The sequence below is a fragment of the Leptothoe spongobia TAU-MAC 1115 genome (assembly GCF_018739885.1).
GTDB classification, from domain to species: Bacteria; Cyanobacteriota; Cyanobacteriia; order Phormidesmidales; family Phormidesmidaceae; genus Leptothoe; species Leptothoe spongobia.
This window is the reverse complement of the sequence record NZ_JADOES010000033.1, coordinates 1-57,143: the sequence shown is the minus strand read 5'-3', so window position 1 is coordinate 57,143 and position 57,143 is coordinate 1. Positions and strand designations below refer to the sequence as shown.

The window sequence follows — 57,143 nt, the reverse complement described above, 5'->3', positions numbered from 1 at the left end:
CGCCTTTGTCTTTACGACATTCCACCCCGGCGGTCTGTTCGATCAAGTCGTCTAGGGTATATCTATCTTTCGCTTTGCTACGGGACATGACCCGACCGGCACCGTGGCTACAGGAGCAATAGCTGTCGTGGTTACCCTTACCCTTAACGATGTAGGATTTGGTCCCCATGGAGCCAGGGATAATGCCATAGTCTGTGGTGCGAGCCCGCACGGCTCCTTTACGAGTAACGTAGACATCGTTGCCAAAGTGTTCTTCTTTTTCGGCGTAGTTGTGGTGGCAGTTGACGGCCAACAGTGGTTTAAACGGTTTGCCACCACCCAGATGCTTTTCGATGATGTGCTTAAAGCGGGCCATCATTTCTTCGCGATTTTGCAGGGCATAGGCCTGGGCCCACTGTAGGTCGTTCCAATAGCTGCGAAACTCTTCAGTACCGGCGACAAAGTAGGCCAAATCCGCGTCTGGCAGTTTTTCATTGGCCAGCTTTCGTAGGCCTTTGGCGGTGCTGATGTGGTGTTTGGCCAGCATATTGCCAATGTTGCGCGAACCGGAATGAAGCATTAGCCAGACGCTGTCTTCGGTGTCGATGCACACTTCGATAAAGTGGTTGCCGCCACCGAGGGATCCCATTTGGCTGAGGGCTTTGTTCTCCAAGTGTTGGACTCCTTTATGCAGATCTTTGAAACCGCGCCAGCCCTGCCAGTTGTAGACTGATTTGCCAACTTTCTTGTTGCTATCAAACCCGGTGGGGATGGTAGCTTCAATTTCTTTACGGATTTTTTTGAGTTTACCGTCTAGCTTTTTACCTTTGTAAGGTGTTTGGATGGCGCACATGCCACAGCCGATGTCGACACCGACTGCCGCTGGGACAAGGGCATCTTCGGTAGCGACGACGGAACCGACCAGGGCCCCTTTGCCCAGGTGGACGTCAGGCATCAGGGCGACGTGCTTATAGACAAAGGGCAAGGAGGCGACATTTTTGGCCATTTGGATCTCTCGGGAGGCGAGATCGTGGTTTGCCCAGGACAGGACTGGCTTGTCGGTTTTGAAGGGAACGTTTTGGTATGGCATATTTATTGAGCTATGAATAAGTCAGATACTGAAGTAGACAATGCCCACAGTCTTTAGGGAGAATGGTTTTAGGGGGATGATTCGTACCAACGATCATGATCCTATCCATGTTCATGTTCTCCAGGACAACAATGAAATCCATGGATAGCATTATCAACAATACTGAAATTCAAGCTGCTGAAGCTGCTGGCCAAGAGTCACTAGAGCATGAGCATCGGGCAGTTAGTGCAATTTACGATAGTGATAAGCGGAAGCTGCATATTATTTCTAGTTTGGATGCTGAGTTAATTCTATCTGTGGATAAGTTGCAGGGACTTGCGGGTTCGTCTGATGATGATCTATCAGATATTGAGTTATCTCCGTTTGGGAGCAATTTACATTGGCCTAGATTGGATGCAGATCTGGGTGTTCATAGTTTGTTTTGTGGAGTGTACGGCTCTAAGGACTGGATGAAAAGGCTCATAGCTAATTGCTGTCAGGCCAATTAATAATCTCATCGAGTGACATTGCTTCTAAAGCTTGAAACTTCGTATCGGGATATTTGCGTTGGAGTCTTCGTAGGGCTTTAGCTTGTTGGGCGGCAAAGGTTTCTTGTTGTTGGAATCGATAGCGGATAGAGCCGCTGATGATGTCATCTAGGTTGTCTTGGAAGGCTTCGATTTCATCGCGCCAGTGTTCAGTAGCCTGATCGTTTGGAAACGCCTGTAGTTTGAGGATATGGATAATGATTTGACGGGTTAGGGATGCGGTTTTGTTAAACTGCTCGCGTCCCATATCGCTGATTTCCTCAATTAAATTGGCTAAGTCTAGGTTGCCGAAATCCTGCGATCGCAACGCCTCAGCCTGATACTCACACCAGGCCATAAAATCATTGTCATACAAAGCTCCTCGCGACGTTGATGCAACGGTCACCGGAGTAGAAGCATGCTCTGTTGCAGGTGCTTGATTAGTCGGACTCGGCATGGCGATCTCTTAGCAATTGTCTACAGTGGCGTTGACCCCTATTACTTGTATACCTCGTTCATCCAGCTTTGGACAAAATCACGTCGTTCCACATCGGTCCAGGTTAGCCAGGTTGCTTGGGTGACTTGCCTGGTGACCGCATCCACCAGGGGCCAAAAGGCTTCGTCCAGCTCCTGCTTGAATCGTTCAGGTTGGTTATACATGAACTTACATTTTTTCGGGTTGAGCCGGGCTAGGAACTTGGTGCGTAGATAGTAAGGACTCTTGAGCTTGAGGGCAAAGGTCCCGTCGCTGGCCAGGCGGATCATAAAGCCTTCGTGCTCGACGTGGTGGGACTTAGCAATGGCATCGGCAAAGGTACAGGGGAACCAGGTGGGGCGGGGTGTTTGCAGTGTGGTTGCGATCGCATCCAATCCCTCCTCACTCTCAAACCCACTGCCCAAGATGCCAGCCCCAATTAAATGCAGGCCATAATCCTCCGGTCTATACTGAATAATATGGGGATCTTCAGGATGGATCGCTTCCCATAGCAAGGTGGTCTGGCGCTGCTCTTTTAGCCAGACCAATACCCGACCATAAAGCCCATCTTTAAAGAGTAAGGATTTGGCATAGTCCACATAGTCCCCTTTAAAAGATCCAGAACAGGTCACAACGACCTCGGTGGGCTCATAGGGATGTAAAAACGTACTGACCAAAAAGCCATTGAGCTTTTCCACCGCGATCACATTTGTCTCGGGCGGTAATGTAGTATCTCTCTCAAGATAGTTGAACGTCCGGGGAAAGGGATGACTGACGGGGGTGCCATCAAGACCGACCACCACACCACGGGCCAGCTTTAGCTCAGGGTGATCATCCCAGGCAGAAGGGGTATAAAAGGCTTTGGAACTGTATTTGTATAAGGTAAGGGAGCCGTTGATCACCCGCTTTGCTAGTTTTTTAGACACGAGGGCGTCCATCTGCTGAGCAAAGCTGGGGAGACGCTGGCTATAGTCAAACTCGCAGGGAATTTCCACCCGCTCATGTTCTGGCAGACGCATGGCGGCCAGGGGACCTCCAAATCCGGCCCCCATTTCTAGGGAATAGGTGCGTTCTCCTGGGGAGGTGAGGGGAATGTGCCCCCGCACTACGGTAAGGTCACTAGTCTGGCGAAAGATACCATCGGTGTCGTGGGTTTCATGAATCCGGCAGCGACCATATACTCTTTCATGGGAGGGTTGTAGCAGCGGATCAAACCATTCGATATCACCGTGACACAGGACATAATCACGGTAGCGATAGAACGATGGCAGAGAGTGGATAAAATCTCGTACTTTATCCTGGTAATCTTGATCACGCTGAAGGGCTTTGTGCAGGGTTCCCCGCGTAGACTTGCTTTTGATGTTGTCGCCATGCAGGCCCCGTGCCAGGTTGTTATCGTGGTTGCCTCGCACACAATAGTGTCCCTTGGCAACGGCTTCCATGACTAAATCAAGGACTTCTAAAGACTGGGGACCCCGATCGACTAGATCTCCGAGAAAGCAAAGCTGGCGTCCGTCGGGATGGGTCAAATTTTTGTCATAACCCAACGTTTGGAACATTTTTTCCAGGGTATCGGCCAGGCCATGGATATCGCCAATGACATCCAGCTTGGTGTCGTTTGGAATGGTGGGAAGGTTGATGGATAGGGTGATGTCGCCTGTGGTGAGGGTGAAGGGCCATTGGGAGGTGGTCTGGATGCGATCGCAAAATTTAGCCACCACCTGCTCCGGCACCCGACATCGTCGCTGCTTATTCTGCCGCTGCACTTGCTCCACTGGTGGGTTAAAAATCACCACCTGGATGGGGATACCCAGATCCTCAGCCATAGTGGCAAAGGGTTTACGTTCCTTATCGCTGATCAAAGTCGCGTCTACAATCGTGGTCAGTCCAGCTTTGAGCCGAGCCCGCACTAAATTTTCCATCGTAGAAAAAATTAGTCGGTCATCCGTGGCTAAGGGGCGATCGGCCACCTGGCCATCCACTAACGTTTTCGCTGTCCCAAAAAAAGTTTGCCGCAACGCATCACTAGACAGCACCAATTCTGATGGTAGATGCTGACATGCCGTAGTTTTACCCGCTCCAGGCGCTCCTGATAATAGGACTAAGCTGCCAATTTGAATCGAAATTTGAGTTGTCGAGGGACCCATAATACGCGGTTGCTGAGGTAAGGAATGACGCTGTCTAGATTGGTCGCTTCTGAGCAAGACTTCACAGTTCAATCCATGCTGGGGATCAGCAACGCCAATATTATTTTATTCAAGCAACTCTAGCCGGATTTCGGGAGCTGGTGGTCTAAAAAAATCCCATAAGAAAGTCCAGAGGCAATGCATGCCTCTGGACGGGGTGTTTTCCTAATCTTTGTAAATGAACCCTGATAACTAGCGGCGACGACGATTACCTCGGTTTTCGCGCATTTCCTGCACCTGAGCCAGTTGCTCGTCAGTCAAGACCTCATCGGCGGCGGCGCGGGATGATTCACGAATTTCCTGGATCTGAGTCCGTTGCTCTTCGCTCAAATCCAGGTTCCGCATAGCTTGTCCCCGCTCACGGCCAGTTTTGCCTTCTAGGGCAGCTAGCTGATCGTCACTGAGAATAGCTTCCACCTGAGTCCGGGCATCTTCCTTAATGGCATCTAGCTCAGCCTGTTGGTCTGGGGTGAGGTTGAGCTTTTCTGCAAAGTCTTCCCGGCGGTTTTTTTGACGATTTTTTCCGCGCTCACCATGTTCAGCCCGCATTTCCTGTAGTTGAGCCTGTTGTTCCTCTGTAAATACTTCACTGGCCGCAGCGCGGGATGTTTCACGAACCTCTCTCAGTTGGGTGCGCTGTGCTTCGCTCAGGTCTAGACTACGCATGGCTTGGTGGCGTTCACGTCCAGTTTTACCCTCTAAAGCAGCCAGTTGATCATCGGTAAGAATAGCTTCAACCTGGGTGCGAGCATTATCTTTAATGGCCTCTAGTTCAGTTTGTTGCTCTGAGGTGAGATTTAGCTCTTCTGTTACGTGAGGCGGCAGGGCATTCGCTCTATTAGTTTTAAGGATGGCTGGAGTCGCAACTAGGGCAGTCAACATTAGAGCACCGCTGAGGCATTGTTTCATGGTTGGAAATTTCATTGGGCTGTGTGTCTTAACGATGGCCTTATCCTAGCCAGGGTGTGGGGATGCTGACTGCTAGCGTAAGTCACCTCTGGGAAGCACAAAAGTCATGGTTGGCAGCATGACTTTTGTCACTAATCGGAGAAATGCCTTGGTCCGACTAGAATTTTGGGTAAGGTGATGGAGGATATTGGCCTGAGAGTGGGACAACCTGGTAGGGGCATCCCCTTGTGGGTGCCCTGGGATAACAAATTGCCTATCCTTTGGTATATCCATATCAATTCCAAACGTCCAGAACCTGTAACCATGACCCGCGCCATCCAGTTCCATAATCATCCGTTTCGATTTCTGCTCTACCTGGAGTGGGGACTGCTGGCGGTGGCGATTATGGGCATTTTAACTACGCCACCACTGCGGGAGATGGCGCGCCGTGGTCCGCCTAATGTCCCAGTGAATACATTTACCCAATGGCCGTTGTTTACCGTAGGTTGTATTTTGTTGTTTGGGCTATTGGGCCTTTATTTGCCAACTCAAGGGTTTTGGCAACGGTTAGGTCACATTGCCCTACAGGTGGTTTTGATTTTGGTGGCGTCAGGGCTGATGTTGCGGGGAGCACGTCTATTTCCCTTTATTTATTTGGTGTTGGTAATTCGCAGTTGCTTGATGGTGGGGCTGATGGGTCGGGTTGCGGTGACTGGACTAGCATTTTTGTTGTTTATGACCACCCTCGGGCTTAAGTTTAGAGGGCTGGGGGGGCGTATTCCTAGACCCATTCGGCATTTAATCGGTAGCCTACAGATGAATCTAATTGTTTTCTTTGGCTTGTCGTTGGTGTTTACCCTATTATTAGTGAATGCTCTGCTCAATGAGAGAACGATCCAAAATCGCTTGCAGAAGGCTAATGAAGATCTGCAGCGTTCTGCGGCTCAGGTAAAACAGTTGGCCACGGCCCAGGAGCGAAGTCGAATTGCCCGTGAGATTCATGATTCTCTGGGACATTCTTTAACAGCTCTGAACATTCAGCTAGAGGGAGCAATAAAACTCTCACGGCGAAATCCTAAAAAATCTCAAGCATTGTTACTAGAGGCAAAGCGATTGGGCTCAGTCGCGCTCCAAGATGTGCGTCAGTCAGTCGCCACATTACGAGATAAATCGCCTGCTAAAGATTCTCTCCATATCAGGTTAAATGCTTTGATTGATACCCTACGGACCAGTACGGGGATTGCTCCCAACATTAATCTTCAACTTTTAACCCCACTTCCCGAGGCTACCAACTTGGCTCTCTATCGTATTGCGCAAGAGGGGATCACCAATATTGTGAAGCATGCCAATGCGACGGCTGTCGACCTGAGTCTGATCGCTGATGAATCAGGGACACGGTTACTGTTACGGGATAATGGTCGCGGGTTTGATATGAGCCAAACATCTACAGGGTTTGGGCTCCAGGGCATGCGAGAACGAGCCCAGTCTATCGGAGGGACGCTGACGGTCAATAGTCGATCAGGGGAAGGTTGTGAGATCCGATTGGTGGTGCCAGGGTGAAAAGACGTTGTTCCGTTTTCGTTGTAGGGGCGTCGTTGTAGGGGCGTTGTATGCAACGCTCCTACAACGACGAAAATAGGCGATAAGGTGTGGATCATAGAGAAATGAATCAATCTTCTCAGCAACAAAACAATTCCTCAATCATTCCTGTGATACTGGTGGACGACCAGCAGATTATTCGGCAAGGGTTAAAGACGCTGTTGGACCTAGAAGAAGACATTACGATTGTTGGCGATGCGGATAACGGTAAAACAGCCTTGGCACTTTTAGAGCGGCTCCAGCTAACTGACCAGTTACCGGCGGTGGTGCTGATGGATATGCGGATGCCGGTGATGGATGGGGTGGCGGCGACGGGTGCGATCGCAACCCGTTACCCTACCATCCAGGTCCTGGTCCTGACCACCTTCGACGACGACGACCTGATCGCCCAAGCCATGGCTGTCGGTGCCAAAGGCTACCTGCTCAAAGACACCCCGTCTGAGGAGTTAGCCCAGGCCATCCGCTCCGTGGCCAAGGGCTACAGCCAGTTTGGTCCCGGCATTTTAGAAAAAATGCTAGCGAAACAGCAGCAGCCTGATGTGGAGGTACCAGCAGGGTTTGATGAACTGACACCACGGGAAAAAGACGTGCTGCGCTTGATTGGTACTGGGGCTAATAATCGGGAGATTGCGGAAGCTTTGTTTTTGTCTGAGGGGACGGTGAAGAACCATGTGACTAGGCTTTTGGGGAGATTGGGCGTGCGCGATCGCACCCAAGCCGCCCTCCTAGCCGCCAAACTCTCCGGAAAATTAGGGTAGAGGGACCGTCCCATGGTAGAGACGTTCCATGGAACGTCTCTACCATGGGACGGTCCCTTCCTACAACCTCCACTCCACCCCAATCCCCAACCGACTATCCGTTGCCCCCGGTGCAAACTGCCACTCCACATCCGTCGCCAACCGCAATCGCTCCGTCAACCCATAGCCAAATTCCAGCTGAGTAATCATCACCGCATCCTCCTCCGTAGGACTCACCCAGCTCTGGGTATAGGCAAAATCAGCACCCCCACCCCGTGACGGAATCACCTTCACCTGAAACCCCACCTGGACACCACTTTCGCTATAGTCCACCGCCTCCACATGGCGATAGCCCACAATGGGAGCCACATTCACATAGCCCCCCAAGGGCAATAGGTAATAACGCAGATGAGCCCCATAGGCCTCCCGGTTGTTATCATTGCCATCAAAATTAGCAACATAGTCCGCATTTACCGTCAGCGGCAGGTTGCCGACAAACACATCCTCTACGCCGATGGCTAAACCACGCTGATCACGACTGGAGGGAAACAGGGCATAGCTGAGCTGTAGGCGAGACGGAAAACTGGGATCATTGCGGATAGCGTCCAGTACATCTGGCGTTTCTTGCAGCCATTCTTGCAGTACAGGGCTGCTATTTACTGTGCCTGGTTCTAGTTCTAGTTCGGTTTCTACTTGTTCATGGGATATTGGTTCTGCCAAAGCCACTTCGATAGGGACGAAGCATCCAATAACGGCTAGAGTTAGCAGTCGGCTGAACTTGCTATCAACATCAGCCATAGTTTATCCAGCCCATCATGCTCTGTTCTTGCCTGGTCATCATCCTTTTCGATTGCAGTACCCAATACCTATAACCTGTACCATCCCAACGTTAAATTTTCAGGATTAAGGACAGCTCTATAAGAATCTCATCGGATCGATCGGGCTACCATTACGACGCACTTCAAAGTGTAAATGTGGTCCGGTCGATAACCCTGTTGACCCCACTGCTGCTATAGATTGCCCTTTTGACACAGATTGGCCCTCACGCACAGTTAGCCGACTGGCATGGGCATATAGCGTCGTCAGTCCACCCCCATGGTCAATAATCACCGCGTTGCCGTAGCCGCCGTACCAGCCCGAGAAAATCACCTGGCCGGAGTCAGCGGCAACGATACCCGTGCCATAAGCCGCGCCAAAGTCCACCCCAGCATGAAATCGTCGGTAGCCCAGCACAGGATGAAACCTGGACCCAAAGCGACTAGTAATACTCCCCGCTGTGGGAAAGCTCATTTGACCTGTACCCAGTACACCACCGCTAGCCGCTGCTATGCGCTGCCGAATTAAATTTCCCAAACTTTCAGAATCGCGTACTAACTGAGCTTGGGCTGCTTCTAGAGCGCTGCGGTTATCTTTTAGCCGAGCAATCAGCTGATTTTGCTGACCCGCTTGGGCTTCAAATTGATCGCGACGGGCCAGCAGCTGTTGCCGCAATAGGGCAATAGAATTTTTCTGAGCCTCCACCCCCTGCTGTTGCTGCACAATCAGATCAGCCTTGGACTGCACATCGGCCATCACATTACTATCGGCCTCATAGACCTTACTCAGCAGATAGCGCCGTTCCAAAAACTCATTCAAATTTTCACTTTTTAGCAGTACGGCCCAGCCTTCTGCATCCTTCTGCCGTTGCATAAACTGCAGGCGGCGGACAGCCGCGATCCGGACAACTTCATATTCTTCCTGTGCCCTACCCAGTTCATTCTCTAACCGTTTGAGTCGTTCCTGGGCCTGGGCAATCTGAAACTCCGTATCCTCAATTTTGAGGTCTGTGATGGTAATACTGTCCTGCAGACCGTCCAGCTGCTTAGCTGCTTCTTGCTCTAGCTTTTGCAGCCGGTTTTGCTCTTCTTGTAAGTCTTGCTGCTGCTGTTCTAGATTTTTCTTTTGTTGCTCCAGTTGTTCCAGCGGTGCATTATTTTGGGTTTGCCCTACAGCGATAGGGACCAAAAAACAGACGCAAATTATGATGCTGGCAAAGAGAGATAAAAACCGCTTTGTTTGTCTTACCGTCATTCGTCTTGTCAGGAACTCGCTGAGAATACTGCCAGAACACACGACTGACATAATAGTCTGACTTTGCGATTTCAAAAACGAAGTTCATCTATACGAATTAGGTATATTCCGAAATTCTGGTTACCTGCTCCCAAGAACACAGGGCAACCACAAGGGATTGCCCCTACTTTGAAATTCTGGTTACCTGTTCCTAATATCGCGGGGCAACCACAAGGGATTGCCCCTATCAGGTTGTCCATTTTCAATATCAATCAGGTCACTAAGTAGGCAAGGGTAGAAAAGCTCACGTATGTCTCAAAATGTAAATCCTGCTGAATCTTATGTTCAAAGAGGGTTCAGCTCAAGTTTACAAAGTGAAACATAGCTGATTATTTCAAGCCCGACCTACTTAGCTCTCCATCGGCGCGATACAGTCCGGCACTTCATTCCGTGGACTATTTACCAACGTACTGACCGGATACGCTTCCATTTCATCCGCATCGTAAGGTTTCATTAACCCCTTTGCCTGAAATGGTGAAGCCGTTAACCAGCGGTCATACTCAGCCTCAGGAATAATCACTGGCATCCGATTGTGGATCGGCTCCATTAGCTCATTGGGCTCTGTCGTCAGAATCGTGCAGGTTTCCAGATAGCTGCCATCGCCCCCTTCCCATTGCTCCCACAGTCCACCAAAGGCAAAGAGCGGTCTATCCCTGAGATGAATGTAAAAGGGCTGTTTCTTTTTATTGCTGGCGGTGCGTAGCCATTCGTAGAATCCGTCAGCGGGTATCAGGCAGCGACGACGTTTGAAGGCAGCTCGAAATGAGGGTTTCTCGGCAGCGGTTTCTGAGCGGGCGTTGATCAGCTTATAGCCGATTTTGTAGTCCTTGGCCCAGGAAGGGACGAGGCCCCATTGAAAAATACGATACTCACGACCAGCGATGATGGCGGAGACGGGTTGGGCTGGGGCGATATTGTAGCGCGGTGGGGGCTCGGGCTCTGTGGTGAGCTGGAAGGCTTTGGCTAGGTCTGTGCCGGAATGGGTTTGGGTGTAGCGGCCGCACATGGGGGGTAATGTGAACTGAGACAATTGTACTGAAGAATTCTAGGGAGGATACTGCGATGGAAATGCTGTACCGCATTGCGCCAGGGGCTGATGTGCAGATGGCAGAGACTCAAGGCTATTTTGAATCGGCGGACTTAGCGGCGGAGGGGTTTATCCATTGTTCGTTTTTGCACCAGGTGATGGGGGTGAGTCGGCGTCACTATGCGGGGCAGCAGGGGTTGGTGTTGTTTAGCATTGATCCGGCGGCGGTGGATTGTGAGATTCGGGTGGAAAATACGTCGGGGGGGACGGAGTTGTATCCACATATTTATGGGCGGGTGCCTTGGTCAGCGGTGAAGCAGGTCTATACAGATACCTACGATCAGGCAGGTATGTTTGCTTTACCAGCAGAGTTGCGAGTGTATTGAGATGTTTACATTAAGCGCCAACGGGTTAACCCCAGCCATAAATTCTCCCAAGAGGAGAAAGCTTCTGCATAGATCCCCGGTTTCTAGGCAAGTCAAGGTATTTAGCAGTAAGCCAATCCTAGAAACTGGGGATCTGTCGGGAAGGTATTTACACGGCTACGCCACTTAAGAGGCCTGACTTACCTTCCAACGCCAGGAAGGAGATGGATTCGGAGGTGTGGTTGAGCTCACTATCGAGGGACTTTTCTTCATAGACACCCACACCAAAGCTCTGGCGGGTGATATCGTCAATTCGGATATTGGCGGTGTCTCCACCATAGAATGAACCCAGCTTAGCGATGAGTGAAGGTGCCGCATCAAAATCTGACGTGAAATTGACTTTAGAACGATTGTGATCGTAGCTCCGATTGGTAGTTCCCCCATGTAATAATGTGTCACCGTCATTAGCCGTGCCCTGCTCAACGGCCAGCCAGCCTAAGGTTTCAGTGACATGTCCTCCCTTATTCAGGGCTTCTTCTTCTTGCATTGCCAGTTGGAAGCTTTGGGCAGATTGTTGCTTGACGCGTGTGGTCACCCAATCGCCACCGTTTACGGTTTGTACCTGGGACAATACGGTGGGAGTTGTGTCGAAGTCCTGCAGCTTCTTTACATCAAAACCTTGGGAGGTGAGGCGGCTGGAGTTGTAAGTTCCAGCTGAGATGCGAGTGCCATCGGCCAGTGTCCAATCGCCAGCCTCCATGACGAGATAGGAGAGAGATTCATTGGTATGGGTGCCGTCGCTGTAGTTGGGTTCCTGAAGCCTGATTTGGAAGGACTTTTCACCCACATTACGGAGGCGTATAGTGACTGGGTCTGACCCATTTAATGTGGGGTCAGAAACAACGACAACTGGGTTTTTGTAGGTGTCATCTAGGGAAACAGTTTTCCAGTTATGATTGAGCGTCAGATTGCCGTATTCACCAATAGTGTTTGCTGATTTTTTCGGGGAAGTCGAAAAGGTGCCCTCAAATGCACCAATATCGATGCGATTATCTCGCTTCACACCGCGTTGATCGATTGCAGGGGCTCCGGCTCGAATACCTGCATCTATAGCGGGGCTATCGGAGCGCAGAGGATGAACTAGGGTACCGTTGCTTTGTTTCAGTGGTGCTAGTTTGGGGTTCGCAACCAGGCTGTTTTTTAGTACCCGCAGGGAGTTGCGATCGCTAGAAAACTCAAGATTGCCGCCGCCATCAAGGGCCTGAAAACCCACTTGATTCTGGCGTTTATCTTGGTCAGCCGTGTTAAAGGCAACGATGGAGTTCTTCAAGGTTACCGCATGATTCTTTCCATACCAGAGGGCTCCATTGGCCCGACCTGCCGAGTTATAAGCAATGGTTGAATTTGTGATGTTGACAGGTGTGGAGCGATTATTTAGGAACATTGCGCCGCCAGCATCGTTCAACACTCGATTTCCAGAGAAGGTGCTATTGACGATATTGGCGGGTAATGTGGACTCTAACCATAGACCTCCTCCTTGTTGGGTGGCGGTGTTGTCGGCAAATGTCACATTCTGAAAGTCAAGGCCCATTTTGGCCCAGACGGCCCCCCCTTTGCCCGTCGCTTTGTTATCAATAATGACAGTGTCTTTTATAATGGCTCGATCCTTTACAGACGGTTGCTTACGGATATAGCCCCAGAGGTAGAGGGCACCGCCATCACCTTTGGTTTGATTGCCTTCAAAGTGACTCCCTTGAATAGCGATGGTGCCCTCATTAACAGGACCGAAATAGTTGTTGGAACTCACACCATCGGTGAAGATGGCTCCCCCCTCATTGGTTGAGACATTGTTGCGAAAAATTGAGTCTTCGACTTTAAAGGAAACGCTTGAGAAACTGTAAATCGCCCCTCCATTGAACCCTCGATTGTTTTCAAAGGTACTTCCCTTAATGTTTAGTTGGCCGCGCGATTCGTTGTGGGAAATTGCCCCAGCACTAAAGCCTTTATACTTGTCTGTCAGCAAGCCATCATTATTTTTAAAGCGGCTGTTGATGATGTTTGCCTTGGCGAGATGTCCGACACGAAGGCCACCTCCTAATTCTGAGGTATTGTTTTTGAGTTCAACGTTGAATAGGTTGAGGGTACTTTCGTGGCGTGTATCGATGCCGCCACCGGCACCTTTGGTTTTGCCATTGGCGATAATCAGGTTTTTGAAGGTGACGTTCTGTTCTCGCTCCACTTTGAAAACACGGCTAGCGTTATTGCCGCTGATGGCTAGGCCAGGTGCCTTTTTCCCGTCAATTGTGATGGATTTATTGACTGAGAGTTGTCCGCTGGTCAGCTTAATGGTTTTCTGAGAAAGGTTCTGAGCGAACTGGATGGTATCACCTTTTTTGGCGTTTGCGATCGCATTTCTCAGCGATCCTGCTCCCTGGTCCGCTGTAGAGGTAACAGTAATAATAGCCATAGCGAGTTTTTGAAGGTTGCTGGTAATACTTGCGCAGGGAACGTCCGACAGGTCCAATCGCTGTCGGAGTCATGGTCGTAAAGTCGGTTGAAACAGCCTGGAACGCGGTATTGATTGGCACCCGGAAATACGGATCGCTGGTTGCGATCGCCTGGTTCAACCCACTTCTGAGCAGGCTATAAACTAGAAATATCGTTTATCAAGAGGAAAGACTTTACCGTTAACCCCCTCTTGGGGTTAAGAAAAGAATGTTCAGGGAACTAGAAAATGTGTAGGGAACTTATTTTTGGAAGATGCATATTCAAGAAGGAGTTATGCAAGCCCGACCTTCTATACTGCTTTGTAGCTTCCCTGAGTGTTCTATTATTAAAACTTTTTTGATGAGTGGTTGTCAAATCGATAGCCCCTGTCCTGTGTTGGTGGAGCTACGATAGAGGAGACGCGATAGGTTTGTGAATAACGATAAGGCAAATGACATCGACAGTTACCTTAACGACTCAAAATCAAACTAGTTTTGTAGAGTGGCGACGGGCTACTTGGCAGGATTACGTTGGCTATCGCGATAACTTAGCCTCGGAGCAATACCGTTTATTTTTCCATCAAGGCTATCTACTAATTACCGAAATGGGTTGGGAAGGGATTAACCACGCAACGATTTGCGATTTGTTTACGGCGATTTTGTATGTTTGGTTTAGCCTACATCCCGATCAGGTGGCCAGTTCTATTGGTCGATGCTTATTGGAAAAAAGTCAAAATACAGCGGGTGCGCCGGACTTGGTTTTGTATTTGGGGGATGATTATCCTCGATGGCAGGCTGGGCAGCCTCGGCGAGTTGATTTGTCTCAATGGCGGATACCTGACTTAGTGGGTGAGATTTCGGATACGATTCTGGCGAGTGATTTGGATGAGAAAAAGCAGTTGTATGCGGCGCTTGGTATTCCTGAGTATTGGGTGATTGATGTGCGGGGTAGTCGTGTTTTTGTGTTTGTGCTTCAGGATGGCAAGTATCAGCTGACGGATACGTCTGAGGCTTTGAAGGAGTTACCTGTTGATCTGTTGGAGCAGACGATTGCCAAGCTGGAGACGGATAGTAATATTAGTGCGGCCCAATGGTTTAGTCAGCAGGTTATGGAGCTGAAGGTTTAAGGATTGCAGAAGTTAGACTGCAAAATTCCTAGCCCGGAATGCGATAACTTTTGTTTTACGGTGTGGAGCGAATGCGGAGCAGCGTAATACCTCACCGACCAACATGCGAGCACCTTGAGCAGTTAGTCTGTAAGCCTCTTGTGCGAGGGGTGTGGGGACGTTGAGGAAGCAAATGCCTCAAGGACTTCACATGTTGATCGGCATCATTGCCTTTGCGAAAACGTCCCACAACGATGCGTTGCATTTTGGGCAGTAGGCGTACGATGCACCAGAGGTGTAGCTTGGCTTGGTAGCCGTTGAGGTGGGCGGGCCGTAAGCAGGCAGGTTGAACGGTGACCGCACTGGGCGGCGGTTGGACTGATATCATTGGGTTATCTCCGAATTTGTTTCGGTCGAAAGGACAGTCGCCCTTCAGTTTCTGAGGCCGGGGGGCGATTGTTTTTGGGAAGTGATGCCAAAATGAGTATTCATTTTGAGCACCTTCAAATATTAGAAATGAGTATTCGTTTTTGTCAAGTCTGAGGCGATGGGTTTAGTTAAGCTGCGAATTCGAGAACTGGCTCAGCAGCGAGGCTGGAATTTAAAGGACGTGGCAGCAAAGGCTGATGTGCCGTACTCGACAATTACGACTTATGCTCGTTCGGAAGGTATGGCAACAGCGGATATCACAGCTGTAATGAAGCTAGCTAAGGCATTTGAAATAACGATTGAAGAATTAATTGAGGTTGTGGAGGAATAGGCACACAAGCCGATACCTCGGTACTCGATCATTCTGAAGCTTTTGCCAAAATGCTCTTTACCCAGGCAGTTTCTGCTTCACCAAAGGTAGGTTTCAATGGCTGCTCGTAATCGATGGATAGATCAAACCGAGCACGGGTATAAATGTCGTTCAGCAGTGCTTGTAAATCGACGACTGGCTCAGTATCCCCCTTGAGCAATGGAATGGGAATGGTCGGTAGCGGCTCGGTTAGGCCAAAGGCATATAGGTCGGCAGCGGGGCGGTTATGACCGCGACTGACCAAAATGCGATAGGGTGCTTCGATCGATGCCAGGATAGGCATTGGTTCACCACCTCGTAGCAGATCAATTTCGATCAGGGTTGTTTGGGATTGCAAAATCTTTTGGCGTTTGGCTTGATAGGTTTCTCGACCCACACCAGACCGTTTGTTCTTTGGGGATAGTACTTCAATGACACAGACGATATCGCCTGACTGGGTGAGGCGTACTTCCAAGAATCGCTCGGTAACCTCTGCTGGCATGGGTACCTGGACGGGGATGGGCTTGGTGGCGGTGGCTGTCGTGATTGTGGTGGTTGAAGTTTGTCTGCCAGCAACGGCGACATCGGCAATGCCGACCAGTAGGCCATCTTCTACGCTGGTGTAGATCCGTTCTTCAATGGAGACTCGATATTTGGGGGCTACCTGGGGGGTGATGGCATCGGCAATAGCGACAATCAGGCGGTTATGGACCTGATGCCAGAGAGCCGGATGCTCTAGATAAGGATTCATGCCAGGGAAGGGGTTTTTCATGGGTGATGATCTCCACTGGTTTCCAGTTTAGATCGTTCACATTGAAAGAGCCCTGGTCTCTTGCAATATCAGGATTTTTGCAATATGGGGTTTGTGAAAATGGATTCTCACTGATGATTTGCTCGCTTTAGGATGTCCTTAATGGGGTTTCTTTGTCACGATGCGATAGATTCTGCCTAGATCCCCGGTTTCTAGCCAAGGCCGGGATCTTAGCAATACGGGATCCCTAGAAACCGGGGATCTGTCGGGAGGCTTGCTAGAAATCGAGGATCTTCCGAAGGGGGCTAGTCCAGCATCAATTGCTTTATTTCCGGAGTTTCCACGATGTGTTCTGTGTTGGTGAAATGTTGATAGGCATCGGCCGAACCGACCTGAGCTAGTAAATTTTTCATCTTTGGTAAGGTGCCTTGCCTTAGCCCCACATAGTCCACATAGCTTGAAAACTCCCAATCTTCAGGGCGTTTTACTAAACCTGCTTCCACTGGGTTTAAATGGATGTATCGCGATAGGTGTAGCAAGTAGGCATCACTATTCACCAGAATTGCTTGAAATCTACCTTGAAAAATGGATCCGCAGCGGCGATAGCGTTTATTCATTGCCTTGGTGTAGGACAGGGTGAATGCCTGCATCTTTTGTGAAAAGTCTTGCTGGCATAGGTGTACTAGGAAGTGGTAATGGTTGGGCATCAGGCAATAGGCGTTGACATTTAGGGTGCTATTCACTAGGTAATGGCGAAATCGTCGTAGGAAGAAGAGATAGTTGTCGCGTTCGAAGAAAATCTTTTGGCGATTGTTGCCTCGGTTGTAGAGGTGGTAGTACTGTCCTGGTAGGAACGCTGTCTTGCGCCGTGGCATTGTCAGGCCTGATGGGTTTATGGGTCTAGAGTTCCCTCTAGGCGAAAACTTCTGCCTAGATCCCCGGTTTCTAGCCAAAGTCAGGAACTGAGCAATAGGAGAACCCTAGAAACCGGGGATCTGTCGGGAGGCTTGGTCCTAGATCCCCGGTTTCTAGCCAAGGCCAGGATCTTCGCAATAAGGGATCCCTAGAAACCGGGGATCTGTCGGGAGGCTACTCTGCTGGACAAAGCTCAGCTACAGGAAGATTTGTTGCCTGGGCAGACTCACGGCATCTTTGTTGATAATCCTCTTCAGAGGTAGTATTTTTAATATCTCCAAGTACGTCTTGAATCCATGCTTTCACGCGATCGCTTCTAAATTTGAGACCAAGGGATTCATAAATATTAAAAGCCTCATATAGAGGAGGTAATGCTGCAATATAATCCCCTTGTTTAGTCAGAGTATCCCCAATGTTCCATAGAGTTAAGCCTTCACCCGCGAGATCGCCCACTTGGCGACGAATCGCTAAAGATTGGGTGAAATAGTCCAACGCGTCCCCATACTGCCCTTGATTTCGATAGACGCCGCCAATGTTGTTGAGGGTTAAGCCTTCACCCGCGAGATCGCCCACCTGGCGACGAATCGCTAAGGCTTGGGTGTAATAGTTCAACGCATCCCCATACTGTCCTTGATAGTCATAGACGGTACCAATGTTGTTGAGGGTTATGCCTTCACCCGCGAGATCGCCCACCTGGCGACGAATCGCTAAGGCTTGGGTGAAATGGTCCAACGCGTCCCCATACAGCCCTTGATTGTTATAGACTAAGCCAATGCTGTTGAGGGTGGAGCCTTCACCCGTGAGATCGCCCACTTGGCGACGAATTGTTAAGGATTGGGTGAAATAGTCCAACGCATCCCCATACTGCCCTTGATTGCGATAGACGGCACCAATACTTCTGAGGGTTAAGCCTTCACCTGCGAGATCGCCCACCTGGCGACGAATTGTTAAGGATTGGGTGAAATAGTCCAACGCGTCCCCATACTGTCCTTGATTGCGATAGACGGCACCAATGTTGTTGAGGGTGGAGCCTTCACCCGCGAGATCGCCCACCTGGCGACGAATCGCTAAGGCCTGGGTGTAATAGTTCAACGCGTCCCCATAGTGCCCTTGCCGCCAGTATGTCTCCCCTATTTCATTTAAGCTACTTGCCTCACCACTACGATTTTCAATAGACTGATGAATCTCCAGTGCTTTCTGATATTCATTCAGTGCAGCAGGATACTGTCCCTGAATTTCATACAGTTGTCCAATGGTCAAGCGCATCTCTCCAACACCAGCCTTATCTCCCACCTCAAAAAAATCATCTATAGCCAGACGATAGTACTTTTGAGCATCATCATACTGATACTGATCCGCGTAGATCTGTCCTATGCCCTTGCGGCTCTCACCTAGCCCCTTATCATCCTGAATCTGTTCAGCAATGGCTGTGGTCTCGTCATAGAGAGTCAGAGCCGCTTCATAATTTCTTTGGCGACGATGGATGTCAGCTATTTTTTTCAGACCATCTGCCCTGCCAAATCTATCGCCAATCGCTTCGGCAATTTCTACCGCCTGAGCATATTTATCCAAGGCCTTATCTGTCTCATCTTGAAAGTCATACACATCGCCCATATAGCTAAGGATCTGTCCTTCCCCTAACCGATCCTTGATTGCTATGGCAATGTCTAAACTCTCCTGGTGAGTGTTTAGCGCTTTTTTCGGATCACCTGTGGCTAGGTACACCCGCGCCAGATTCATTAGGGCCTGACTTTCTCCTAGCCGATCTTTTGTCTCACGGGTAATGGCTAAATGCTGTTGATGAAACTCTAAAGCGTCTGGATATTTACCCTGGTTATAGAGCACTTCTCCCTTATTCCCCAGGGCCTGTCCTTCCCCCTGTCGATCTTGAATTTGCTTAGCAATAGTTAGATGCTTTTCATGGGAATCTAATGCATCAGGATACTGACCGAGAATGTTATAAACTTCTCCTATATTTCCGTGGGTATAACTTTCCCCCCTTTTATCTTGGGTCTTTTCAGTTTTCTCTCGTCCTTCTTCTAAATACCCAATCGCGTTCCTCAGTCCACCCAGTTCATAAAATGTATTTCTAAACCGCTGTAACCCCAACGTGCCAATCGAAAATCGTAGGGCTTCTCGAACTCGTCTTGCACGCCTTGACGTGTCAGCTAATCGTATTTCTGTTTCTTGTAGATTGTCTTCCTGAATAATTCGTTCTCGTTCTAAATCGTTAACACTCTGTTGTAATGTGCCAACATTTTGTTCTAGTACACCTAGTTCAGACTGAGCCCCTGTTAACTGCGTTTGAACATTTCCCAACTGATTATTTTTAGCTACTAAGTCTTGATTAAGCCCTGCCACTTGTCCACGAATAGTCTCAGCCTGTTGTTTAGCTGTTGCTGCTTCGGTTTGTGCAGCTTGTACATCTTCTGCAGATTGCTGATTAGCCTCCTTAAGTTGCTCGTTGGCGTTTCCTAAGGTTTCATTGTTTTTCGCGAGTTTATTGTTTTGAAATTCTAGTTTTTCAAACCTGGTTTCGATAGATTCTAGTTTTTGTTCTGCGCTTTCAACTTGTTGAGCGGCCTGACTGGCTCTTTCGCTTTCCGCAACTGCATGTTTACTAGCTAAGACCGTGCCAAAGATAGCTGCACTCACAAAACCAATACCCAATAACGAAGACAAACGGGTCCGTTTCCGCACCCGTCGCAGATCCGCTTTCGCATCGGCCAACTCATCATCAGCCCGCTGAATCGCCTTATTCTTCGTATTCAACAAATGAGTCTGCTGCGCCACCGTCGCCTGTACTGCCGCCAACTCCGCCCGCAACCCCAGCTTCTGACTCTCCACCAAATACTCATAGTCCTGCTTCCCCAAACTCCGAGTCTCCGACCAATCCAGAGCCTCGATCAACTCCTCCCCCTGCAACAACAAACTATCCTGCGGATCCGCCACCCACGCATTCAACTTCTCCCCATAGGGCCGAATGCTCACCAAAGACTCCCGAATCCAATCCTGAGTAAACACCGCCTGATAAATCGGGTTATAAACCTGCAGTGCTCCCCCCTGCTCCACCACCAGCCCCGACAACCGCAATGCCATCTGCTTCGAGCTACCATCCTGGGCAATCTGCCCCCGCTCCACAATCTCCTGATACAAACTCAGTAACTGCCCCGCCCGCACATTATTCCGCAGCCGATCGCGAATCGTCTTTAAGTGAGGCGGCTCATCCTGGATCTCCCAGTTATCAATAATGTGACTATGCACCACCTGGGCCACCAGCTCACTCCCATCACCCTGACCACGCAGCGGCTGCCGCTCCACCGCTTGCATCACCAACTGACATACCTTCTGGGTCAAAAAAGGCTGTCCCCCCGTCCAATGCAGCACCGATCGCAACACCGCCGCCGGATCGCTCACCCGCTTCGCCAACCCCGGCAACAGTGGTGCCGCCTCATCCAACTCAAACCCCGTCAGCTGAATCGCGCGACCAATATTAAACGGTGTCCGCTCCTTGGTGCGAATCAGATCCGTCGGTGTGGCCACCCCCAGCAGCGCAAATGTCAGCCGGTTAAAGTCAGGATTATCCGCCCGGTTGTTATAACACTCCCGAATCACCGCAAAGAAATCATCCGCCTCAAACTCTAGGCTGAGAACGCTGTCGATCTCATCCAAGAAAATAACGATGGGCTGAGCAATCGTCCGCAGTAGCACATTGCTCAGAAATTTACCAAGCCGCCGCACAGGAGGCAGATTGTGATTTTTCTCCCACCAATCATCCAGGTCAAAGCTGGGAGCAATCTGGTCGATCTGCAACCGATCCACCAGACTATCGATCACCCCGAAATACCACTCTGCCGGTTCAATAGTAGTCGTCCCCAATCCACTGATATCTAACGACGCACAGACCACCCCCTCCGCCTGTAATCGATCAGATGTGCGTACCCGCAAGCTAGATTTACCCATCTGCCGAGAGTTCAGTACATAGCAAAACTCCCCAGCCTTTAGCGCCTGGTAAAACTCCGCATCCGCTACCCGCTCAACATAGGTTTGTGCATCTGGCGGCAAGCTACCGCCCACTTGATATCGATACTCAGCCATGATCTTTTCCGAGGGGGTGCATCAGATATGAATCAACTTATAACCGAGATTGGAAATATTGCCGGTACAAACCACATAGCGGCACCACCGCATTGCCGTCATATTTCACCAAGCCCATGCTGTGCAGCTTAAAGGCCTCCGTCGAACCGATTTGCACTGGACGATAGGTGGGAATCACTTGCTTAAAGGCATTAAGTAGATCCTGATCAGCCTCTAGATTTAGCAAGTGTCGCCGCAGATGATCGCTATATAAACCCCCTTCCGTGGGCGCTTCTTCTAATAACTGGGTCAGGCTGATGCGGCCTCGCGCCAGCTGGTATAGTGCAGCCCTGAGTAAATAAGGATGACCGCCCACCAGCTCCACCAACTGCTGCTTTTGATGAGCCGTCAAACTAAGCTGATGTCGAGTGATTAAGGCTTCAATTTCATCCTCATTCAGCTCCCGTAGCTCAATGGGTAGGCCCACATTAAAGGGTGAACGATTAATGCTTAGGGGCACATACACCTCTTTAGAGTGGACAATCACTAGCTGCAGCTTGCGCCAAATCGGGTTGGTCTTACCTTCTTCATGCCACACCCGCAACATGCCAAAAAAGTCCGTGGCAATTTTCGGATGTTCAAACACCTGGTCAACTTCGTCCAGACCCAGCACTAACGGCTTGTCTAACTCAGTTAAAAGGTAACGCTCAAAATATCGCTGACAGCGGCGTACGATCCCCCGAGCCCCTTTCCAGTAGTCTGCCAGCCGATCTTCCAGGTCCAGTTCCTCAGTGACACTGCAGCAAAACCACTGTAGAAATTCATCCAGGTCATTCAGCGTGTCATTGTCCGATGTTTGAAAGCTTAGGCGCACTGTTTCAAACCCCTGGGATCTGGCATGGGCCAGGGTGCGTACCAGCAACGATGTTTTCCCTAACTGTCGAGGCGCTTTGATCCGAATCAAAGAACCCGGTCGTACGACAGTTTCATAGCAGTCAGTCTCAATGGGTAGGCGCTCCATATAAAACCGTGATTCTAACGGGACCAGGCCTTCAGGTTCCTCAAGGATGACGGGTTTATTAGTAGATTCTGGAGGCTGGTCAGGTTTAACTTGCTTGATTTCCGGTGTCGTTGCTGGCGATACTGGCGATTCAGCAGCTTCTTCTAACCCTTTGCGTACCTTCAGAATAGGGGTGGCGACTTCATCAATGCCTTCTAAGGCAATGGCCGATAGCCCGACTTTGTAAGCAAATGGCACAGGATGACCGTAGCCCAGCGCATCATAAAAACCGACGGCAAACTCAATCGCTGCCCGATCGCCCATGGCATGGGTCATGCCGATGACATAGTCAACATGTTCGACAACCGCCTCTGCCTGTACCTGAGAATAGCAGGCATTAAAAAGCACGCATTCTACACTGGAAAAAAGGTCAAAGAGTTGTGCCAGAGCCAGGCCACTAACAGGCTTCGCTGCGCCAGTATCACTTTCTAGCAAGAGCCCTTCGGTGCCAGCACCGTGACCGGAAAAATGAACGATCTGTGGTTTGTACTTGAGCAGGGCACGGCGTAAATCATCGGGTCGGGTGGCCCACTGCGATACCACATTAAAACTGTCGCGTTCGGCTGACAGATTTAAACCTTCTTGGATTTCGCGAACTTCTTTGTCTAAACGCAAACGGCCAGTATCCGAAGGATTAGCCGTGAGGATCAGGATCGTTTTTGCTGCCATGGCACTTGGCAAAATTGGGGGGCATGGGGCTGGCGATACTCTGTCTTTACTCTAGTCTCTGAAGAAAAAATATTCCCAACAGCTTAACTAATTATCTTGATATAGTCTGCCGTTGACTGTCTATTACCCATTAGGGTGAGTTTTAGAGGATTATGCAGAGCTTTTTGCCTTGATTTATAGCGATTCCGGATTGATACCTAGCTCCCGCAACTTTTCCTCTAATGCCTGAATGCGCTGCTGATCTAATTGTCTGAGTTCTCGCTCAGTCGTTAGCTTGTCTCCCAGCTCTACATAGGTTAAAAATCTTTCTCCGTCTGGTCGATAAATTTCCAATGTCTCTGAAATCAGCTCAAACCGGATGTTTAGTTGAGGACTCACCCAACCCTGCATTTCACTTACTAGCTGTAATGACCTACCCGAACGCTGAAAACCTGTTAGTTCATTGCTATCTGGATCGTAAATATAGTATTCCGTCACCCCATACTTCTGATAGAAATTCAGCTTCCGCAGCATTTCCCCAGACCGATTTCCCGGCGACAAAATCTCAAACACCACCTGGGGTGCAATCCCATCCTCTAACCATTGTCGATAGGAAACTCGATCCCCCTTCGGACGGTCAAACACCACCATCACATCTGGGGCCTGCCGCCGTTTGGGATCACCTTCCACCGGATACCACAGCAAATCTCCAGCGATAAACACATTGGCATCATTAGCAAACAGCCGTTCCAGATTTTCCTTGATCACCACGATCCAACGGAACTGCTGCGTGTTGTCGGCCATGGGTTGCCCATCGCTATCGGGATACTGCTCGGGTTGGCTATCGGAGATTAACTGCTGAACCATAGGTGTGGCCTCAAAGTAGCCTCTCTTTAAGTTTAACCGCGCCAGCTCAAAGCAATGATGCCAAAGGCTGTAATCAAAACGCCAAAAACACGATTCACCCAAACCAACCGCCCCGGTGTCAGCCAGTGCCGTAACCGTGATACCCCACTACTCAGCAGCAACCACCACAGCGCTGATCCCAAAAACACACCGCCCACCATTACCACTGCCTGACCATAGCCCAGTCCCGCAGGTGCAAACCCAGCAAACAGCAATACAAAAGACAGAATCGTTGCCGGATTCGTTAGCGTCAACCCAAAGGTGGATAGATAGGCTCCAGCTAAGCCAGTTTTGCTAATCTCAGCCGATTTCTCCGCAGGCTTGCTCAGAAATGTAGTGATGCCTAAGTAACAGAGAAATAGCCCACCGATGATGCCTAGCCACTTGGCCTGATCGGTGAGGAAATTCGAAACGAAGGCAAGACCGAAGGCAGCTACTGCACCATATACCCCATCCGCTGTCGCTGCGCCTAATCCTGATAGCAGCCCTGCCATTGATCCATAGGACAGACTCCGTCGAATACATAGCAAACCGATGGGACCGACGGGGGCGGCAATGGCCACACCTAACACCAACCCCCGAAAAAATAAAGAAATCATGGTGATACCCCCATAAAAATTGTCAAAAAAAACGTAGGGGCATCCCCTTGTGGGTGCCCTGTGCGAAAGGGGCTACGGTGTACACACAAGTACTGAAAACTAGCTTTCGCGGTTGCCTAACCCCCTCTAACTCCCCCTTCGTAAGGGGGAGAACTGGATCTTCCCCCCTTACGCTACGCTTTAGCGCATGCCCGAAGGGCTTTAGGGGGGATTGAGGGGGGTAATGCAGGATTTTGAGCTCTCTTCCAAGACGTGTGTACACGGTAGGTGCAAAGAAGAGGGCTCCACCAGGGATTGCCCCTACCTAATGTTGCTAAACCGCCAATGCCGTCGTCTCCTTGACTGTCGATAACGCAATTGATGTCTTCGTTTGTAAGACTCCTGGCAGTCCCTTGATCTCCTCACTCAGAAGCCGTTCCAAGTCCGCCATCTTGCCGCATCGCACCTTCAGCAGATAGTCCCCATCACCCGCCACATGGTGACATTCCTGGATTGCCGGTGTCGCTTGCACATAGTCCAAAAAACCTTGACGGTATTGCGGATGCTCCAAAATCACGGCTACGAAGGCTGTGATGTCATACCCCAACGGCACCGGATCCACCACCACTCGGTAGCTCTGGATAATGCCGCGCTTTTCTAAGCGGCGGACGCGATCGCGAATAGCGGGAGAAGACACCCCAAATCGGTTGGCTAAGTCTGACCAGGCGACTCGGCCATCCACCATCAGTGCTCCTAAAATTTGACTGTCAAGGTTATCCATAAAAATATTTTTTAATAACCTATATCACGCCAATAAGTTATTTATTAAAGATAATGTCCGTATTTTATCTTAAAAAATAATCTATTTACTGAAATAAGTCTTAAAAAATTAATTTATACTATTAGCCTATGTAGGGTCTCCCCCCCCATTGAGGGGTGTGATCGGTAAGAATTACAACTATCAAGGCAGGGTCTTAGGCGCGGGGGGCTACTCGCCTGGTCTGCACTACCAAAAAATGTCGTTGCTGATTTAGAGTGTGCTCCGATCTGCTCGTTTGGCTCAATTACCAGTCACCTGAGCAACCCTGATGGTTCGGATCAGCAACGCTGAGGAATTATATGTTTAAGTTTCTTTCAGACGTCGTCACTACTGCGACGGTATCGGCCGACTGGATCGGCATTCGAGCCGTCAAAGACACTACCAAGGCTTGTGCTATTCGAGACGCTCATCCAGAGAGTAATACTCAGCGATTTGGCCATGGAGCTATGGTGGAAGTTTTGGCCAACGGACAGTTTGGCTACAGTGCAACTAATAATCTGAGTGAGTCTTCTCTGGCAGCAGCGATTGTGTCTGCCTATGGCCAAGCCATAGCCGCCAGCGACTGGGCGGTCCATAGTTTTACCGTTGCGGCCCGCCCTAAGGCTACGGGCAATTACGTATCGCCCCATCGCAAAGGGCTAGATGCGTTATCCCCGGCGGAGTTAAATCAGATTTTGCTGCGGATATGTGATCAACTCAAGGTCTCTGATAGCATTGCCCAGACCACTGCGTCGGCTCGGAGTCACGATATTGAAACCTGGTTTGTCAGCAGCAATGGCTCGGAGATCTATCAACGAGACTATGTGATAGAGACCCACTTTGGCACCATCGCCCAGGACGGTCCTACCACCCAGTTACGTACCGATCATGGCTATTTGGCCCATAGCTACCAAGGGGGATGGGAGTTATTTCCTGGTTTAGATCTATGGCAGCGGGTGCAGCAGGTGGGTGAACAGGCGGTGGAGCTACTCCATGCGGACAATTGTCCCGATCTGGCAACTACGTTGGTACTGGCTCCCGATCAAATGATGCTGCAAATCCATGAGAGCATCGGTCATCCCTTAGAGCTGGATCGCATTTTGGGCGATGAGCGCAACTATGCCGGGGGTAGCTTTATTCAGTTGGAGGATTTTGGCTCTCTAGACTATGGCTCCAAGCTGATGAATGTGACGTTTGATCCGACGGTGGCTGGGGAGCTGGCCAGCTATGGATTTGATGATGTGGGGGCGACTGCTACTCGAGAATATTTGATCCGTGCAGGCAAGTTAGAGCGAGGACTCGGTGGTCTAGAAAGCCAGCAGCGATCGCACGTACCTGGAGTGGCCAACTCCCGTGCCTCTTCCTGGAATCGTCCTGCGATTGATCGGATGGCCAATATCAATTTGGAGCCGGGCGATCGCACATTTGAGGACATCATTGCCAATATCGAGCATGGCATCTACATGGAGACTAACCGCTCCTGGTCCATTGATGACCAGCGCCACAAGTTTCAGTTTGGTTGTGAGTACGGCAAGCTGATCGAAAATGGTCAGCTCACCCGCACCCTTAAGAATCCTAACTATCGCTCTGTGACACCTCAGTTTTGGCACAGTTTGTCCCAGGTAGGCGATCGCAGTACCTGGGAAATATATGGCACTCCATTTTGTGGCAAGGGGGAACCCAATCAGTTGATTCGAGTAGGGCACGGAGCGCCGGTCTGTGCATTTGAGGCTATTGAAGTGTTTGGGGGTGCGGTATGACCAGTGCGGTAGTAGTAGCAAAGCAGTTAGCAGAAAAGGTCTTTGGAGAACTGGCGGATGCCATTGCATCACATCTGGCTGGGGCCACTGATTTCACCTTGAGTCTGAGCGGCGAAAATAGCCAGTTCACTCGATTTAACCGCGCCCATGTCAGACAGAGTGGTCAGGTAAACGACGGTAATCTGCTGCTGACGCTCATGCAGGATGATCGCACAGCGTCGGCAACAGTGCCCTTCGTGGGGGAGTTTGAGACGGACTGGCCCCTGCTCAAAACGGCATTAGCAGAGTTACAGGGGATGGTGCCCCAGCTGCCAGTGGATCCGTTTTTGGTGTTGCCCACAGGCTCGGCTACCAGTCGTACGGTACATCAAGGCGAGATTTTGGCAGTAGATCAGATCGCATCCACCCTCCTCTCCCCTGTGAACACACTGGACTTTACGGGTATTTACGCCGGAGGCCTCATATTTCGCGGCTATGCTGATTCTGCCGGTCAGCGTCACTGGTTTGAGAGCACTAGCTATAGCTTAGATTTCTCCTTATTTGATCCTCAAAATCGAGCTGTGAAGGGCACGTTTGCCGGTAACCAATGGCAGCAGGCTAAGTTTCTTGACAAAATCGATCAAGCCAAACACCAGCTAACGATGATGGCTCGCCCAGCGAAAACCATTGAGCGAGGTCAATACCGCACCTATTTAGCACCAGCGGCCGTGGCTGAATTGCTCCATATGTTTTCCTGGGGCGGTGTAGGGGAAGCTGATTTGCAGCAAGGGAATAGTGCTTTTGGGTTGCTGCGGCAAGGACAGCGGCAGCTATCGCCCAAATTTACTTTGCAAGAAAACTTTGAGCAGGCGAATATGCCTCGTTTTAATGGCTATGGTGAGGTGGCTCCCTTACAGTTACCCATCATTCAGCAGGGGCAGTTGGTAAATAGTCTGGTGAGCTCCCGCAGTGCTAAGGAGTATAAAACTCCATCGAACTACGCCAGTCGAGGCGAACATTTGCGGGCTCCTGAGATTTTGACTGGATCGCTGACAGCTGACCAAATCCTACCCAGGCTAGAGCGGGGACTGTATTTGTCTAATCTGCACTATTTAAATTGGAGCGATCACCCCAATGGGCGAGTGACTGGCATGACTCGCTATGCTTGCTTTTGGGTGGAAAATGGTGAAATTGTCGCACCGATTGAAAATCTACGGTTTGATGAAAGCCTCTACCACTGTTTTGGCGATGGCCTTATGGACCTGACAACGTTTCAAGAAACGATTCCTGAAATTGATACCTACGATTGTCGTGGTCTGGGGGATAGCCGGGTGCCTGGCATTTTGGTGGATGACTTTACCTATACGCTTTAGACCCAATTTCCCAGATGCATTTGGTACCCTGCTATAAAGGTCAGTAGACTAAGCTAGAGGATCCTCTATTGCCAATTTATGGCCAATGACCCCTGGGCGGAGACTTCGCCTAATGACGCATCGCAGCGGGTGACTATATCGGTGAGCAGTGTTTTGCTGCTGATCGCGGTTATTCCATTGCTGGTGCTGCTTTGGCAGCTCAAAAGTTTGTTACTGCTGGTGATGATTTCGGTCGTCTTGGCCTGTTCGATTGCGCCCGTGGTGGATTGGGCGGAGCAATATCGCGTCCCCCGTTGGCTGGGGGTGGTTTTGGTCTACCTCACCCTGATTAGTGCGTTGGTAGTGCTAGGCCTATTGATTGGACCGACGGTATTTGAACAGCTAGAGCGACTGATTCGACGTGTTCCGGTTTCTCTAAGAGGGTTACTCAATGAGGCCGATGCCTGGCTGACGGCGTTTACAGATACTCGTTCATTTACGACTAATGAGCTTTTTACCCAGCTGATTGATGTGCAGAGTCTGATCAGTTGGACCATTAAGTCTAGCCAGCAGCTGTTGGTGCGCTCCTACGGTGTGACGGCCGGTATTTTGGGGGGAGTGCTGAGCTTGGTGTTGGCTCTGTTTGTCTCGGGGTACATGGTGGCTGATAGTCGTACCCTGGTGAAAAATCTAACGCGGTTGCTGCCGAGCCCATGGGATGAACGTCTTTTGGCCCAGGCTCCTCCTATGGGACAGCGGATTGGTGGGTATTTGCGGGGGCGGTTTATGGTGTCTGCCCTGCTATCTATAGCGACCACTGTGGGTCTGAGTTTGCTGGGGCTAAAGGATCTGGCGGTGGGGCTAGGCGCGATCGCAGGTGTCACCAACCTGATCCCATTTTTAGGCCCAATTTTAGGTGCTGTTCCTGCATTGCTTGTGGCGATTCCCCAGGGGGGATGGACCTTTTGGTGGGTGCTACTGCTCTATGTCGTCGCTCAAAATCTTGAAACCTATATCCTCGATCCCTTACTCGTAGGTAGCTCCGTGGGAGTGCATCCGCTCTATCAGCTATTGGCAGTATTAGGTGGGGCTCAAGTGTTAGGCATCATTGGGGCACTCATCGTCCCACCGTGGATTGCCGGTGGAGCTGTACTGCTGGAAAACCTGTATCTACGTCCCAAGCTGATCACTGAACGTCGGCAGCGACGTAACGGTATTTTGACGGGACTAACCAGTTTTCAGCCAGATAGCTAGGTAGGTTACCCCAAATAATTGCTCCTGTAGGGTGCTGTTAGGCGAAGCCGCAACGCACCGTATGGCAAAGAATTGATGCGTTACGCTACCGCTAACACACAAATAATTATGCTCACCTACTTAACCGTGATTCTCAGCGTTTCAGGCGGATAGTCGTTTGAAACCGTTGTAAGTAATGTCGGACGTGGTTAATGACAACCTACCTGGGCGGCTTTGAGCAAGGGCTGTTCATACAGATAGGTTGATTCTTTGGCTGACTGAGCATGCATTAAGTTAATGTGATGCAAAGGCACGTGAATGTCTTGGTAAATGGGGGCATTAGGTTCGATGATGACAGTTCCCTGGTGCGACAGTTTCTTTGTGCGGTTTATGGAATTTATTTCAATTGTTTAGGAGAGATGAACCCGCTATATCCTTAGGGCAAAAGGATATATAGATGTCCTAATCTATGGGGATATTTGCACTTTATTCTGGACTTTTTATAGCTAAGTTAAAATTTTTGCGCTACGACTTCCTACCGCAAACCTCCGATGGATTCATATCTGATGTACCCATCAGACGTTTGCGTGTCACATTGGCGTTGTTATTCAATGCGTAGCCACAGCTCAATCCCATGTGACTAACGGTATATTTATTGGTCTGGCTAGCGATATATGACTATTGATATTGATATTCTTATGACCCTTGGGGTGACTGCTGTTGCCCTAATTCTATTCGTAGTAGAGTGGCTACCGGCTGATATCACTGCCTTTGCGGTGATGGTATCGCTGATGGTGTTAGGGCTGGTAAGTCCTCAAGAAGGCATTGCTGGATTTAGTAATTCTGCCACCATCACCGTGATGGCCATGTTTATTTTGAGTGCTGGTATTGCCCGGACAGGGGCGTTGCAGCAGGCTAGTAACTGGTTGCTTAAGTGGGGCGGGAAAACCTGTCGCCGTCAGATCTTTGCTCTGGGGCTGATTGTGGGGCCGATTTCTGGCTTGATCAATAATACAGCGGTGGTTTCGGTATTTTTGCCGATTATTGAAGACTTTTGTCAGCAGCATCGTCTATCGCCCTCAAAGCTACTCATGCCCCTGTCCTTTGCCACGATTTTGGGGGGCATGCTGACGGTGGTCGGTACCTCCACCAGTGTCTTGGCCAGTGGCCTTTCAGAGGAGCTGGGGCCGGGTGATTTTTCGCTGTTTCAGTTTATAGAGTTGGGCGCGATTGTATTTGTGGTGGGATTGCTATATCTCACGTTTATTGCCCCGCTCCTATTGCCCAACCGCGATGTGCCTGGGAATAGTCTGAGTCAAGAGTATGGCCTGAAGGAATATGTGAGCGAAGTGGTGGTCACGCCACGGTCTAGCCTGGTGGGTCAGACATTGCAGAATAGTCAGCTGCAGCGTCGGTTTGACCTGGACGTGCTCGAAATTATCCGCAATGGTAACCATTTCCCCCAGCCCCTGGGGGATAAATCCCTCTGTGCGGGGGATATTTTGCTAGTGCGGGGGGGGCGTCAACATCTGCTCAAAATCCGTGATGGCGAAGGGATTGAGATTTTGCCTGACGTCCAGTTTGGGCAAAAGTCCTGGCAGGCGGACTTGAGTTCAGGCCAGGAAGGGGTGGCCGAGGTATTGGTGATTGCTAACTCTAATTTGGTGGGTTCCACCCTCAAGGACCTGCGATTTCGACAGCGTTATAACGTGACGGTGCTGGCCATTCGTCGGGGACAAGATCTGGTGCGGGAGCGTATGGGTAAAGTCCGACTTAAGTTTGGTGACTTGCTGCTGGTGCAGGGGCCTAAACAAAGTTTGCTGGGTTTGCAAACCAGTCGTGACTTGCTGGTGCTAGAACAACGCGATCTAGAAAGCCTTCGTTCTGACCGGGCCAATATCGCCATGGGCATTGGTGTGGGTGTGGTTGCGATCGCAGCCTTTACCCCAATCAATATCCTGGTATCGTCTCTAGCGGGTGTCATGCTAATGATCCTGACGGGCTGTCTTAAGCCCGGAGAACTCTATCAAGCTGTTCGCTGGGACGTAATTTTTCTATTGGCCTGTTTAATCCCCTTGGGAACAGCCATGGAAAGTTCTGGAGCAACCACCTGGCTGGCTCAGCAACTTATTACGGTTGGTGGACGTCTATCAGGGTATGGGTTGCTGAGCGCGTTGTACGTCCTCACAACGGTGCTATCTAGCATCTTGTCGAATAGTGCAGCCGTGATACTACTTCTGCCTGTGGGCTTAAAAGTGGCTAGCGAATTGGGGCTTAACGTGTTTACAGTAATGTTTGTCATTACCTTTGCCGCGTCTAATAGTTTTATGACCCCCATTGGCTACCAGACCAATACCATGGTCTACACTGCAGGCGGCTACCGGTTTCTAGACTTTGTCAGGGTAGGAGGTCCGCTGAGCCTATTACTGGCTCTGGTCACACCTCCCCTTGCTATCTGGCTTTACGGACTTTAAGCATGAAGCCGTTTTCAATTTTGGTGGACGGTGGGCTATTTAAAGCGGGTCATCTGAATGGTTGACTTCCTTTGAAGTTTCTGTGAATAGCTAGGGCACGGTGTGTTACTGATATCACCCCTCTGTGAAGATTGGTAACGTATAATAATGCCGTGTGAATATACGTAGCGTTGAAATATAGTTTTTAGGAGTATCTTTATATGCAACATCGTGGCGTAACCGTTTGGTTTACTGGTTTGAGCGGTTCTGGTAAAACTACTATTAGTCAAGCTCTAGAAGCAAAGCTGAGAGCTGCTGGTGCGAAGCTTGAAGTGTTGGATGGTGATATCGTCCGGACCAATCTCACCAAGGGGTTGGGGTTTAGCAAAGAAGATCGTGACGAAAATATTCGCCGCATTGGCTTTGTTTCCCATCTATTGACTCGCAACGGTGTAATTGTATTAGTCTCGGCAATTTCTCCTTATCGCGAAGTACGTGACCAGGTGCGTGCTCGCATTGGTGATTTTGTAGAAGTTTATGCCAACACACCGGTTGAAGTATGCGAGCAGCGTGATGTTAAAGGCCTTTATAAAAAGGCTCGCTCCGGTGAAATCAAAAACTTCACTGGCATTAGCGACCCCTATGAAGAGCCCCTCAATCCTGAGGTTAACTGCGAGACTGCGAATGAGACTCTTGATGAGTCTGTGAATAAGGTCATGTCTAAGCTCGAAGAGCTGGGCTACCTATCGCCTGTCGCTGTTTAATCACTGCCGCATCAGTGTGAACTGATTTTAAATAGTAAATTGTCTCCTTTGGGATATAGAGGGATAAAGAGGCATTAGTCTCTTTATCCCTTTTATTATGTTCTGTTCTCTCCCTCTGTTTCCTTGGTTACCTTGAGTTCTGATTAGTTAAACCAACTCCGAATGCCTCAACCCCGATTCAAAATAGACAATTCTGTAGGGGCACTCCCTTGTGGATGCCCTTCTATACCAGGTGCTATCAGTCAGGATTGCGTATTAGAGTCTTGGTTTCCCGTTAACCCTAAGTTTTCCAAGGCCCATTGGGCTCTTGCTTGTACAGCTGCAGTGTCATCATGATGACTCAGCTGACTTAGACATTGGATGATGTTGCCAGTTTCGGTCAGCTTTAGGGCAAGCGCTTCTAACCCGACAACTGCAGCATATCGGACCACCCATTCATCATCCTTGGTGACCTGGAATAACACGGTTTGAGATTGCATCATGGCACCCTCGCGTTCGTTGTCGGGGATATCATGCCAGCGGATGGTGCCCAGTCCTCGGGCGGCGGCTCGTCGAACACTTAGGGAAAAATCATTGGCGGCTGCGTTTAGTAATAGTGCCTGACCTCGTGGATCACCGATGCCAGCCAGTGCTCGGATAGCCCATGCCCGTGCACCGTAGTTATAACCATCCAGCTTATCTAAAAGAAGAGATACTGCTGGAACACCAATTTGGATTAGTCCTTCCACTGCTGCAACTGCTGCTCCTGGATTGTTAAATCCTAGGACTTGGATCAATGTAGGAATAGCGCGCTTATCGTTTAACTCGGCTAGATCTTCTACTGCATCTAATAATCCCTGGGCCGAATCTGCATCGTTGACGGCTTGCAAACAAATTTCAAAGGTTTTTAACACAGGGGCCATCACAACAAACCATCCATTAGGGTCATGACTCGACGGCTATCAGCAGACAGGGAGACTGGTTGTTGTTCAGCCTGATTTTGTCCAGCTTGATCAGTGAGCTGATGTTCAAGTACCCCCTTAAGGGCAATCAGTTTCATGCTATTTTCAGCCAGGGTGTTTGCGATCGCATCCGCGCCTGCTAAATATCCTATGGCTCCTAAGTCCATCAATGCCGCCCGCCGCAGCTGTAGCTGGTCATGACTTAATACAGTTACTAATCGCTCAGCATACTGAGCTTCTTCCGTAATCTGATACATTGCCCGAGCTGCCGCATTACGCACCTGAGGCACCTCATGGCCTAAAAAAGGCTCAATAATGGGTACAACCTCCCCATCTGCCAATGTGCCCAATGCTTCCAAAATAGCGTTGTATGGCTGTACTAGATGAGGTTTTCCAGGGACTTGTACCGCTGCTTCTACACTGCCATCAAGTAGTGCAACGAGAGCTGGGACAGCGGCTGAATCATTCAGGCTTTCAAGGGCCTGGGCGGCTGTTTCTCTCACGTAATAGTCATCACAGCCAAGACAAGTCACTAACGCAGGTACAACTCTTGTATCGTTTTGGCCAATTTTTCCCAAAGCCCGAGCTGCATTGCGCCGCAATGGATAGCCACCGTCCGGCGATCGATCAGTGGCGTCCTCTAAAGCTAAGAGCAATGCATCTACAGCTTCTGGCTGATTACTACGCATCTTACCTAGCCACCAAGCTGCGTAGTAACGTAAGCCTTTATCTGCCACCTGGTTAATATTTATCAACGCTTGGTCAACAGTTAGTGGCTTACCGTCTGGATTATGGGGAGCCGCATCACTCACAAATCACCTCATAAGCGTAAAGATACGTAGGCAACACCTGATCTAAGTAGCCTATATACAACAAACCCCAGAGGTAGAAACAAACACTAGTAAACTAGCGATCGCAATACCTCTGGGAAGAAATTAAAATTTAACCAATGGCATAAATAACCACAGGCTAAAATTCCAATTTAGCTTAAAGCGTTGATAGCATAATCGATGTAAGCATTAGCTTCAGTACCAGCCTGACCACTTAAACCATGGTTAGCCTTGATATACTTCAGCGCTTCAATAAACCAGCTAGGAGACAACTCATAGGCACGGTTGATCTCATCTAGGCCAGCTACCAGATACTCATCCATGGGACCAGTACCACCAGTTACCAAGCAGTAGGTAACCATACGTAGATAGTAACCAATGTCACGAACACACTTGTCCTTACCAACCTGGTCAGAGGCATAGGTAGGGCCAGGAGTAGTGGTAGTGAAAGGGAACTTAGTGTAAACGGCTTGGGCCGCACCAGAACAAAGACTAGGCGCATTCCCAGTCAATCCACGAGCAGCTTCTAAGCAAGCACTAGCACGCTGGAAACGACCAAAAGCGGACTGAATTTCTGTGGAACTGAGGAAACGACCTTGCGAATCAGCAGCAGATACTGCCTCGGTCAGAGGGGTTTTCATTGCTTGAGATATCTCCCAATGTTTCTAAACAGACATACAGAAAAAAGAATCAGTTGATTAAAGAACTCTCTTTATCTGTCATAGACCAACCTCGCTAAAGAAAAGCTTAGGAAGTCAAATTATTCAACAGCTGCTGCTGCACGATCAAAGTAAGTAGACAGTTCAGCAATCAGATTTGAGCAGTCACCAGTAGTGATGCCACCTCCATCGTTAGCAATGGCGACGGCAGCTGCCTTCATTTTCTGAACGCCAACAGCAACAGAAGCGCCGGGAGTTCCAAGAGCAAGATAGGTCTCACGCAGACCGTTCAAACAACGATCATCGAGTACGCTAGCATCGCCAGTGAACATCGCATAAGTTACATAGCGCAAGACGATTTCCATATCGCGCAAGCAAGCAGCATTACGACGGCTAGTGTAAGCGTTACCACCGGGAGCAATGAGTGAAGGCTGCTCGGCAAATAAAGCCCGAGCGGAATTTGTCACGATAGCGGATGCATTACTAGTTATACGGTTAACTACATCCATGCGCTTATTGCTGTCAGCAACAACTGCTGACAAAGCGTCTAATTGAGCACTGCTGAGATATTCGCCTCTTGCATCAGCCTGGGAGACGACCTTAGCAAACGCATCAAACATAGATTGACTCTCCTAAATTTGATTCGTCGAAGTAAGTTTCCAAAAAAGTGGGGACGAGAACCCGTCAAGCAACTGCATTAAAAAAACAGTTTCAAAATAGATAGGCGAGTGCAGACAATTTGAAACATTCTTCACAGAAGCCATTAATCATCTCAGCAAACTTCGCTTTCCCCATATTGAAGATTAAAGCGAATAGGGTATGAATCTAAGGAAGTTAAAGAAACTTTACCCTGTGCAATAAATGTTGCTGGCACCTTGTGAATGAGGGCTACAAGCCTGTCTGCTAAAAGCCATCAGTCTATTTTATATACTGCGATGGGGACGCAATATATTACAAATTATAAGGGTTATGGTGGTTTGATAACGGACAGAATTATCAAAAATGCGCTATTTAAGTGAGTTGTCTTGAAGCTGACTCCATAGTCGACGAAAAGGCCACTCACGCATGTCTTTGGAGCTCTGTCAATAAAAAAGTGTTCAGCAAAAATTGAGGAGGCAACAATCCTGTTGTTGCCTCCTCAATTCTGTTGTCCAGCTATCTTTGGGTCTCGGTTTCTGGAGTGTCTAGGCCGTCTGTAAATGGCGCTCTAGGTCAAATAGAAAGCCATGGATGTATTCTTCGGTCCACTCAGCACCGTAGTAACGGGTGAGCATCCCTCGGGCCGGGTCTTTCTCGGCTCGATAGCGGATATAACTGAGCTGGGCGGTTTCAATGGCTTTGAGTTGCTCGGGATCAGTTATGGGTTGCGCTTGTTCTACAAAGCCTATGTAGGCATTGAGATAATCCTTAAAGGCATTGAATACGTGGGTGGTTACATCCTCTAGCTCAGTAGGACGGGTCCACAAAAATGCAGGGGAAAAGAAGGGCTGGGCCTCTTCTGGAAAGTCGCCGCCCCAAGGTAAATGCTGCTGATAGCGATTGAACATGGGCATAATCGGCTCACTATAGCGAGCTTGATAGTCCGGGCTATCGCGAAATAGAGGCTGCATATCAATGGCGATCAGATGCCCACCTGGCAATGTCACCAGGTCTCCGCCAAAAAAGGGTAGGTCGTACTCCAGCCGAGGAAAGATGACAAAATTGAGTACCTGCAAACTGTCGCCAGCCTGGACATGGGCAGCTCGAATTTGTCTGAGCTTAGGAGAACAGTAGCCATGGCTGGTCGTATGCACGGTTACTTCACGTTTGCCCTTACCAGTGGTGGCTGTGTTGCTCTCAAAGCCAGCAGGGATAGGATAGGGAGATAAGTCTAGACGATCTTGAAGAGTTGCGATCGCATAGTCTAAAAATGGTTGATATAGAGTCATAGGAATAATCACCAAAGGGCATCGCTGATGGATGCCCTTTGACATAAGTTATGTAAGTTGGTTTACATCTAGTGAGCCTGGACCGCCAGGGGAACAGCATCCTCAAATAGAAACTCATAGAGAAAGCGATCAGCCCACTCTGAGCCAAAGTAGCTGGTAAACAGACCATGGGCCGGGTCACGCTCAGCACTGTACTGGTCATAGTCAATCTGAGCTTGCTTGACCCGCGCAACCTCCACATCGGTGGTTAACGGCTCAGCATCTGCCAAGATCCGCCAATAGAGATCCAAATAATCTTTAAAAGCAGCCAATACACGAGTAGACACGGTTTCAGTGTCTGTTTTTGCAAACAGCAAATACTTTGAGAAGTACTGGTTTGCATCGTAAAACTTCATTTCCAGCCCCTGAGCCAGCTCCGCATAGTTGTCGCGGAGTTCTTTTAGCGGCATCAGGTACTTGGCTTCATAGGCCTCATCCTGGAACAAAGGTTGAAAATCGAGAACAATTAGATTTTTAACCTTACCAAAGGATAAAAAGTCAATTCCTAATAAGGGCACATCGTAGCAATGGTTGGGGTAGAGAACACCGTTAAATATTTGTGCGCCTTTGCCACCGTCAATATAGGTGTAGCGAATCTTCCTTAGTTCAGGTGACTGATAACACCAACTTTGAATCGATGCCGGATTCCGCCCTCGCTCGCTGAGCTGACATTCCAGACCCTCGGGAATGGCTCGTGGTTGAAGTTCAAATCTCTCTTTCAAAGAGGTTTCTAAATGCTCTAGAAAAGGGCGGTACATTTGTCTTCGCCTTAATTTATAACGGTTACGACAGATACCCTCTGCCATTTGCAGCATAGGAGATATCTGAGGACCATGTCTCCATTGTTAGAGACAAAGACACATTCCGTTACATCATGCTGACTGCAATCGAGAGGCATTTGCCTGCACCATTGCTGTTAGGTCATCTTGAGTGACAAAGCGTCGTTCTGAGCAATAGGTCATCAGATTGATGCCATTGGCAAGGCGAGCGGTGCTCACCCGTACGCGGAAGTCATCGGAGAGAAACCAGCAGCGTTCTTGACCCTGGTTTTTGTCATATTCATTGTCAATGGTGAGAACACCATCCTCGGCAAAGCCATAGCGCCCGACCACGGGCATATTTTCTACATAGCCCCGATCCCTTAATAGCTGGCCTGTTCGTCCCTGATCATCGTTGGGAATATCAACCAAAATAGCGGCGTAATCAGAATTGTAGATGAATTCTTTAGTATTAGATTGCCAAGAGAACTGGGCTCCGCCAGCAGCTTTACTTGGATCCACATTCTGGCTTTGACAAATTTCCACAATACGTGGGTCCTGAGCTTGGATTACATCCACAATGAGATTGGATTCTCCCGATTCATCGGCAACTGAGTCAAAGTGGTGTACAGCACGCTGAATAAACCAGATGCCTTCGCTTTTGCGAAAGAAGTCCATCATGGTCATGGGAGATTGAAATGGCATGGGAGCTTATCCGTATTAAATGGCTGCTTACATTCAGAATGGTGTTCAGTGGCGCTGTTACACTAAGCCTTAAAGAACACGGTTTAATTACAAAGTTTAGCTACCTATGAGCCATCTCGAAACTCCAAGCTTAGATGCGTCTTTGCTAGAACGCTTGTTAGTTAACCATGAATTGTCAGGAGTTGATCTCTCCGGTAAAGATTTGCGTGGGTTTGATTTGTATCGAGTCGATTTATCAAAGGCAAATCTGACTGGCAGTTGTATTCGGGGGGTGACTCTGATTGGTGCAAACCTGGCGGGTGCAAACCTGGCGGGTGCTCAGCTTCAACAGGCCGACTTGCGCGGGGTAGAACTCCAAGGTGCAGATTTAAGCGGTGCTGATCTGACAGGAGCATTTCTTCACCGATCTGATTTGCGCGGGACTAACTTAAGCGGAGCAGTGTTAGCCGAAGCCAAATTAAATATTGCTCTCTACGATGACCATACCCAGTGGCCCGAAGGCTTTTCTTACAAAAGCTCTGGGGCCGTTGGTCCAGGAGCTGTGCTCAATGGTGCGTTTTTAAATACTGCCTACCTGCGGGGAGCCAATCTACGAGGGGCAAAACTTTTAGGGGCTTATCTCAGTGGTGCGGATTTGACCGGTGCTATTTTGGATGACACCAGTTTAAGTGGGGCTAATTTGCAAAAAGCGTTTCTTACGGGAGCCAGTCTACGCAATGCAAGGGTGAGTGGCACCGAGCTGCAAAAAGCTGACTTGCGGGCCGCAGACCTGACGGGAGTGGATTTTGACATGGTGGGCAATATTGCCGGAGCTGACTTCACCCTGGCTCAGGGGCTGACCCAAAATTCAAGAGGGCAGCTGTTGGGCCGTCCTGCTAGTGAATTGGATGTGTGGAATGGCCTAACTCGCAATACGACGCGACGGAGCTTAGAAAATGGAGTATCTGAAAGCTAAGGGCATCACTTGTCTAGAGTACCTTCACGTCTCTTGCTGATTAGACTATAGGCATGTTGGGCGCAGCCTTAGCAACACGATAATGCATAGCTAGATTAGGAAATGGTGATGATGGTTCAAACAACGGCATATCGCTATATTGTGCGAGATGATGAAATACTTCATGGAGAACCTATTATTCAAGGTACTCGGACACCTGTAAGGGCCATTGTTGAAACTTGGCGCATGGGAATGGCACCGGAGGAAATTCCAAAAGGAATGCCCCACTTGTCACTAGGTCAAATTTTTGGGGCCTTAACTTACTACAGCGATCACCAGGATGAAATTAATCAATACATTGAGAAAAATCGTATTCCTGATGAACTGCTTGACCCACTCGTTAAAGACTTGTGAGCAGACTATTTATCAGCCTATATCTGGATGAAGATGTTAATGTTCTTGTGGCAGACTTGCTGCGAGCAAAAGGCTTTGATGCTATTACCGCAAGGGATGCAAGACAGCTTCATGCAACTGATGCAGAGCAACTGGTTTATGCTGTGGGGCAATGTAGGACATTAGTGACCCACAATAGAACTGACTTTGAAGAGCTTGTCCAAAGCTATTTTGATTCAGAGCAAATGCATTATGGAGTAATTTTTGCTGTGCGTCGTTCACCTCAAGAGATTGCACAACGATTGCTTGCCATACTTAACCAAGTCACCTTTGATGAGATGCACAATCAAGTTCGATATATTTGAAACTGCTCTTAAACCCGTGTCTCTAAATACTGACCGATCATAATCTCCTGCCCGGCTCGCGAAATAATGGTCTGGCGGGTTCGGTGGCTATTGCCGATCAGCTTTAGTTCTTCGTCAAAGGAGGAACCGCTATATTCGGTGTGCAGTTGCATCGTGTTGCGATCGCGCATTTGATAGGTGGCTACAACCGGTTTGGCTGTGGCAAAACCGCGATCGCGATAGAGCATATTGCCTTGAATGCCAAATATCGTGGAACCAGTAGCCTGTTTGCGACTGGGGCTGATGTAGTTACTTTCCCAGGAGGATTTCACTCCGCAAATCATGGCCAAATCTAAGTGATGCATGGCTGCTAAGGCAACTAAATCAGGGTGATTAGCCTCTAAAAACTCGATTTTTAGGGCGCTTACAACTTCCTGGGCCTCACCATTTTTGAGGGTGTAGTAACGACGTTGGGATGTCCATGCACCGACAGAATGCTTAAAGAATTTAGCAGCCAACGTTTCCAGGTTTTCAGTAGGGGTGGTAATCACAGACAATGACATAGAGTTTAGGACCTTAATTTAAGCGATGCACCTGAAATCAAGCTATAACGAAACAAGTCTATATTTGTTTACATTCAAGATAGCGAAAACCCTAAGAAACGGCAATAAAGCCTTTGTTAAGGATGGCGACCTTGAATACCTAATGAGTTTCTCGTTAAGAGAAAAATTAACAGAGCTACCGTTTCCAGGCTGTAGCCATATCTACAGTTCTGTGGCTAGGCCAAACTGTAATACGAGGCTAGTAGCTACAAATCGGTGAGGCCGTTTTCCGTAAACCTGATTCAAGATAGGTGCTTAAGGAACCAGGTTCTCCAGGGTTGCTGCTACCACTCGATGATTGGGGTCTTGGCGAAGTTCTAATAAAGCTGTTTGAGCTGCTGGATGCTCAAATCGTTTTAGGGCGATCGCAACTTGTCTACGGGTATACCAGCTTTTTGCGGTTTTGAAGGGTAGTATTGCGGCCAGGGCGGCCTCCGCTTGGTCGGTACTGGCCAGGGTAGAGAGATGGTCTATGCCGGCATTGATGACGGTCAAATCTTTGTCCTGTATAGCGATCATGCAGATTTCGAGCATGTGGGCTGGGCTGTGAAGATCAATCATGGCAGCAAGGATGCTGCGTCGTACCAGCCAGTGGCTATTGTCTTGAAACGTTTGCACCAGATGAGGGATGGCCGGTGCACCATACATGGCCAGAGAATTGGATGCCTCTGCTTGAACGTTGGCATCACTATCCCCTTGCATCATGGTTAATAGTGCTTCAAACCCGGCATTGCTGCGCTTGCGCCCCAGGCCCATGGCTACAAATGAACGGACTAAAAATGCTGAGTCGTTCTGTTTGCTGAGTAGTAAAGGACCGGCTACATCAACGTCATAGGCTTTGAGGGCAACAATTCCCTTGAGCCGTTGTTGAGAATCACTGTCTGCCAGTAGGGTTTTAATTTCGGTAATGTCCATGGGGCGTAAAGGCAGAATAGAGTTTTATCGGTCGATTAACTGGGGGCTCATGATCTGATGGGTAAGTCTCCTGCCACAATGGAGGCATAATTCATTGGAGTGATTAGGAGTTAATGGCTATGGCGGCTCAACTCAGTCCCAGGGTCAAAGAGTTGATTGATAAGGCCAGGATTGTTAGTTTTGAGGGCTGGCAAGAACAATTCGGAGAAAGTGCGATCGCAACTCTTCAAGCTGCAGATGATGAGCGTGTCTATCTAGACGATGCAACTCTAGGGAGTATGCCTGCCGGGGTCATTGCTCGCAGTCTGCGTGATCATGCCAGCACTATTGTGGATACCGCCCGCGCTCAAGTGCTGGCTCAGTTTCCCGGTATTACGGAGCCGGGAGGCGGTTTGTATCCCCCTATGCGGGCCGAGGCCTGCTGGCGTGATTTTTGGCACTTTCTACGCTGTATTACCTATGGCATTGCGGCTCAGCGCACTGATTATACCAGTGCCGTTGGTCTAACCTATATGGAGCAGCTTTATCAGGAACTGCAAGTCCCCCTAGATGCCATGGTCTTTGGGCTCCAGTCCCTCAAAACGGCTAGCAAGCAACAGCTCACTCAGCTCGATCTGACAATCAGCGACGCCCAGATCGAGCCTCACTTCGATCATTTGATTACGGCTCTTAGCGAGTTCCAATCCAATTAACTCCGATTAGCACAGGGACTATTAGCACAGGGACTATTACCCCCATTAAGCATTGCTGACGTTATCAGCACACCCTGAGTCAAGCGCGATTAAATATTCCAGAATTAGCTGGTTAAGGCCTAAATCAATAATTTCCATAAAATTTTTAGTATTCTGTCCAAGAATGTCTCAGATTTGACGGCTTAATGTGTACTTTTGTAAAATCAAATAATTGTTAGGGGTGATTGGATGCCCATGTCACAGGTTGTTGATTGTTGGTTGGAAGCTCTTTCTGGTAGGGGGATTGGGTGTTTTTTTGCGGCTGTTAGAAGCATTGGTCTTTGCCCCAGAGATTACCAGGGCTCAGGAGTTTATAATTCTTGACGATTAGAGGCTGCTTTTATATACGAAGATAAATCTCAGCGAGTGTTTATACTCAGTTTTGGTCAGGCTTAATCTAAGCTGTCTGCCTTGAGTCCAAATAATCTGCGTCCTGCTGATTTGGGGTTCGCTTTATAAGGTTCAGCAATGCTTGATAGACATAGTCGATCCTAAGCTTCTTAACATTCCGAGATAAAATTATTTAGACCATTGTTGTCATCTAGGAGATAGCATTAATGGCTTTTGGACCAGCTTCACGATTGGGCGTCAGCCTTTTCGACGAGACCCCTCCAGTCGAGTGGGTTCCTGGCCTCGATAGTGAGGGCCTCGAGTCTATTATCAAAGCCGTCTACAGACAGGTTTTGGGTAATGCCTACGTGATGGAAAGTGAGCGCCTAGCGGTGCCCGAGTCTCAGTTTAAGCGCGGTGAGCTTACCGTGCGAGATTTTGTGCGTGCAGTTGCAAAATCTGATATGTATCGCTCTCGTTTTTTTGAGAGTTGCCCCCGCTACCGTAATATCGAACTCAATTTTCGTCATTTACTAGGTCGTGCCCCTCAGAGTTTTGCAGAAATGAAGGCCCATAGCGCCGTTCTGGACACTGAAGGTTTCGAGGCTGATATCGATTCGTATATCGATAGTGATGAGTATCAGACTGTTTTCGGTCAAGACTTTGTGCCCTATATCCGTGGCTACAAGACCGAGGCTAGTAATATGGTTGGGTTTACCCATATTTTTGAGTTGGTGCGTGGTGCCTCCAGTAGCTCCTTGAAGGGGAGTGTCAACGGCAAGAAGCCTCGATTGAATTCACTGGTGATCAACTCTACGGCAACACCTGTCGTATCTCCATCTACTGATGGTGGGTTGTTCCAGGCTCCTGCAGATTCTTCTCGCACTCGTCATGGTGTGGGTGCTAGTTCCAACGGTAAGATTTATCGTGTCGAAGTTACTAGCTACCGTTCCGCCGTATTTAATCGTGTGTCCAAATTCCGTCGCTCCAACAAAGTTTATCTGGTTCCCTTTGATAAACTATCTGATGAATACAAGCGTATTCATCGTCAGGGCGGCGTAATTGCCAGTATTACCCCTGTTACCTAAGCGTCGATTTAGGTTCGGTTCTGTTTAGGCATAGGTTGATTGGCTTTTGCCTTTGGGTTTTGATTTATCTAGTTTGTTGAGAGCGTTTTAGAAAATCAGTAGGAGATCTCCGATGACAACGTTTGAGTTGTGGCCTGGTAGTACGAATGAGGATAAGCAAGCGATCATTCGTGCTGTATATCGCCATGTTTTGGGTAATCCCCATGTGATGGATAGTGAGCGTTTAGTAACTGCTGAGTCTCAGCTCTGTGATGGCACTCTTTCTGTGCGAGACTTTGTTCGGGCTGTAGGTAAGTCTGATTTTTACCGCAGCCGTTACTTTGAGAGCTGTGCTCCTTATCGCTTTGTTGAGCTGAACTTTATGCACTTTTTGGGGCGTGCTCCAGAAAGTCAGGCTGAGCTATCTGAGCATATCCGTCGTTGCGTAGAAGAAGGCTACGACGCTGATATCGATTCCTATATCGATAGCGATGAGTACCAGGCCAACTTTGGTGAAAATGTGGTGCCTTCATACAATGCCAATGTGACTCAGGTTGGCCAGTCTCAGGTGAGTTATAACCGTATCTTTGCGATCGATCGGGGTCCTGCTCAAGTAAGTAGCGCTGTGAAGTCGGCTCAGCTACTTTCTCAAGTGGCTGGTGCTGAGAAGGGTAATAAGGTCAAGCGTGCTGCGACTAATCTGAATTCAGGTACGACCAAGCGCTTTAAGATTAAGACTACAGCGGCTAAGTTTGATGCTCCCCGTCGTGTCAGTATGAATGAGTACATCGTATCTGCTGATAAGATGACGCCTCAGATTCAGCGCATCCATCGTACAGGTGCCAAGATTGTTAGCATTACTGAGATTGTTTAATCTTCTCGTGATGTAGGCTTCGAAACCAACCTTGTATACCAGGGTTGGTTTTGGAGCTACTACTTTTCAACATTGTTGTCTGAGTAGGCCGGACTAATACTTGGTAAGTTAGCTATATTTTTCCGGTTGGGGTCTCTCGGTTTCTTTGCTGTATAGGGAGAGATCCTATAGTTTCAGGTGGGTTAAAGACAGCCATATATGTGGAATGCCAATCATATGTGGTTAGTTTAATTAAGACATTGCCGTTCTAGAGGAAGGAAGGTCCTGACAAGTTCATGATCAATAACACTTTGTTCCGCCCTGCAGCCATAAAATCCAACAGGAAGAAGTTTAATCCTGAAGGGTTTGATTTAGCGACAGCTCTCAAAAAGACAAATTCTGCCGAGGCTGAAGCTGCTAGGATTGTGGCCCTTCCTCCAAAGGCTGACTTTGATGTTACTAAGAATTATCTAAGTCCTTTTTCAGATTCTCAACCTGTAGAACTGGTTGGCACAACATCAGTTACCGATACAGATATTGTTATTCGTGCTGTATATAAGCAAGTATTCGGCAATGCTCACTTAATGGAGAGTGAGCGTGCGGTGGAGGCCGAGTCCCAACTTCGTAGTGGTCAGATCACCGTACTGGAATTTGTCCGTCAGCTAGCAAAATCAGATCGCTATCGCGCTGTATTTTTTGAGAGCTGCCCTAACCTCAGAGCCATTGAATTAAATTTCAAACATTTGCTAGGGCGCGCACCGGAGAGTAACGCAGAAATCTCTGAGCATATTCGTATTCTTGCTGAGGGTGGCTTTGATGCTGAGATTGATTCTTATCTTGACAGCGTTGAATATTTACAAACCTTTGGCACTGACCTGGTGCCTTACTATCGAGGTCACAAGACTCAGACAGGTAAACCAGTATCCGGTTTCACCCATTCATCTCAGTTAGTTCAAGGGGCTTCTAGTAGCGACAAGTCAATCCACAATAATAAGTCGCCACAAATCCAAGCCGGTTTGCTAGGGGGGACTCCAACGAAAATCCAACCCCTTGAAACGCTGCCGTTCTCAACACCAATAATTCCGCCTCAAGAAGTTACGGTTGAAGAGGAACCAGTCGTTAGAGCCACCTATGTTGTTCCTCAATACAAGACGTCAGAATTTTTAGCAGCTCCTGCCTCCCCCACTGTTTGGTTACAGCAGTATAGAGCTCGTGAGGCAGCGGCCACTTTCCCTGCCGCCAGGAAGAGCCAACCTGTTCGATATGGTTCCGACGATATCGATCTTGTTATCCGCGCGGCTTATAAACAGGTTTTTGGCAATGTCCACTTGATGGAGAGCCAACGTTTATTAGCCGCTGAATCAAAGCTAAAGAGAAAAGATTTAGATGTCAAAGGCTTTATTCGGGAACTGGCCAAGTCAGATGCCTATCGCGCTCTGTTTTTTGAAAGTTGTTCTAACGTCAGAGCGGTTGAGTTAAACTTCAAGCACCTTTTGGGCCGTGCTCCTGATAACTTCCAAGAAATTTCTGAGCATATTGTTACCCTGGCAGAAAAGGGCCTTGAAGCTGACATTGACACGTATCTAGATAGTGAAGAGTACAACATTAACTTTGGCTCAAACACGGTTCCTTACTATGTCAGTTATTCGACACGAACTGGCAAGCCTACCGCTGGATATAACCGCATCTTCGATTTAATTAAGGGTGATTGCAGCAGTGATCGTTCTATTGCTGAGACCATTGGAGATAGTCAGAAAACGTCTCTTAAGAAGTATGTGTCGGGCAAGGTAAAACTTAAGCCAACGCCCCCTGTCTTCAACCCCAAGGGATTTGATTTAGCAAAATCAATCGGAGCACCCATTGCTGTAGGTGATCAAGATGTTGGTTCACCTTCAATTACAGGCTCCTACACTCAGGCGTTTGATGAGAGGCCATTAGTAGAATTGGTACCTGGTGATTCTGCTGGTAGTGTCAATGTTGTGCTTGAGGCTATTTATAAACAGGTGTTTGGTAACGCTCACTTGATGGAAAGTGAGCGATTACCTAAAATCGAGTCGCAACTCCAGAGTGGAGAGATTACGGTTCAAGAATGTGTTCGACTATTTGCGAAGTCAGATCTTTACCGTTCCCTATTCTTTGAAACTTGTCCAAATTTGAAGACGGTAGAACTGAACTTCAAACACCTACTGGGGCGTGCACCTGAAAGTCATGCTGAGATCTCTGCGCATATTACGATTTTGGCAGAGCAAGGGTTTGAAGCTGAGATTGATTCCTATCTTGATAGTGACGAATATTTCCAACGATTTGGTGCTCAGATTGTTCCTAACTATCAAGGCTATAAAACTCAAACAGGTAAAGCTCTGGCTGGGTATACCCACTCTTTCCAACTTTTGCGTGGTGCTTCCAGTAGCGATAAATCGGTCAATCGATATTCTTCTCCTGAATTAGATCAGGCTTTGCTCAGCAATGGCTGTAGTGCAATTACTGATATTTCAGAGACTCCGGCTCTATCTGTGTTTGCTCAGGAAGCCTCTTCTCTCCTAGATGTGGAAACAACAACATCCACAACTCTGGAAACATCCTCCTCAGACTTGAAAGGGGAGCGTTATACCTATGGTCTTAATGCAGATAGTGAGCTATCTGCAGCTCAACGAGCTGTTATCTGGCAAGGCCAATTTAATGTCCTAGCTAATGCCGCTCCAGTGAAGTTGATTCCTGGTGATTCTGTTCAGGATAAGGAAATTGTCATTAGGGCTATTTACAAACAGGTTTTGAGTAACGCCTATGTGATGGAAAGTGAGCGTTTGACAGCTGCTGAAGAGCAGCTATTCAATGGCAATTTAACTGTTCGTGAATTTGTTCGTCTTCTTGCTAAGTCGGACCTCTATAAGTCTCGCTTTATTGACAACTCTCCTCGCTATCGTTGCCATGAATTAAACTTCAAAAATCTGCTAGGTCGCGCTCCTGATAGTTACCAGGAGACTGCTTATCATAGCGATATCATTGATAACCAGGGCTACGATGCTGATATTGATGCCTACATCGATAGTGATGAGTATGAAGAAGCCTTTGGTGAAAATGTAGTTCCTTTCTATCGCGGATATAAAACTCAAACCGGTAAACGGTTACTCGGGTATATCAATATGTTTGACATGCTCGAAAGCGTTTCATCTAGTAGTGTGGCCAGCCCGACTAATAAATCTAGATTGGAATCACGCCTATCCTATTTAAATCCTGTTGATCATCAGCCAATTCAACCTCAAAAACCGATTGTTCGTGATAGCACTACGTTGATTCAGAAAATTCTTGGGCTTGTTTGATAGCTTATGCGTTGAGACATAATTAACTGGATACTTTCCATTGACCCTGTAGTCCGCTTTAAATCACTGGGCTGCAGGGTTCGATTAGGGTTTATCCCTTTTAGAGTTGAAAATCAGCTTATTGTATGGATTTTTTAGTGGCTCTGGTTTGCTGATAGTTTTTCAATATTGCCAATAATTTGGTTCAAGGTCTTTTATGCCTGCCCTTTAACAGCTCACCATTTGGCGAGTTGTTATTTACATTACCTTTTGTTTACATATGTTGCTGCTATATCATTAAGAAAATCAAAGTTGTTCTCATTTGACCCTCGAAATCCGATATTTGTACTAAATAGGATACTTTGATCGAACTGTGGGTTTTGGTGATCATAGCTTGGTCCATATTCTCAGATTGAGGCTTTCCCTATTGATGCATAACGGCCTAGGGGCGCTAGTTCTAAGGATTCTGATAGCTAGCCCGTTGTCTAATGAGCACTGTTCGTTACATTGGATTTGGCGGTTGCCCTTTAACAAGCTCAAACTATTTTTTGGAGGATTATTGATCCATGGCACTTTGGGTTGCAGATTCAGCAACGCTTGAACTTCGTCCTAATGCTACTGAGGACGAAGTTCAAGTAGTCATTAATGCAGTTTATAAGCAAGTTTTAGGCAATATGCATGTTATGGACAATATGCGTCTTACTAGCGCTGAGTCTTTTTTGCGTAATGGCGACATCACCGTTAGAGGTTTTGTCCGTGCTGTAGCTAAGTCCGATCTTTATCGCGCTGCATTTTTTGAAACATCGTCTCCTTACCAGCTTATTGAGCTTAACTTTAAGCATTTGCTAGGTCGGGCTCCTCAAGATCAGTCTGAAATCGCAGAGCATGTGGCTATTTACAATGGCCAGGGATATGACGCTGATATTGACTCCTATCTTGATAGTGCTGAGTATCTTGGCAGCTTTGGTGAAGATGTTGTTCCCTATGTGCGCGGTGCTCAAAGCCAGATAGGTTACAAGAATGTCAACTTTAATCGTACGTTTGCTCTAGTACGAGGTGATGCAACTAGCGATCGCGGTCGGTCTGCTCGTTTGATTGGCTCTGTAGCCGGAAATCTCACTAGCAAGATTTCCGCGCCTCGTGGTGGTTCCGGTACTTATAGCAACACTGGCAAGCGTTTCCGAATTAAAGCTTCCACATCCTCTGCTGCTGCTGCCATTAACCGTGTTAGCAACCAAGAGTACTTGGTTTCCTACGGCCAAATGTCCAAGACCATCCAAAATGTCTTGAAACGTGGCGGCAAAATTGTCAGCATCACTGAAGCTGGTTACTAATGCCCTGAAGACAGTTCTCTAATGCATTGAGACTGTCTACTTTTTTAATACTTAACCATCACTAAATTAGGAGACATAACATCATGGCACTTTGGTTAGAAAGTTCGGCTCCCACTGAACTGCGTCCGAATGCAACTGAAGATGATCTACAAGTTGTGATTAGAGCCGTTTACAAGCAGGTATTGGGCAATAGACATATGCTGGATGGCCAGGGGCTCTCCAGTGCTGAATCAATGCTTAGAGATGGGGATATCACCGTTAGAGGGTTTGTCCGTGCGGTAGCCACATCCGATCTCTATCGGGCTCGTTTCTTTGAGAATTCTTTTTCCTATCGGTCTATTGAAGCCAATTTTCAAAATCTGTTAGGTCGGGCTCCTCAAGATCAGTCTGAAATTGCAGAGCATGTTGCCACTTATAACACCCAGGGTTATGACGCAGATATTGATTCCTACATCGATAGTGATGAGTATGAATCAGCCTTTGGCGAGAATATTGTTCCCTTTATCCGTGGAAACGTCAGTCAATCTGGGCTGAAAAACGTTGCGTTTAATCGCACCTTTTCTCTAGATCGGGGTTATGCCGCTAGCAATGCCATCAATAAATCACTAGTAGGTGATATTGCTGGTAATCTTGGCACTAAAATTAAGACGCCAGCTGCTGGTTCCGGTGCCTATAGCAATACAGGTAAGCGCTTCCGCATTACCGTTTCTAAGGCTAATTTTGGTGCGCGGGTTACCCAGAGTAACTACAGCATAGACGTCGGCTTTGCTCAGCTTTCTAAGCGTATTCAGAACGTTCAACGCTCTGGAGCTAAAATCGTTAGCATCTCAGAAGTTGCTTAGGTGTTAAGTCGTAGCTCTAAAGTGGCGGAGTCGTTTGTCAAGCTCTGATCAACTCCTCTCTTAACTAGTTAAATCTCCGGTAGGGATATCCTGTGAAAACAGATAACCTCTGCCGGAGTTTTTTATACATTGCCCTTTTAGTTTTGACAAAGTTAAGCGTTACTTTAGGATAGATAGCAACATGATTCTGTTGGATGCTCGTTTTATAACTAGATGGATATTGAAACCTTTGTTCAACGCTCACTCGGCGAATGGAGATCGCAACGAAGTGCCCATCACTTAGCATTTGCTCATTTTGAGGAGGTCCGCTCTACCATAACCATTGAGCCTCTAACAATCGATGAGCCAGGAGTATTGGAATTGTGTAAGCGCTATGATGTTGGCCCAGAGATCGTGGTCAGCCCTTTCAAAATGAGTTGGGAAGGGGAGTCTGACTGGGATGAAGATGAAGTCATGGCAGGGTCGACAATTTTGGTGCCAGTTCCCGATAGTGCAACTACGGGCAAGTTATTGCGAGAACAGGGCTATGCGGAAACCATGGAAGCTGTGGGTAGCTATTGTTTAGGGGAGGATGGCACCTTTGTTTTGACGACATCCTACGATCGGGCGGCAGCTGAAGAAAAAATTTGGTTTGCCACACCTAACTTACGCTTTCGGGTGTCATTGATTAAAACCAGTGATGGCAAGGGCGTCACCACGGCTAGTTTTTCGTCAGAAGTCCGGCGTAATCCGATCCCATAGATGGACATTCCCTGACAAGTAGCGAGTCATCAAATGATGATACGTTGAGGCTCTATATGGCTTTGATGCTAGCGTTTTGCCCATTGTCTGCGTAAACTAGTTTAAGTGGGTGATTTGGTTGTGTGCGATCTCAAAGGATCAGTAACACCTCAACATAAAATTGTTTCCTAGTTTTGCTAGGGGCTACGTTAGAAAAATAAGTATTTATTACAAGAATGGTGCTTACTGGCAATGCTGACGCCTCTTTAGATAAAGAGGCTTATTCCCAAGAATTTATAACGCTTGCCCGGTGGATGTCTGGGGATTTTAGTAATCAGCAACAGGCCTTTGACGAGCCCACAAAATTTGCCCATATTCGTATTTTCTTTCGGCCATTGCCTTACAGCTTTTTCGGTGGTGTAGGCTTATATTCGGAGCAAACCTATGACTATGATCTCTGGACGCCCTATCGGCAAGGCATACATCGCCTAATTGATAAGGGAGATCATGTCTACATTGAGAATTATGGCTTGAAAGATCGTTTACTTTATGCAGGTGGTGGTCATAATCTAGATATCCTTAAAACGGTTACCCCTGACTGTATTGAGCGTCGAGAAGGATGCTCGATGGTATTTAAACGTGAGGGGGATACGTTTATTGGTAGCGTAGAGCCTGGGAAAGCTTGCATTATTCCTAAGGAAGGCAAGATAACCTATCTCACCAGCCATGTGGAAATTACTGAAAGCACCTGGATGAGCATCGACCAGGGTATGGATGTTGAGACAGATGAATATGTGTGGGGGTCAACCGAGGGCATTTTAAAATTCCGAAAGCGTACCGGTTTTGATAATGAATTACCTTTCTGAAAAACTTGAAGCAGACTTAAAAATAGACCTTGACACGATTCAGATTTCTATGCTTCCGCCTCAAGCACAAAAGAAGATGAAGTCGTGGATCCGCAGTCGGCACCTAATTCGCTCGGGGAACTTTTTCATTTTTGAAACTGTAGAATATTCGACGATAGACAAGTTTCAAGACTGCCTGAAAGCTTTGGGGGGAACTTTAATTTGTGTCGATCCTGTCAAAAAGATTTGGATCGGTCAGCATCGGCGTGTGGTTTTATATCGAGCCAAAGCTAGCTTGCATACGCCCCATCATGATTTGCAGCAGTATTGGATCAAGTACGGTAGTTTTCACACCCGTTTTGACGAGCGAGTCTAGTGCTTTTAAGCGTCTTGTTAGGTGTTCTTTACCTTTGTTGAAATGTGGGTTCAGCGGGGCCTGCGTCGTCAAGCTGATGGCTAATTTGGGCTCATCTACTGGTTATTTTTAGGTGTTCTGTGCCTTTTGTAACGGATTATTGCTTTCTTCTCACTAATTGAGACATTGGTCACCATCATTTTTTATTGTGCATATGGTGATTGAACTAAAACGAACTGGGTTCGACACCAATAAAAGTTTTTAACAAAACAAGGAGAGCTCCATGCTTGACGCTTTTTCTAGAGCGGTAGTATCCGCTGACGCCAGCACTGCACCTATCGGTGACCTGTCTGCCCTTAAAGCATTTGTTGCTAGCGGCAACCGTCGCCTAGATGCAGTAAACGCTATTGCATCCAACGCTAGCTGCATGGTATCAGATGCCATCGCTGGTATGATTTGCGAGAACCAAGGTCTAATCCAAGCTGGTGGTAACTGCTACCCCAACCGTCGTATGGCCGCTTGCCTACGTGATGGTGAGATCGTTCTTCGCTACGTCTCCTACGCTCTATTGGCTGGTGATGCTTCCGTTCTAGATGATCGTTGCTTGAATGGTCTTAAGGAGACTTACGCTGCTCTAGGCGTACCTGCAACTTCCACTGTACGTGCAGTACAGATCATGAAGGCACAGGCTGCTGCTCACATTCAGGATGACCCCAGCGAAGCTCGTGCTGGCGCTCGTCTACGTAAGATGGGTTCCCCTGTTGTTAACGATCGCTGTGCTTCCCTAGTTGCTGAAGCTTCTAGCTACTTTGATCGCGTTATCTCTGCTCTTGGTTAGTCATCTACTGACTATCTAATACGCGAGACTAACTCTTCGATATTAACGATCAAACGATCGAACTAACCACTGGAGAAATAACCAATGAAATCTGTTGTTACAACTGTGATCGCTGCAGCTGATGCAGCTGGTCGTTTTCCTTCCACTTCCGACCTAGAGTCCGTACAAGGTAGTCTTCAGCGTGCTGCTGCACGTATGGAAGCTGCTGAGAAGCTATCTGGCAACTTGGATAACGTAGCTAAAGAAGCTTACGATGCTTGCATCGCTAAGTATCCCTACTTGAACAATGCTGGTGAAGCTAACTCTAGTGAGACTTTCAAGACTAAGTGCATGCGTGATGTCAAGCACTACCTTCGTCTGATCAGCTACAGCCTAGTTGTTGGTGGTACTGGTCCTCTTGATGAGTGGGGTATTGCTGGTCAGCGTGAAGTTTACCGCGCTCTTAACCTACCTACTGGTCCTTACGTAGCTGCTCTTAGCTTTGCTCGTAACCGTGGTTGTGCTCCTCGTGACATGTCTGCTCAGGCATTGACTGAGTACAATGCACTAGTTGACTATGTAATTAACTCCCTTTCCTAAAGGACCCTTTCCTAAGGGACCCTTTTCTAAAGGACTCCTTTTCTAAGGATTTGCTTACATTAAGCATTTGACTACATTTAGTTAGTCTGAACCTGGAGACTCGTAAGAGTCTTCAGGTTTGTTTTCGTAAACGGCTTATATTTCTTAGGCCATTCGTTATCTTTTTGTGTTTTTCGCTGTTTAACTGTCCTATGGATAATCGTTTTGCCAATATTTTTGGTTTAACAGAAGAACAGTCTATTGCTCTGTTGGATACACCTCCTGAGCAAGCGACTGATGAGAGTGAGCGATATATTGCAGCTTCTCAATTGGCAAATTATCCATCAGAAGCCTCAATTAATGCTCTTATTCGAGCCGTAAATGTTACTTACGATTCATTGGATAACCGCATTACTCGACGTAAGTCGGTGGAGTCTTTAGGTAAGTTAAAGGCGAAACAAAGCTTAGAGGTTATTCGTCCCTGTTTATCTGATACGGATCGATACACCGTAGAGGCTGCTGTCTGGACGATTGGTGAGATTGGTACAGAAAATACCGAGATTTTAGAAGAAATTACCCAACTGTTGTTGAAACCGGATCAGGCGTATCGGGTGATTATCCATACTCTGGTGAAACTGAATTATGTGGCAGCTGTGGACCGAGTTCGTCCCTTTATGGACCATGAGGATGAGCCGACGGCGAGTGCCGCGATCGCAACCGTCTGCCGTTTTGCTCAAGATTTCAGTCAAATTGATCGGGTGGTCTCTTTTCTCCAAAGCGATAGTGTAAATGCTCGTCGAGCTTGTCTCGAAGATCTAATTAATGCTCGGTATTATGCGGCGATTCCGGCGATTGCTCGCTGCCCTATTTCCCTGATGTTTCGATTACGGGCTATTCGCAGCTTAGCTGACAGTGGTATAGCCGCTGGAGAAGTGAGCATTAATGAGGTGCTACCCGTAATCGAACAGATCTTGCTCGATCATCCTAATGACCTGGACCTGGTGCACGAATATGATCAGCCACCTGTGCTTGAATTTCTGATCCGAGAACTTTACCACACTGACTTTGGCCGTACTTATTTGGCTACTCAGACTCTGATTGAACAACAGAGTGAGGCCGTGCCGACCGCTTTATTTGAAACCTATGAGGCCGAAGCCCATAATGACTATGGAGCCCATTACCATGTCATGAAATTGATGGGGTGGCTCAAGCATCAGCCTGCTTACGATTTACTGTTGGAGGCACTGACTAATACATCACCCCAATTTATGAAATCTCGTGCTGCTGCTGCCCTATCCTTAGGTTATCTGGGTGATCAGCGAGCGATTGCCCCGTTACAAACCAGTGCCCAAAGCAATATTTGGATGCTGCAATATACGTCTTTAATGGCTTTAGAAAAACTAGGTGACTATAGTCAGCATAAACTGTTATTAGAGGCTGATGACTGGGCCGTTAGAGCCAAGGCTAACCAGGTATTACCAGGTGTTACAACAAATAGTACAGGTTTAATGAATTCGTAGCCAATGCCTTTGGGACGGTGGGCAATGTCCACCCTACGTTACTTTCTTCTTTAGTTAAAAATCTTTCTACCAAGCCATGGACTCTTTCTTTGAGCAATTGAAGCACCCCAATCCCAATATCCGCGAGCGAGCCATGGTGGATATTATTGACAATCGTGACGAAACAACTATTCCCCGTCTAATGAGTGCGTTGGACGCCGAGGATACGGTCTATCGTCGTGCAGCTGTGAAAACCCTGGGAGCTGTAGGGGTAGATGCTGTCCCCGCTATTGTTGAAGCTTTAGGGAGTAGCGAAAATGTGACGGTACGGGGTAGCTGTGCCAAAGCCTTAGCCCAGGTTGCCCTATATTATCCTGACGAGCCATTTCCCGAGATCGGTCTGCAGGGTTTAAAGCGGTCGCTTAATGACCCCAACCCTGTGGTTCATATTGCCTCAGCTATGGCACTTGGGGAAATTGGTAATGCGGCTTTAGATATTTTGCTAGAAACATTACAAACCACTGATAACTTGGCACTATCGGTGTCAATTGTGAATGCCTTAGCGTCCGTCGGTGGAGATCAGGCTGTCGAGGTGCTCACAAATCTAGCTGAAGATGAGACCGCAGATGGCTATGTCAAAGAGACGGCGGTCAGCGCCCTATCGCGAATGGAAATGGTACAAAAATATTCCCGCTCTAAGCAGGAATAGTCAAGAAAAATAGCCCCCCATTCATGCATCTACGAGCAATCCTGGAGGGTATTCTAATACCGAATCCGAATCATTAAGCCCGATTAAAAATAGACAATCTTGTAGGGGCACTCCCTTGTGGATGCCCTGCTATACCGGACGCTATCAGTCAGGATTTCGTATAACAACGTCCAGAACGGTCATTTTACCGTGGGAGAAACTACAGTTTTCAACTTAGACGTGGTTTAGCTCCCTATCTTGGCTAATAGTAAAAGGCCAATGTTAGCTTTTGAGTAGAACCGGCTCGCTGTTGGGTAGTAGTAGTTTGATCCGGTCAGCATAGTTTGCGATCTCAATAATTTCAGTTCGCTGTAACCTCAGCCGCTCTCTAACCTCAGCCGAAGGGCAATGAATACTTAAGCCATTGGTGGCTGTATCCCACTTCAGTTCACAGACAGAAATATCCGCAATATTTGCTTTAAGGCCATGGAGTAATTGATTCATGGCCTTAAATTTTTGCAGCCATGCTGAGCTGTTGAGTTCATCTTCTAGCTGACTACGCAGCGGATTTTGATCATCTAACATGGTGATTGCTCTTAGCGATTTTCCTAGGTCAAGACCTCTATTTTTTTCTGCATAGGTTTTGACCTACAAGGGATTAAGAGACAACTACTCAGCGGCTGTTTCAGGTGTCAGAGCTGCTAACTGAGCCCGAAGCTGTGCTAGAGCAGCATCAATTTTTGCAAGTTCAGGCTCTAATTTTGCCATGGTCTCTTTCTTAGACACTTTTGCTTTTTTAGCTGCATCTAACGTTTCGTTGGTTAAACGCTCACGATACTTCTCAAATTCGGTGATCAGTTCAGTAATTTCTTCAATGGTGACCTGGGGAGCGGCCGTATCGGCAGAGCTAGTCATAACGATAATCCTTTCAGCTTTTCAAAACAATTCATATGTATAGCTTGACGCACATAGCTCACAACGTCAGTGATTGCTATAGCTCAAAAATAGCAATAGTTATGTGCGACGCAATCTGCTAAATACCTTTAACAGATTTCTATATCTCTCTATATATATTAAGGCTGAGCTGTCGTTTGTCATTAGTTATGCCAAAGTTATGGCGATCTAAATAAGCCATATGTAACGGAATATTGCTTTGTTGTTAATATCAAGGACTTAGGCGACGGCGGTTGCCTATGGTGAATACGTGGCAAACCGAACTACTGTGAAGGTTGCCTAAAGAACTTACCCAATGTGTTTTTGAAGTAAGGAGAGCTCCATGCTTGACGCTTTTTCTAGAGCGGTAGTATCCGCTGATGCCAGTACTGCACCTATCGGTGATCTATCAGCTCTTAAGGCATTTGTTGCTAGCGGTAACCGTCGCCTAGATGCTGTAAACGCTATTGCATCCAACGCTAGCTGCATGGTATCAGATGCCATCGCTGGTATGATTTGTGAGAACCAAGGTCTAATCCAAGCTGGTGGTAACTGCTACCCCAACCGTCGTATGGCCGCTTGCCTACGTGATGGTGA

At 48.1% G+C, this 57,143-nt stretch carries 54 protein-coding genes and 1 pseudogene (1 of these 55 running past the window's edge); 28 read left to right on the top strand and 27 right to left on the bottom strand.

Features of this window, described 5'->3' with window-relative positions; translation table 11 throughout:
• Positions 1-1,069: the 5' portion of an RtcB family protein gene (locus IXB50_RS15535; RefSeq protein WP_215609898.1), read on the bottom strand. 113 nt of this gene lie to the left of the window's left edge; the window shows 1,069 of its 1,182 coding nt (coding positions 1-1,069); its start codon is at positions 1,067-1,069; its stop codon lies off the left edge, out of view.
• A gap of 131 nt (positions 1,070-1,200) precedes the next feature.
• On the opposite strand from IXB50_RS15535, the gene IXB50_RS15530 reads away from it, so the two are divergent.
• Complete coding sequence (locus IXB50_RS15530) at positions 1,201-1,557, top strand: DUF2442 domain-containing protein (RefSeq protein WP_215609897.1); 357 nt, start codon at positions 1,201-1,203, stop codon at positions 1,555-1,557.
• On the opposite strand, the gene IXB50_RS15525 is transcribed toward IXB50_RS15530, so the two are convergent.
• The 3 genes from IXB50_RS15525 to IXB50_RS15515 all read right to left on the bottom strand — a co-directional run bounded on the left by IXB50_RS15525 (position 1,535) and on the right by IXB50_RS15515 (position 5,160).
• Positions 1,535-2,032, bottom strand: coding sequence for a DUF29 domain-containing protein (locus IXB50_RS15525; RefSeq protein ID WP_215609896.1), 498 nt, complete (start codon positions 2,030-2,032; stop codon positions 1,535-1,537). The genes IXB50_RS15530 and IXB50_RS15525 overlap by 23 nt on opposite strands.
• 41 nt (positions 2,033-2,073) lie before the next feature.
• A complete protein-coding gene (locus IXB50_RS15520) occupies positions 2,074-4,197 on the bottom strand; it encodes an AAA family ATPase (protein ID WP_215609895.1) in 2,124 nt (707 codons plus the stop codon).
• 231 nt (positions 4,198-4,428) lie between these two features.
• Entirely contained in the window at positions 4,429-5,160 is a 732-nt protein-coding gene (locus IXB50_RS15515) for a hypothetical protein (protein WP_215609894.1), read from the bottom strand.
• Between the two features lie 288 nt (positions 5,161-5,448).
• Here IXB50_RS15515 and IXB50_RS15510 point away from each other — a divergent pair, with 288 nt between their 5' ends.
• The gene (locus tag IXB50_RS15510) at positions 5,449-6,684 is read left to right on the top strand and encodes a sensor histidine kinase (RefSeq protein ID WP_215609893.1); all 1,236 of its coding nucleotides are present in this window, start codon (positions 5,449-5,451) and stop codon (positions 6,682-6,684) included.
• 104 nt (positions 6,685-6,788) lie between these two features.
• Positions 6,789-7,481 (top strand): response regulator transcription factor, encoded by a 693-nt coding sequence (locus IXB50_RS15505; RefSeq protein ID WP_216867668.1) that lies wholly within the window; start codon positions 6,789-6,791, stop codon positions 7,479-7,481.
• Between the two features lie 60 nt (positions 7,482-7,541).
• Here IXB50_RS15505 and IXB50_RS15500 read toward each other — a convergent pair whose 3' ends face one another.
• The 3 genes from IXB50_RS15500 to IXB50_RS15490 all read right to left on the bottom strand — a co-directional run bounded on the left by IXB50_RS15500 (position 7,542) and on the right by IXB50_RS15490 (position 10,575).
• A complete protein-coding gene (locus IXB50_RS15500; protein ID WP_215609892.1) occupies positions 7,542-8,258 on the bottom strand; it encodes a hypothetical protein in 717 nt (238 codons plus the stop codon).
• 117 nt (positions 8,259-8,375) lie between these two features.
• On the bottom strand, positions 8,376-9,464 hold the full coding sequence (locus IXB50_RS15495; RefSeq protein WP_246564558.1) for a murein hydrolase activator EnvC family protein: 1,089 nt from the start codon (positions 9,462-9,464) through the stop codon (positions 8,376-8,378).
• 454 nt (positions 9,465-9,918) lie between these two features.
• Positions 9,919-10,575, bottom strand: a complete 657-nt coding sequence (locus tag IXB50_RS15490; RefSeq protein WP_215609890.1) for an SOS response-associated peptidase — start codon at positions 10,573-10,575, stop codon at positions 9,919-9,921.
• Positions 10,576-10,631: 56 nt separating this feature from the next.
• On the opposite strand from IXB50_RS15490, the gene IXB50_RS15485 reads away from it, so the two are divergent.
• Positions 10,632-10,982, top strand: a complete 351-nt coding sequence (locus tag IXB50_RS15485; protein WP_215609889.1) for a DUF952 domain-containing protein — start codon at positions 10,632-10,634, stop codon at positions 10,980-10,982.
• Between the two features lie 148 nt (positions 10,983-11,130).
• On the opposite strand, the gene IXB50_RS15480 is transcribed toward IXB50_RS15485, so the two are convergent.
• Positions 11,131-13,428: a choice-of-anchor Q domain-containing protein gene (locus IXB50_RS15480; RefSeq protein WP_215609888.1), complete on the bottom strand. Its 2,298-nt coding sequence runs from the start codon at positions 13,426-13,428 to the stop codon at positions 11,131-11,133.
• A gap of 471 nt (positions 13,429-13,899) precedes the next feature.
• Here IXB50_RS15480 and IXB50_RS15475 point away from each other — a divergent pair, with 471 nt between their 5' ends.
• On the top strand, positions 13,900-14,574 hold the full coding sequence (locus tag IXB50_RS15475) for a Uma2 family endonuclease (protein WP_215609887.1): 675 nt from the start codon (positions 13,900-13,902) through the stop codon (positions 14,572-14,574).
• A gap of 91 nt (positions 14,575-14,665) precedes the next feature.
• Here IXB50_RS15475 and IXB50_RS15470 read toward each other — a convergent pair whose 3' ends face one another.
• On the bottom strand, positions 14,666-14,941 hold the full coding sequence (locus IXB50_RS15470) for a hypothetical protein (protein ID WP_215609886.1): 276 nt from the start codon (positions 14,939-14,941) through the stop codon (positions 14,666-14,668).
• 159 nt (positions 14,942-15,100) lie between these two features.
• Here IXB50_RS15470 and IXB50_RS15465 point away from each other — a divergent pair, with 159 nt between their 5' ends.
• Entirely contained in the window at positions 15,101-15,313 is a 213-nt protein-coding gene (locus IXB50_RS15465; RefSeq protein WP_215609885.1) for a helix-turn-helix domain-containing protein, read from the top strand.
• Between the two features lie 28 nt (positions 15,314-15,341).
• Here IXB50_RS15465 and IXB50_RS15460 read toward each other — a convergent pair whose 3' ends face one another.
• The 7 genes from IXB50_RS15460 to IXB50_RS15430 form a co-directional block, all read right to left on the bottom strand.
• Positions 15,342-16,103, bottom strand: coding sequence for a DUF4058 family protein (locus IXB50_RS15460; RefSeq protein ID WP_215609884.1), 762 nt, complete (start codon positions 16,101-16,103; stop codon positions 15,342-15,344).
• Positions 16,104-16,387: 284 nt separating this feature from the next.
• A complete protein-coding gene (locus IXB50_RS15455) occupies positions 16,388-16,957 on the bottom strand; it encodes an REP-associated tyrosine transposase (RefSeq protein WP_215609883.1) in 570 nt (189 codons plus the stop codon).
• A 214-nt stretch (positions 16,958-17,171) separates the two neighbouring features.
• The gene (locus IXB50_RS15450) at positions 17,172-21,095 is read right to left on the bottom strand and encodes a tetratricopeptide repeat protein (RefSeq protein ID WP_215609882.1); all 3,924 of its coding nucleotides are present in this window, start codon (positions 21,093-21,095) and stop codon (positions 17,172-17,174) included.
• A 37-nt stretch (positions 21,096-21,132) separates the two neighbouring features.
• Positions 21,133-22,803: an AAA-like domain-containing protein gene (locus tag IXB50_RS15445; RefSeq protein ID WP_215609881.1), complete on the bottom strand. Its 1,671-nt coding sequence runs from the start codon at positions 22,801-22,803 to the stop codon at positions 21,133-21,135.
• A gap of 174 nt (positions 22,804-22,977) precedes the next feature.
• Positions 22,978-23,649 carry a Uma2 family endonuclease gene (locus IXB50_RS15440; protein WP_215609880.1) on the bottom strand — a complete coding sequence of 224 codons (672 nt, stop codon included), beginning with the start codon at positions 23,647-23,649 and terminating at the stop codon, positions 22,978-22,980.
• Between the two features lie 32 nt (positions 23,650-23,681).
• Positions 23,682-24,287 carry a LysE family translocator gene (locus IXB50_RS15435; protein WP_215609879.1) on the bottom strand — a complete coding sequence of 202 codons (606 nt, stop codon included), beginning with the start codon at positions 24,285-24,287 and terminating at the stop codon, positions 23,682-23,684.
• 313 nt (positions 24,288-24,600) lie between these two features.
• Positions 24,601-25,047, bottom strand: a complete 447-nt coding sequence (locus tag IXB50_RS15430) for an Lrp/AsnC family transcriptional regulator (protein ID WP_215609878.1) — start codon at positions 25,045-25,047, stop codon at positions 24,601-24,603.
• A 338-nt stretch (positions 25,048-25,385) separates the two neighbouring features.
• Here IXB50_RS15430 and IXB50_RS15425 point away from each other — a divergent pair, with 338 nt between their 5' ends.
• The 5 genes from IXB50_RS15425 to cysC all read left to right on the top strand — a co-directional run bounded on the left by IXB50_RS15425 (position 25,386) and on the right by cysC (position 32,606).
• Positions 25,386-26,825, top strand: coding sequence for a TldD/PmbA family protein (locus IXB50_RS15425; protein WP_215609877.1), 1,440 nt, complete (start codon positions 25,386-25,388; stop codon positions 26,823-26,825).
• Positions 26,822-28,177, top strand: a complete 1,356-nt coding sequence (locus IXB50_RS15420; RefSeq protein ID WP_215609876.1) for a TldD/PmbA family protein — start codon at positions 26,822-26,824, stop codon at positions 28,175-28,177. Before IXB50_RS15425 ends, IXB50_RS15420 begins: the two co-directional genes overlap by 4 nt.
• A 78-nt stretch (positions 28,178-28,255) precedes the next feature.
• The gene (locus tag IXB50_RS15415) at positions 28,256-29,410 is read left to right on the top strand and encodes an AI-2E family transporter (protein WP_215609875.1); all 1,155 of its coding nucleotides are present in this window, start codon (positions 28,256-28,258) and stop codon (positions 29,408-29,410) included.
• A gap of 653 nt (positions 29,411-30,063) precedes the next feature.
• Positions 30,064-31,863, top strand: a complete 1,800-nt coding sequence (locus tag IXB50_RS15410) for an SLC13 family permease (protein ID WP_215609874.1) — start codon at positions 30,064-30,066, stop codon at positions 31,861-31,863.
• 200 nt (positions 31,864-32,063) lie between these two features.
• A complete protein-coding gene (cysC, locus tag IXB50_RS15405; protein WP_215609873.1) occupies positions 32,064-32,606 on the top strand; it encodes an adenylyl-sulfate kinase in 543 nt (180 codons plus the stop codon).
• Between the two features lie 242 nt (positions 32,607-32,848).
• On the opposite strand, the gene IXB50_RS15400 is transcribed toward cysC, so the two are convergent.
• The 7 genes from IXB50_RS15400 to IXB50_RS15370 all read right to left on the bottom strand — a co-directional run bounded on the left by IXB50_RS15400 (position 32,849) and on the right by IXB50_RS15370 (position 38,466).
• A complete protein-coding gene (locus IXB50_RS15400) occupies positions 32,849-33,508 on the bottom strand; it encodes a HEAT repeat domain-containing protein (RefSeq protein WP_215609872.1) in 660 nt (219 codons plus the stop codon).
• Entirely contained in the window at positions 33,508-34,359 is an 852-nt protein-coding gene (locus IXB50_RS15395) for a HEAT repeat domain-containing protein (protein WP_215609871.1), read from the bottom strand. The genes IXB50_RS15400 and IXB50_RS15395 overlap by 1 nt, the downstream gene beginning before the upstream one ends.
• Before the next feature lie 170 nt (positions 34,360-34,529).
• Positions 34,530-35,018, bottom strand: coding sequence for a phycocyanin subunit alpha (gene cpcA, locus IXB50_RS15390; protein WP_215609870.1), 489 nt, complete (start codon positions 35,016-35,018; stop codon positions 34,530-34,532).
• Between the two features lie 119 nt (positions 35,019-35,137).
• Positions 35,138-35,656 (bottom strand): phycocyanin subunit beta, encoded by a 519-nt coding sequence (locus IXB50_RS15385; protein ID WP_215609869.1) that lies wholly within the window; start codon positions 35,654-35,656, stop codon positions 35,138-35,140.
• Positions 35,657-36,220: 564 nt separating this feature from the next.
• A complete protein-coding gene (locus tag IXB50_RS15380; RefSeq protein ID WP_215609868.1) occupies positions 36,221-36,964 on the bottom strand; it encodes a phycoerythrobilin:ferredoxin oxidoreductase in 744 nt (247 codons plus the stop codon).
• Between the two features lie 68 nt (positions 36,965-37,032).
• Complete coding sequence (locus tag IXB50_RS15375) at positions 37,033-37,761, bottom strand: 15,16-dihydrobiliverdin:ferredoxin oxidoreductase (RefSeq protein ID WP_215609867.1); 729 nt, start codon at positions 37,759-37,761, stop codon at positions 37,033-37,035.
• Positions 37,762-37,875: 114 nt separating this feature from the next.
• A complete protein-coding gene (locus IXB50_RS15370) occupies positions 37,876-38,466 on the bottom strand; it encodes a phycobiliprotein lyase (protein ID WP_215609866.1) in 591 nt (196 codons plus the stop codon).
• A 106-nt stretch (positions 38,467-38,572) separates the two neighbouring features.
• On the opposite strand from IXB50_RS15370, the gene IXB50_RS15365 reads away from it, so the two are divergent.
• From IXB50_RS15365 to IXB50_RS15355, 3 genes are all read left to right on the top strand, one after another.
• Positions 38,573-39,421: a pentapeptide repeat-containing protein gene (locus IXB50_RS15365; RefSeq protein ID WP_215609865.1), complete on the top strand. Its 849-nt coding sequence runs from the start codon at positions 38,573-38,575 to the stop codon at positions 39,419-39,421.
• Positions 39,422-39,532: 111 nt separating this feature from the next.
• The gene (locus IXB50_RS15360) at positions 39,533-39,814 is read left to right on the top strand and encodes a DUF433 domain-containing protein (RefSeq protein WP_215609904.1); all 282 of its coding nucleotides are present in this window, start codon (positions 39,533-39,535) and stop codon (positions 39,812-39,814) included.
• Positions 39,811-40,158 carry a DUF5615 family PIN-like protein gene (locus IXB50_RS15355; protein ID WP_215609864.1) on the top strand — a complete coding sequence of 116 codons (348 nt, stop codon included), beginning with the start codon at positions 39,811-39,813 and terminating at the stop codon, positions 40,156-40,158. The genes IXB50_RS15360 and IXB50_RS15355 overlap by 4 nt, the downstream gene beginning before the upstream one ends.
• 8 nt (positions 40,159-40,166) lie before the next feature.
• On the opposite strand, the gene IXB50_RS15350 is transcribed toward IXB50_RS15355, so the two are convergent.
• Positions 40,167-40,700: a phycobiliprotein lyase gene (locus tag IXB50_RS15350; RefSeq protein WP_215609863.1), complete on the bottom strand. Its 534-nt coding sequence runs from the start codon at positions 40,698-40,700 to the stop codon at positions 40,167-40,169.
• 294 nt (positions 40,701-40,994) lie between these two features.
• Positions 40,995-41,654: a HEAT repeat domain-containing protein gene (locus IXB50_RS15345; RefSeq protein ID WP_215609862.1), complete on the bottom strand. Its 660-nt coding sequence runs from the start codon at positions 41,652-41,654 to the stop codon at positions 40,995-40,997.
• A 119-nt stretch (positions 41,655-41,773) separates the two neighbouring features.
• On the opposite strand from IXB50_RS15345, the gene IXB50_RS15340 reads away from it, so the two are divergent.
• From IXB50_RS15340 to IXB50_RS15280, 13 genes are all read left to right on the top strand, one after another.
• Positions 41,774-42,346, top strand: coding sequence for a globin family protein (locus IXB50_RS15340; RefSeq protein ID WP_215609861.1), 573 nt, complete (start codon positions 41,774-41,776; stop codon positions 42,344-42,346).
• A 596-nt stretch (positions 42,347-42,942) separates the two neighbouring features.
• The gene (locus tag IXB50_RS15335; RefSeq protein ID WP_215609860.1) at positions 42,943-43,803 is read left to right on the top strand and encodes a phycobilisome linker polypeptide; all 861 of its coding nucleotides are present in this window, start codon (positions 42,943-42,945) and stop codon (positions 43,801-43,803) included.
• A gap of 112 nt (positions 43,804-43,915) precedes the next feature.
• Positions 43,916-44,656, top strand: coding sequence for a phycobilisome rod-core linker polypeptide (locus tag IXB50_RS15330; RefSeq protein WP_215609859.1), 741 nt, complete (start codon positions 43,916-43,918; stop codon positions 44,654-44,656).
• A 275-nt stretch (positions 44,657-44,931) separates the two neighbouring features.
• On the top strand, positions 44,932-47,955 hold the full coding sequence (locus IXB50_RS15325) for a phycobilisome rod-core linker polypeptide (protein WP_215609858.1): 3,024 nt from the start codon (positions 44,932-44,934) through the stop codon (positions 47,953-47,955).
• A 545-nt stretch (positions 47,956-48,500) separates the two neighbouring features.
• Positions 48,501-49,268, top strand: coding sequence for a phycobilisome rod-core linker polypeptide (locus tag IXB50_RS15320; RefSeq protein WP_215609857.1), 768 nt, complete (start codon positions 48,501-48,503; stop codon positions 49,266-49,268).
• Between the two features lie 83 nt (positions 49,269-49,351).
• Positions 49,352-50,110, top strand: coding sequence for a phycobilisome rod-core linker polypeptide (locus IXB50_RS15315; protein WP_215609856.1), 759 nt, complete (start codon positions 49,352-49,354; stop codon positions 50,108-50,110).
• Positions 50,111-50,323: 213 nt separating this feature from the next.
• The gene (locus IXB50_RS15310) at positions 50,324-50,851 is read left to right on the top strand and encodes a phycobiliprotein lyase (protein WP_215609855.1); all 528 of its coding nucleotides are present in this window, start codon (positions 50,324-50,326) and stop codon (positions 50,849-50,851) included.
• A 215-nt stretch (positions 50,852-51,066) separates the two neighbouring features.
• Positions 51,067-51,696, top strand: a complete 630-nt coding sequence (locus IXB50_RS15305) for a chromophore lyase CpcT/CpeT (protein ID WP_215609854.1) — start codon at positions 51,067-51,069, stop codon at positions 51,694-51,696.
• A 49-nt stretch (positions 51,697-51,745) separates the two neighbouring features.
• The gene (locus tag IXB50_RS15300) at positions 51,746-52,051 is read left to right on the top strand and encodes a CpeR family transcriptional regulator (RefSeq protein ID WP_215609903.1); all 306 of its coding nucleotides are present in this window, start codon (positions 51,746-51,748) and stop codon (positions 52,049-52,051) included.
• Between the two features lie 262 nt (positions 52,052-52,313).
• Positions 52,314-52,868 carry a globin family protein gene (cpeB, locus tag IXB50_RS15295; protein ID WP_215609853.1) on the top strand — a complete coding sequence of 185 codons (555 nt, stop codon included), beginning with the start codon at positions 52,314-52,316 and terminating at the stop codon, positions 52,866-52,868.
• An 84-nt stretch (positions 52,869-52,952) separates the two neighbouring features.
• Complete coding sequence (locus IXB50_RS15290) at positions 52,953-53,447, top strand: globin family protein (RefSeq protein WP_215609852.1); 495 nt, start codon at positions 52,953-52,955, stop codon at positions 53,445-53,447.
• A gap of 191 nt (positions 53,448-53,638) precedes the next feature.
• The gene (locus tag IXB50_RS15285; protein WP_215609851.1) at positions 53,639-54,946 is read left to right on the top strand and encodes a HEAT repeat domain-containing protein; all 1,308 of its coding nucleotides are present in this window, start codon (positions 53,639-53,641) and stop codon (positions 54,944-54,946) included.
• A 76-nt stretch (positions 54,947-55,022) separates the two neighbouring features.
• Positions 55,023-55,634 carry a HEAT repeat domain-containing protein gene (locus IXB50_RS15280; protein WP_215609850.1) on the top strand — a complete coding sequence of 204 codons (612 nt, stop codon included), beginning with the start codon at positions 55,023-55,025 and terminating at the stop codon, positions 55,632-55,634.
• 261 nt (positions 55,635-55,895) lie between these two features.
• On the opposite strand, the gene IXB50_RS15275 is transcribed toward IXB50_RS15280, so the two are convergent.
• Both IXB50_RS15275 and IXB50_RS15270 read right to left on the bottom strand, forming a co-directional pair.
• On the bottom strand, positions 55,896-56,198 hold the full coding sequence (locus IXB50_RS15275; protein ID WP_215609849.1) for a hypothetical protein: 303 nt from the start codon (positions 56,196-56,198) through the stop codon (positions 55,896-55,898).
• 84 nt (positions 56,199-56,282) lie between these two features.
• Positions 56,283-56,528 (bottom strand): hypothetical protein, encoded by a 246-nt coding sequence (locus IXB50_RS15270; RefSeq protein WP_215609848.1) that lies wholly within the window; start codon positions 56,526-56,528, stop codon positions 56,283-56,285.
• Between the two features lie 361 nt (positions 56,529-56,889).
• On the opposite strand from IXB50_RS15270, the pseudogene cpeB (IXB50_RS15265) reads away from it, so the two are divergent.
• Positions 56,890-57,143, top strand: a pseudogene (gene cpeB / locus IXB50_RS15265) (C-phycoerythrin subunit beta); the annotation flags it as partial.

What these genes read in the sequence shown, in the direction of transcription:
- IXB50_RS15370 (WP_215609866.1), bottom strand. Translation starts at nt 38,466, where the DNA reads ATGCCATTTCAATCTCCCATGACCATGATGGACTTCTTTCGCAAAAGC.
- IXB50_RS15335 (WP_215609860.1), top strand. Translation starts at nt 42,943, where the DNA reads ATGGCTTTTGGACCAGCTTCACGATTGGGCGTCAGCCTTTTCGACGAG.
- IXB50_RS15485 (WP_215609889.1), top strand. Translation starts at nt 10,632, where the DNA reads ATGGAAATGCTGTACCGCATTGCGCCAGGGGCTGATGTGCAGATGGCA.
- IXB50_RS15350 (WP_215609863.1), bottom strand. Translation starts at nt 40,700, where the DNA reads ATGTCATTGTCTGTGATTACCACCCCTACTGAAAACCTGGAAACGTTG.
- IXB50_RS15360 (WP_215609904.1), top strand. Translation starts at nt 39,533, where the DNA reads ATGGTTCAAACAACGGCATATCGCTATATTGTGCGAGATGATGAAATA.
- IXB50_RS15530 (WP_215609897.1), top strand. Translation starts at nt 1,201, where the DNA reads ATGAAATCCATGGATAGCATTATCAACAATACTGAAATTCAAGCTGCT.
- IXB50_RS15480 (WP_215609888.1), bottom strand. Translation starts at nt 13,428, where the DNA reads ATGGCTATTATTACTGTTACCTCTACAGCGGACCAGGGAGCAGGATCG.
- IXB50_RS15330 (WP_215609859.1), top strand. Translation starts at nt 43,916, where the DNA reads ATGACAACGTTTGAGTTGTGGCCTGGTAGTACGAATGAGGATAAGCAA.
- IXB50_RS15525 (WP_215609896.1), bottom strand. Translation starts at nt 2,032, where the DNA reads ATGCCGAGTCCGACTAATCAAGCACCTGCAACAGAGCATGCTTCTACT.
- IXB50_RS15410 (WP_215609874.1), top strand. Translation starts at nt 30,064, where the DNA reads ATGACTATTGATATTGATATTCTTATGACCCTTGGGGTGACTGCTGTT.
- IXB50_RS15305 (WP_215609854.1), top strand. Translation starts at nt 51,067, where the DNA reads ATGGTGCTTACTGGCAATGCTGACGCCTCTTTAGATAAAGAGGCTTAT.
- IXB50_RS15345 (WP_215609862.1), bottom strand. Translation starts at nt 41,654, where the DNA reads ATGGACATTACCGAAATTAAAACCCTACTGGCAGACAGTGATTCTCAA.
- cpeB (WP_215609853.1), top strand. Translation starts at nt 52,314, where the DNA reads ATGCTTGACGCTTTTTCTAGAGCGGTAGTATCCGCTGACGCCAGCACT.
- IXB50_RS15415 (WP_215609875.1), top strand. Translation starts at nt 28,256, where the DNA reads ATGGCCAATGACCCCTGGGCGGAGACTTCGCCTAATGACGCATCGCAG.
- IXB50_RS15315 (WP_215609856.1), top strand. Translation starts at nt 49,352, where the DNA reads ATGGCACTTTGGTTAGAAAGTTCGGCTCCCACTGAACTGCGTCCGAAT.
- IXB50_RS15490 (WP_215609890.1), bottom strand. Translation starts at nt 10,575, where the DNA reads ATGTGCGGCCGCTACACCCAAACCCATTCCGGCACAGACCTAGCCAAA.
- IXB50_RS15325 (WP_215609858.1), top strand. Translation starts at nt 44,932, where the DNA reads ATGATCAATAACACTTTGTTCCGCCCTGCAGCCATAAAATCCAACAGG.
- IXB50_RS15310 (WP_215609855.1), top strand. Translation starts at nt 50,324, where the DNA reads ATGGATATTGAAACCTTTGTTCAACGCTCACTCGGCGAATGGAGATCG.
- IXB50_RS15420 (WP_215609876.1), top strand. Translation starts at nt 26,822, where the DNA reads ATGACCAGTGCGGTAGTAGTAGCAAAGCAGTTAGCAGAAAAGGTCTTT.
- IXB50_RS15430 (WP_215609878.1), bottom strand. Translation starts at nt 25,047, where the DNA reads ATGGATAACCTTGACAGTCAAATTTTAGGAGCACTGATGGTGGATGGC.
- IXB50_RS15400 (WP_215609872.1), bottom strand. Translation starts at nt 33,508, where the DNA reads ATGGCCCCTGTGTTAAAAACCTTTGAAATTTGTTTGCAAGCCGTCAAC.
- IXB50_RS15275 (WP_215609849.1), bottom strand. Translation starts at nt 56,198, where the DNA reads ATGTTAGATGATCAAAATCCGCTGCGTAGTCAGCTAGAAGATGAACTC.
- IXB50_RS15320 (WP_215609857.1), top strand. Translation starts at nt 48,501, where the DNA reads ATGGCACTTTGGGTTGCAGATTCAGCAACGCTTGAACTTCGTCCTAAT.
- IXB50_RS15515 (WP_215609894.1), bottom strand. Translation starts at nt 5,160, where the DNA reads ATGAAATTTCCAACCATGAAACAATGCCTCAGCGGTGCTCTAATGTTG.
- IXB50_RS15510 (WP_215609893.1), top strand. Translation starts at nt 5,449, where the DNA reads ATGACCCGCGCCATCCAGTTCCATAATCATCCGTTTCGATTTCTGCTC.
- IXB50_RS15290 (WP_215609852.1), top strand. Translation starts at nt 52,953, where the DNA reads ATGAAATCTGTTGTTACAACTGTGATCGCTGCAGCTGATGCAGCTGGT.
- IXB50_RS15365 (WP_215609865.1), top strand. Translation starts at nt 38,573, where the DNA reads ATGAGCCATCTCGAAACTCCAAGCTTAGATGCGTCTTTGCTAGAACGC.
- IXB50_RS15500 (WP_215609892.1), bottom strand. Translation starts at nt 8,258, where the DNA reads ATGGCTGATGTTGATAGCAAGTTCAGCCGACTGCTAACTCTAGCCGTT.
- IXB50_RS15445 (WP_215609881.1), bottom strand. Translation starts at nt 22,803, where the DNA reads ATGGCAGCAAAAACGATCCTGATCCTCACGGCTAATCCTTCGGATACT.
- IXB50_RS15455 (WP_215609883.1), bottom strand. Translation starts at nt 16,957, where the DNA reads ATGCCACGGCGCAAGACAGCGTTCCTACCAGGACAGTACTACCACCTC.
- IXB50_RS15340 (WP_215609861.1), top strand. Translation starts at nt 41,774, where the DNA reads ATGGCGGCTCAACTCAGTCCCAGGGTCAAAGAGTTGATTGATAAGGCC.
- cpcA (WP_215609870.1), bottom strand. Translation starts at nt 35,018, where the DNA reads ATGAAAACCCCTCTGACCGAGGCAGTATCTGCTGCTGATTCGCAAGGT.
- IXB50_RS15505 (WP_216867668.1), top strand. Translation starts at nt 6,789, where the DNA reads ATGAATCAATCTTCTCAGCAACAAAACAATTCCTCAATCATTCCTGTG.
- IXB50_RS15465 (WP_215609885.1), top strand. Translation starts at nt 15,101, where the DNA reads ATGGGTTTAGTTAAGCTGCGAATTCGAGAACTGGCTCAGCAGCGAGGC.
- IXB50_RS15385 (WP_215609869.1), bottom strand. Translation starts at nt 35,656, where the DNA reads ATGTTTGATGCGTTTGCTAAGGTCGTCTCCCAGGCTGATGCAAGAGGC.
- IXB50_RS15270 (WP_215609848.1), bottom strand. Translation starts at nt 56,528, where the DNA reads ATGACTAGCTCTGCCGATACGGCCGCTCCCCAGGTCACCATTGAAGAA.
- IXB50_RS15450 (WP_215609882.1), bottom strand. Translation starts at nt 21,095, where the DNA reads ATGGCTGAGTATCGATATCAAGTGGGCGGTAGCTTGCCGCCAGATGCA.
- cysC (WP_215609873.1), top strand. Translation starts at nt 32,064, where the DNA reads ATGCAACATCGTGGCGTAACCGTTTGGTTTACTGGTTTGAGCGGTTCT.
- IXB50_RS15520 (WP_215609895.1), bottom strand. Translation starts at nt 4,197, where the DNA reads ATGGGTCCCTCGACAACTCAAATTTCGATTCAAATTGGCAGCTTAGTC.
- IXB50_RS15440 (WP_215609880.1), bottom strand. Translation starts at nt 23,649, where the DNA reads ATGGTTCAGCAGTTAATCTCCGATAGCCAACCCGAGCAGTATCCCGAT.
- IXB50_RS15380 (WP_215609868.1), bottom strand. Translation starts at nt 36,964, where the DNA reads ATGACTCTATATCAACCATTTTTAGACTATGCGATCGCAACTCTTCAA.
- IXB50_RS15435 (WP_215609879.1), bottom strand. Translation starts at nt 24,287, where the DNA reads ATGATTTCTTTATTTTTTCGGGGGTTGGTGTTAGGTGTGGCCATTGCC.
- IXB50_RS15375 (WP_215609867.1), bottom strand. Translation starts at nt 37,761, where the DNA reads ATGTACCGCCCTTTTCTAGAGCATTTAGAAACCTCTTTGAAAGAGAGA.
- IXB50_RS15300 (WP_215609903.1), top strand. Translation starts at nt 51,746, where the DNA reads ATGCTTCCGCCTCAAGCACAAAAGAAGATGAAGTCGTGGATCCGCAGT.
- IXB50_RS15425 (WP_215609877.1), top strand. Translation starts at nt 25,386, where the DNA reads ATGTTTAAGTTTCTTTCAGACGTCGTCACTACTGCGACGGTATCGGCC.
- IXB50_RS15475 (WP_215609887.1), top strand. Translation starts at nt 13,900, where the DNA reads ATGACATCGACAGTTACCTTAACGACTCAAAATCAAACTAGTTTTGTA.
- IXB50_RS15285 (WP_215609851.1), top strand. Translation starts at nt 53,639, where the DNA reads ATGGATAATCGTTTTGCCAATATTTTTGGTTTAACAGAAGAACAGTCT.
- IXB50_RS15460 (WP_215609884.1), bottom strand. Translation starts at nt 16,103, where the DNA reads ATGAAAAACCCCTTCCCTGGCATGAATCCTTATCTAGAGCATCCGGCT.
- IXB50_RS15470 (WP_215609886.1), bottom strand. Translation starts at nt 14,941, where the DNA reads ATGATATCAGTCCAACCGCCGCCCAGTGCGGTCACCGTTCAACCTGCC.
- IXB50_RS15280 (WP_215609850.1), top strand. Translation starts at nt 55,023, where the DNA reads ATGGACTCTTTCTTTGAGCAATTGAAGCACCCCAATCCCAATATCCGC.